Genomic DNA, 55,597 nt, shown 5'->3' on the forward strand with positions numbered 1-55,597 from the left:
ACAAAAGCCCTGCCGGCGCAAGCCGGTGGGGCTTTGTTTTTGAATACTCGCATGAGCAGAAGGAAATCGAATCCTCGTCCGGCACGGACGAGGGGCGAGCGGGGGTGTCGAGCCGCACCGCGGCGAGCCCGCGAGCGGCTTGGCGCTTGAAAGCGCCAAGCCTCCCGATTCGCCTGACCAAGCAGTCGCGCAGCGACTGTGCCTTACCGCCACGGTTCGGCCAGGCAGATAAACGGCCTTCCGGCCGCATACCTGGCCTACCTGCTGGCCAAATGGCTCAAGCTACAGCCGTTTTGTGGTCTCCCAAGTCGCCCGAAAACGTGACCGGACCGAACTGGCAGGAGAGGGAGAAGAGGCAAGACAAGCCCAGCGGGGACCATATCGACCTGTGAAATCGATCCAGACTGACCGCGACCGGCATGAGCTTCTTTCGATGACCTTGGCGCTGAAGTATCGGCCAACAAGGCCCTTATCCCGCACCGCAGCAATTTCCTGCCGCCCCACCCTGCATCTCCAAAATTTCCTTCCGTAAACTTCACACTTTCTTCACCTCGGTAACATACTGTATCAAAAACCCAACGGATGTAACTGAAAGCAACATGATATTTCCCAAATACATACTTACGTCTTTGCAGCTCAGCAATATTGTGCAAGAGTATTTATGCGCGTACGTACACAAAGTCAGGGATAACTGACCACGTATGCATCAGTTGCTCAAAATAATTTTCATCCCAGGAGTTGTTGTGAAGCATAAAAGTATCTTGAAGAAGAGTTCCATCGCTCTGGCCGTCACCCTGGCCATCCCCGCTTTAGCTGCAGCGCAAGAAGCCAGCACGCCGGATCCAAAGATCCAGCGCGTCGAGGTGACCGGCTCCAGCATCAAACGTACGCAAACCGAAGCAGCGAACGCGGTCCAGATCATGACCCGCGACGACATCGAGAAAACCGGACAGACCACGGCGCTGGGCATCCTGACCGCCATGTCCTCGGTCAGCACTGACATCAACTCGGCCAGCGCAAGCTCGGGCAGCTTCGCAACCGGCTCTTCCGGCGTCAGCATGCGCGGCCTGAGCAAGGTCGCCACCCTGGTCCTGGTCAACGGCCGCCGCATTGCTCCTTACGGCCTGTCGGACGGCGCCCAGCAGAACTTCACCAATCTGGATGCCATCGCCACCGACGCCATCGAGCGCATCGAAGTGCTGAAAGACGGCGCATCGGCAATCTACGGCTCGGACGCCATCGCCGGCGTGATCAACATCATCCTGCGCAGCAATTACCAGGGTTTCCAGGTCAAGGGCCAGTACAGCGAAGCGCCGCACTTCCAGGACGCGCGCAACCGCAACGTGTCGGCGATCTGGGGTTATGGCGACATCGACAAGAACGGCTTCAACACCTACCTGACCGCCGAAGCCTACAAGACCGACGGCTACAGCCAGGGCGACCTGAGCTCGCACTACCCGGCCTGGCACCGCCTGACCCCGGGCCGCTCGACCTACGATGCGAAGAGCTCGTTCTCGCCGACCGGTAACTACTTCCTGAGCAGCACCAACATCGTCGCCGCACCGGGCTGCCCGGCCGCCGACATCGATCCGACCGACAAGCTCTGCAAGTGGGATGCCACGCCGTACGCCGGCCTCCGCACCAACAACAAGCGCCACGCGCTGGCCAGCAGCACCCACTTCCGCATCGGCCAGAACATCAATGCCAACTTCGAGGTCACAGCCGCCGGCGAAGTGAGCGATTACATCGTGGCCCCGTTCAGCGTCAGCAACGGCTCCGCAACCAGCTCGCAGAGCATCTGGTACAACGTGCTCGGCGGCAAGATGGTCGGTCCGTTCTCGTATCCGAAGCTGCCGGTCGGCCACCCGATGAATCCGTACAACACGGCGGTCGAGTACCGCGCGCGCATGATGGACACCGGTAACGGCTTCAACTTCAACCGTACCGATTCCGACCAGCAGCGCGTGATGCTGGCCCTGGACGGCACCATCGGCAACTGGGACTGGAAATCGGCGCTCGGCTACTCGCATTCGAGCGCGACCAAGGCAACCCGCGCCGTCAGCGCCAAGGGCTATACCGACGCGATCGTCAACAAGACCTACGTGTTCGGCAAGCAGAACGATCCGGCCCTGCTGGAATCGATGTTCCCGGTCCGTACCACGGAAGGCGAAGCCAAGGTCAAGTTCTTCGACGCGACCGTGTCGGGCACCGTGGCCCAGCTGCCGGCCGGTCCGCTGAACGTTGCGTTCGGCACCAATATCAGCCAGAACTCGTACTGGATGAAGAGCTCGGACAACGTGCTGCGCGGCGATCTGGTCGGCATCTTCGGCCTGCAGGTGGACGATTCGCGTAACGAGTACGCGCTGTTCACCGAAGCGAACGTTCCGCTGCTGAAGAACCTCGAGATGAACGCCGCGCTGCGTGCCGACAAGAGCGGCGATTTCGAGGCTCACCTGTCGCCGAAGCTGGGCCTGCGCTACACCGTCACCGACAGTCTGATGCTGCGCGCCACCGCATCGGGCGGCTTCCGTGCGCCGAACATCGTCGAATCCGGTAACGGCCTGGGCCGCAGCTCGGTCGCCACCGGCGTGAACGACCTGCGCCGCTGCCCGATCGCCAACCAGCTGAACGCACTGGTGCAGGGCGCTGCCAACGCGACCACCGCCGACAAGGCCCAAGCCAACAGCTTCCGCAACGCGGAATGCTCGGCCGGCCTGCCGAGCTTCGTGTCGTCGAACCCCAACCTGAAGCCGGAAACCTCGCGTTCGGTGACCCTGGGCGCCGTGTGGGAGCCGATCAAGAACTGGAGCGCCGGCCTGGACTACTACTTCATCGAGCGCCGCAATGAAATCGGTACCCGTTCGGTGACCGACGTGCTGAAGGGCGAAGCCAGCCTGCCGGCCGGCCAGCTGATCCGTGTCGACAACACCGCCAACGACAACGAGTTCCTGGCCCTCGTGAAGAAGTACGCGCCGACCAACACCATCAACTATGGCGGCGTCGGCCAGCTGGGCCTGGTGTACAACCCCTACGTCAACAGCGGCCGTACCCGCGTGTCCGGCTTCGACTTCGACGCATCGGGCCGCTTCAAGTTCATGGGCACGGACTTCCGCCTGAAACTCGACGGCAGCTACATCTGGAAATACCAAAACTACAGCCAGGCGCTGAACGGGTATGACGAGAACATTGCCGGCACCTGGGACTTCTACGATTTCCCGGCGTCGCGCCTGAAGACTGTCACCAAGCTGTACATGAAGAAGGGTGATTTCGATCACTCGATCACCATGAACTACAACAGCGGCTGGGGCAACAACAGCAACTCCTCGCCGACCTACTGCGTCACGCAGAAAGTCGCGCCGGAGAACATGGCTACCTGTAACCATGTCGGCAGCAACACCACCTTCGACTACTCGCTGACCTACTCGGGTATCGATCACGTGAAGCTGAGCCTGTACGTGACCAACATCTTCGAACAGGACTATCCGATCACCTGGCGTGACGGCTACGTCACGCAGTTCCGCCGCGTGGCAGTGGCTGCGACCTACAAGTTCTGATCGCCGACGTCCGGCGTGAAAGCTGAAAGACCAGGCTTCGGCCTGGTCTTTTTTTTCGCCCGCCGCCTAGGAGGTCGGGCCCGGATCGGTTCCCGGCGTCATCATGAGTTCCTTCGCCAGCGCATCGTTGAATGCCGGCAGATCGTCCGGCTTGCGGCTGGTGACCAGGCGCGCATCGATCACCACTTCGTCGTCGGTCCACTCGGCGCCGGCGTTGGTGAGATCGCGCTTCAGGCTGGGCCAGCTGGTCAGGTGCTTGGCGCTGGCGATGCCGGCATCGATCAGGGTCCAGGGACCGTGGCAGATCGCGCCGACCGGCTTGTCCTCGACGTCGAAGCCACGGATGAAATCGATCGCTTCCCTGCTCATGCGCAGCATGTCGGGATTGGCCACGCCGCCGGGCAGCACCAGGGCGTCGAAGTCGGCCGGATCGGCATCGCGCACGTTCATCTCGACCTTGAACCGGTCGCCCGGCTGCAGGTGGTTGAAGCCCTGCACCTCCTCGCCGGCGTTCTTCGGCGACAGCAGCACCACGGTCGCGCCCCGTTCTTCCAGATAGGACCGCGGGCTGGTGTATTCGATCTGCTCGACGCCGTCCGTCATCAGCATGGCGACGCGCTTGCCCTGCAAGGGCCTGCCTGATACCTGTTCCATATGAACTCCTTCCGGGCTCAGTGTGCGCCCGCTTGCCCCGGCTGGACCGCGGCCAGCTCGCTGAGGATGGCCTGGTTGAAGGCCGGGATGTCGTCAGGCTTGCGGCTGGTGACGAGCTTGCCGTCGACCACCACCTGTTCGTCGGTCCACTGCGCGCCCGCGTTCTGCAGGTCGAGCTGGAGGCTTGGCCAGCTGGTCATGCGCTTGCCGGTCACCAGGTCGGCGTCGATCAGGGTCCAGGGGCCATGGCAGATGGCGGCGATGGGCTTGTTCTCGCGGCCGAATTCGCGGATGAAGGTGATCGCCTCCGTCGACAGACGCAACTGGTCGGGATTGGCGACGCCGCCCGGCAGCACCAGCGCGTCGAAGTCGGCCGGACGCGCATCGCGCACGTCGAGTTCGACCTTGAACTTGTCGGCGGGGTCGAGGTGGTTGAAGCCCTGGATCTCGTCGCCGCTCGGCTTCGGCGAGACCAGGGTCACCTTGGCGCCCTGCTGTTCGAGGAAGCTGCGCGGCCCGGTGTATTCGACCTGCTCGACGCCGTCCGTCATCAGGATGGCGACTCGTTTGCCCTGCAGGGCCTGGCCAGCGCCCGGTTGCGGATTCTGTTGCGAATTCTGTTGCATGAGACCTCCTTCAATCGATGAAAAGTGATCGCTGTGGGAGGTCCGATTGTAGTTTTGCCCGCCTCGGGACGGCGCGCGCTTCCCTATCTAATCGAGTCCCAGCGCGTGCAGGCGCGCGCGCAGGCGGCGCACCTCGTCGCCGAGGTCGACCACCAGCGCGGCCACGTCCTCGTTGGCGTCGAAGTCGCGTTCCACCCGCAGCAGGCGGCGCGCGCGCAGCAGGTCGCCGCTGCGGAAGCGCCATTCGGTCACTTGTATGGCTGGCTGGCCGCCGAGGATGCCCGCGCGCACCCGGCGCACCACCCATTCCGGCTCCACGTTGCAGGCGCGCGCCAGCTCTTCGAGGGTCAGTGCAGCGTCGTCCAGCAGTACGCCGCTGATGCTCGTCATCTCATGCATCGCTCAAGCTCCTATGCGTTCGCGTGGGTTGAAGGCGAGGTCGCGCGCCATCGTCTCGTACAGTTCGCGCGCGCGCTGGCTGGTGGCCGGCGGCAGCACCACGTCCAGGATCAGGTAGAGGTCGCCGGGCTGCGAGGATGGGATGCCCCTCCCCTTCAGGCGCAGCTTGCGGCCGCTCTGCGACCCCGGCGGCACCGTCACCTCGACCGCGCCGGACGGCGTCGGCACCGAAATGCCGGCCCCCAGCGCCGCTTCCCACGGCGCCACCGGCACGTTCTGGTAGACGCTGGAACCCTCGACGCGGTAGCGCGCATCGGGGTTGAACTGGATCTCCAGATACAGGTCACCCGGCCCGCCGCCGCCGATGCCCGGATGGCCCTGGCCCGCCAGGCGCAGCTGCTGTCCCGGCGTCACGCCCTTCGGGATGTTCACGCTCAGGGTCTTCTCCTGCTGGCCGGCGCGCAGGCCGATGGTGCGCGTGGCGCCCTGGTAGGCGTCGCGCAGGTCGATCGAGATGGCGGCGTGGATGTCCTCGCCGCGCATCTGGAAACCGCCGCCGCCCATGCCCGCGCCCGCGCCGCCGCGGTGGCTGCGCCCCCGCCCCATGTGCGCGAACAGGTCGGCGAAGATGTCTTCCGCGCTGCCGCCTTCGTTGCCGAAATCGTACTGGCCGTACTGGCGGCCCCAGTCGGGCGGCGGCTGGAAGCCTTGGCCCTGGCGCGGCGCCTGGCCGAGCGCATCGTAGGCGGCGCGTTTCTCGGCGTCGCCCAGCACCTCGTAGGCCTCGTTGATTTCCTTGGTCTTCTCGGTCGCGTCCTTGTGCTTGCTGACGTCCGGATGATATTGCCGGACCAGCTTGCGGTAAGCCTTCTTGATGTCGTCCGCGGACGCGGTCCGTTCGACACCAAGGGTCTGGTAGTAGTCCTTGTATTCCACGAGCGGGCTCCTGGATGGGGTTCGATGGTTTGGATGCCTTTACATGGAGGTCATCAGCCTGCTTTTCAATTCAATGTAGCTCATGCCAGGGCAAACGGCGCGCACGCACCGCTACGGAACGATGGGCAGTATGATCATTGCGGTGGCGGCTAAAAGATATACTCCCTGCGCCTTTCGGCGATCTGCTGCGCGGACTGCTGCTGCTCGGGGTCGACGATGCTGCGGACAGCCTCCTCCGTAAGAGGCCTGTGCAGGATGGCGCCGACGCCATCGGGCTTCCCGTCGGCGGGCGGCACCGATCCGGGATCGGCCAGCAAGAGGATGGTCGCGTCCGGCAGACACCGTTTCAGTTCTCCGGTCAGGGATCGCCTGTCGCCTGGAAGGAGGGCCGTACAGGTAACGATCAAATCGAACTGGATCAAACGGGCAGCGTATAACGCCTTTTTTTGATTGAAGACCGGGGTTGTCAGGTACCCCATCGATGACAGCACAGCGGCAGTGTTGTTACATAGTTCCGAGTTTTTTTCCAGAATCAAAGCATACTTCATGGACTATCCCTGTCTTTATTGTAACTTATGGTCGCCATTATAAGGGTATCGAAAGGATAAGGACAAACCAATCGGATCGCGTCCATGCATCACGCTTACGACTCCTGATCTCGCACATGCCCCCATCGTTCGACGAGCTAGTCAATACTGCTGAGCAGTGCTAAATTTGCAATGCCAGGTATTTACCAGGGGGGATTCGGCACATGAGCATGAGCAAATGGGTCAAACGGACCAGCATCGCGCTGGTGGGGCTCGCCCTGCTGGGAGTAGCCGCCACCGTGGTCGGCAAGGCGCTGGGCGAGCGCAAGATGATGCGCAACGTGGTGCTGCAGGTGCGGCCGCTGGACGTGCTGCCGGATCCTGCGCGCATCGAGCATGGACGCTACCTTTACAACACCCGCGGCTGCGCCGAATGCCATGGTGCCAACGGCGCCGGCAAGACCGTCATCAGCGATGGCGGCATGCACGTGGTGGCGCCCAACATCACCGCGGGTCCGAACGGCACCACCGCACGCTACCAGCTGGTCGACTGGGTGCGCACCGTGCGCCACGGCGTCAAGCCGAACGGCAACCCGGTCATGATCATGCCCAGCGAGGACTACAGCCGCCTCACCGACGAGGACATGGCGGCGCTGATCGCCTTCCTCCAGCAGATGCGCCCCGTACCCGGCAGCAAGGCCGTGATCGAGGTGCCGGTTCCGGTGAAGGCCCTGTACGCCTTCGGCGTGATCCAGGACGCGTCCGAAAAGATCGACCATGCGCAGCCGCCCTTCCGCCCCGTATCGGCCGCCGTCACGCCGGAATATGGCGCCTACGTGGCGAACGCCTGCATCGGCTGCCACGGCGCCACCCTCAGCGGCGGCAGGATTCCCGGCACGCCGCCGTCCTGGCCGGCGGCCGCCAACCTGACGCCCGGCAAGGGCAGCGCCATGACCCGCTATCCGACCCCGGAACTGTTCATGGCGATGCTGCACAGCGGCCAGCGCCCGGACGGCAAGCCGGTCAGCGCCGTCATGCCCTTCGGCTCGCTCAAGCAGATGAACGAGACCGACATGCGGGCGCTGTACGCCTATCTGAAGACGGTGCCGCCGCGCGAGGCGGGACGGCACTAGTAGGGTGGGCGCGGCCGGCGTCGGCACTCTGTGCCCAAGCGTAAAGTTCGCAGACCGGCAACGCCATCGTGGGCACGGAGTGCCCACCCTACAGTAGAATCATCGGTTTCGTTCGCAAACCGAGTCATGACGTCCACTACCACCACCACGCAGTCCTCAAACCCCGTCCGCACCGAGATCGCGACCCTGTGGCGCCTGTCGTGGCCGATGCTGGTCGGCCAGCTGGCGACGGTCGGCATGGGCGTCGTGGACGTCGCGATGACGGGCCATGTCAGCGCCGCCGAACTGGCCGCGGTCTCGCTCGGCACCTCGGTGTGGTCGATCATCCTGGTGACCGTGATGGGGGTCATGATGGCCGTGAACTCGGTGGTCGCGCACGAAATGGGCGCCGGGCGCTTCGACAGGATCTCGCACTCGGTGCGCGAGTCGCTGTGGATGGGCCTGCTGGTCGGCATTGCCGGCTGTGCGGCCGCCAACCTGTGCGCCCTGCTGTTCGACCACATCGGCCTCGAGCAGGCGGTGGCCGATCGCGCCAAGACTTTCCTTCACATCATCAGCCTCGGCATGCCGGCCTTCGGCTGCTACCGCGCACTGTACGGCTACACCACCAGCATCAACCAGACCAAGCCGATCATGGTCATCGCCATCCTCGGCCTGCTGTACAACGTGGTGCTCAACTGGGGCCTGATCTTCGGCCATTTCGGCCTGCCCAGGATGGGCGCGCTGGGTTGCGCGGTCTCGACCGCCAGCGGCGTGTGGCTGATGCTGGCCGCCATGATCGGCTGGATCAGGTTCTCTCCGGCCTATCGCGCGACCTACCCGTTCACGCACTGGGAAGGCCCGAACTGGCGCGAGATCGGCAGCATGCTGCGCCTCGGCCTGCCGATCGGCGTCACCCATTTCGCCGAGGTCAGCGCCTTCGGCATCGTCAGCCTGCTGGTGGCGCGCTTCGGCGTGGTGCAGGTGTCGGCGCACCAGATCGCGCTGAACTTCACCTCGCTGGTGTTCATGGTGCCGATGAGCTTCGGCATCGGCACCCTCACCCGCGTCGGCCAGGCGATGGGCGAAGGCAATGCGCAGCGCGCCCGCTTCGTGGCCTGGACCGGCACCGGCCTGTGCGTCTTCTTCGGCCTGCTGTCGGCCATCTTCATCGCCCTGTTCCGCTGGCAGATCGCCGCCATGTACACCTCGGACGCCGTGGTGCAGGCCACCTGCGCCCTGCTGCTGCTGTTCGCCGCCATCTTCCAGCTGTCGGACTCGACCCAGGTCGCGGCCGCATCGAGCATCCGCGGCTACAAGGTCACGCGTTCGCCGATGGTGATCCAGATGATCGCCTTCTGGGGCGTGGCCCTGCCGGTCGGCTGGATCCTCGGGCTGGCGCCTGAATGGTTTCCATGGTCGCCCGCCGAGCCGATGAAGGCCACCGGCTTCTGGATCGGACTGGTGCTGGGCCTGACGGTGGCGGCGGTGCTGCTGGCGTGGTCGCTCAACAATCTCTCGAAGCTGCGGGTACGCGAAGCGCGCTCTGCTTCTTGAGATGCAAGGCACATATTTACAGCGCTCGGCGCCTTACTCTGGTATCGTCTCGCCCGTTGCACAAAATTAATTTTTATCCGCGAGACAATCCATGCGCCTCATTCTTGCCCTTCTTGCCGCCCTGGCGGCCGTTCCCGCATCCGCGGAACGCCTGACCCTGGACCGCATCTACGCCGACCCGGCGTTGTCCGGCCCCGGCGTTCGTAACGTACGCGTGTCGCCCGACGGCGAACGCGTGACCTTCCTGCGCGGCCGTGCCGACAACCAGTTCCAGCTGGACCTGTGGGAATACAATATGAAGGACAAGACCACGCACCGCCTGGTCGACTCCAAGAAGCTGGTCCCGCTTGAAAACCTGTCGCTGGAAGAAAAGGCGCGCCGCGAGCGTGCGCGTACCGCCAGCCTGTCCGGCATCATCAGCTACAGCTGGTCGCCGGACGGCAAGCAGATCCTGGTGCCGATCGCCGGCGACCTCTACCTGGTCGACGTCGCCAATCCGGATAATGCGCGCAAGGTTGCCTCGGGTAACGTCGGCGATCCGAAGATCTCGCCGAAGGGCCGCTACGTTTCCTTCGTGCGCGACCAGAACCTGTATGTGATCGACCTGTCGACCGGCAAGGAACGCCAGCTGACCCTTGATGGCAAGGGCACCATCCACAATGGCGAAGCCGAATTCGTCGCCCAGGAAGAGATGGGCCAGCGCACCGGTTACTACTGGGCGCCGGACGATTCCGCGATCGCCTACAAACGCTACGACGAAGCCCCGGTGCCGGTCGCGCGCCGCTTCGAAATCTTTGCCGACCGTACCGAAGTCATCGACCAGCGCTATCCGGCCGCCGGCGATCCCAACGTGCTGGTCGACCTGATGATCGTCGACCCGGCAAGCGGCGCACAGAAGCAGGTCGACCTGGGTCCGGAGAAGGACATCTACCTGGTGCGCGCCGACTGGAGCGCGGACGGCAAGAACCTGGTCTACCAGCGCCAGTCGCGCGACCAGAAGCGCCTCGACCTGGTCGCCGTCGACGCCGCCAGCCTGGCCCAGCGCACCCTGCTGACCGAAACCTCGAAGACCTGGGTCAGCATCCACGACGACCTGAAATTCCTGAAGAACCGTCCGGCCTTCATCTGGGCATCGGAGCGCAGCGGCCGCAACCACCTCTACCTGTTCGACCTGAACGGCACGCTGCTGCACCCGATCACCAAAGGCGAATGGGGCGTCGACAACATCCTGGCCGTGGACGAGGATGCCGGCAAGGTCTACATCGCCTCGAACAAGGATGCGGTGACCGACAAGCAGACCTATGCGCTAAACCTGGACGGCAGCAATGCCGACAAGCCGGTGCGCATCACCAAGCTGGATGGCATGCACGACACGTCCTTCGCGCGCAACGGCAAGATCTTCGTCGACACCTTCTCGGATCCGAAGACCCCGCCGCAAGTGTCGATCCGCAAGGCCGACGGCACCATGGTCGAGTGGCTCGAGCATAACGAGATGAACGCCAGCCACCCATACGCGAAGTACATGGCGGATCACCTGCCGACCGAGTTCGGCAGCATCAAGGCGCACGACGGCCAGACCCTGTACTACTCGATGATCAAGCCGGCCAACTTCAATCCGGCCAAGCGCTATCCGGTCTTCCTGTTCGTCTACGGCGGTCCGCACTCGCAGCAGGTCATCCGCGGCTGGGGCAACTTGTTCAAGCAGTACATGGCACAGCAAGGCTTCGTGGTGTTCACCTTGGACAACCGCGGCTCCTCGCGCCGCGAGCGCGCCTTCACCGACGTCATCTACGGCGAACTGGGCAAGCATGAAGTCGAAGACCAGCTGACCGGCGTCGACTGGCTGGCCAAGCAGAGCTTCGTCGATCCGAAGCGCGTCGGCGTGTTCGGCTGGAGCTACGGCGGCTTCATGACCCTGCGCCTGCTGGAAGCGGGGTCAAGCAAGATCGCGATGGGCGTGTCGGTGGCGCCGGTGACCGACTGGGCACTGTACGACACCCACTACACCGAGCAGTTCATGGGCGCGACGCCCAAGTCGAATCCGGAAGCGTACAAGCAGAGCGGCGTGTTCGCCCACCTGGACGGCCTGAAGTCGCCGCTGCTGCTGGTGCACGGCATGGCCGACGACAACGTACTGTTCACCAACAGCACGCGCCTGATCGACTCCCTGGTCAACCGCAACGTGCGCTTCGAGCTGATGACCTACCCGGGCGCCAAGCACGGCATCTCCTCGCGCACCGGCCAGCGTCACGTGTACGGGATGATCGAGGCTTTCTTCAAGAAGAACCTCGGCGGCACCGGTGCCAAGTAATGCGTAGGGTGGGCACTCCGTGCCCACGTTCAACGTAAAAACAGCCGCTTTCGAGYGGCTGTTTTCATTCGTGGGCACGGAGTGCCCACCCTACGAAGCGATTATTTGGTCGCGTCGTGAATCGTTTCCTGCGCATCGCCCAGGGTTTCCTGCGCCTTGCCCTCGGCCTGGTTCTTCAGGCCTTTCGCCTGCTGTTGCTTGCTGTCGACCAGCTTGCCGGCTTCTTCCTGAATTTTGCCGCCGATGTCTTTCAGTTTGCCTTCGACTTGATTCGAGTTCATGGTGCTCTCCTTTCATTGACTGTGACTCAATGATAAGAAAGCTAGTCCAGCGGCTCCGTTCGCGCACGCACATAGCTCGTCAATACGAAACTGGTGCCCTGCTTCGGTCGACTGTGAGAGCATGTCGGTATGAACGAGCAGCCCTCATCACCGGACGGCGAGCAGGCTGGGCCGGCGCCCGCGCAGCGCAGCGTCCTGCGGCGCCACGCCTTGATCGACGGTATCGCCATCGTCTTCCTGGCCCTGCTGGCCGCCGTCTATTACGCCGCCAATGCCCTGCTGCTGGTCTTCGCCTGCATCCTGTTCGCGATCCTGCTGTATGAGCTGAGCGTCCTGCTGTGCCGCCGCTTCGGGCTGAACCGCAAGCTGGGTCTGGGCATCGTGGTGGCGGTGCTGCTGCTCATCATCGGGCTGGGCGGCTGGGCAATGTCGCCGCGCATCGCCGAGCAGGCCAACCAGCTCGCGAAAGAGGTGCCGGCCTCGCTGGAGCGCCTGCAGCAGATGGTCGGCCAGCATCCCCTGCTCAGGCGCATCGCGGACGAATTGCCGCAGCCGAAGCGGCTCATGCAATACCTCGGCCAGATGGTGCCGAATGCCGGCCTGTTCTTCGGCGGCGTGCTGGGCGCGGTCGCCAACGTCGCCATCATCCTGTTCGTCGGCATCTATTTTGCGGTGTCCCCGCGCAGCTACATCGACGGCTTCCTGAAACTGGTGCCGCCGGCAAAGCGCGCCCGCGTCCAGCAGGTGCTGCACGAGATCGGCCGCACCCTGGGACGCTGGCTGCTCGGCACCTTCTGCGCGATGCTGATCGCGGGGATTGCGACCACGATCGGGCTGGGCCTGCTCGGCGTGCCGCTGGCGCTGATCCTCGGCATCATCGCCGGCCTGCTCGACTTCATTCCCTATGTCGGTCCGATCATGGCGGGCGTGCCGGCGGTGCTGATCGCGCTATCGGTGGATCCGCAGCTGGCGCTGTACACGGTGCTGCTCTTCCTCGGCATCCAGATGGTGCACGGCTATGTGCTGCAGCCCTTGATCGACTCGCACACCGTGCGGATCGCGCCCGGCCTGATCATCGTGATGCAATTGGTGTTCGGCACCATCTTCGGCTTTGCCGGCATCGCGCTGGCGACGCCGCTGACGGCCACCTTGATGGTGCTGATCAAGATGCTGTATGTCGAGGACATCCTTGGCGACCGGTCTCAGGAGCAAGACGGCGCGCCGCCGAGTGGATAAAGGCTAGCATGGCTTTACCCAACAATTGCAAAGGACACCACGACGATGAACACGCCCGCCCTGCTCCCCTCCGCCCTGATCGGCGCCGTCGCGAGCGCACGCTCGATGACGCCCATGGCCACGATCGCCACGGCGCGCCTCGCCGACCGCGATACGCCGGGCGAACTCGCCCTGCTGGACCGCCCCTTGTTCAAATACGGTGCCCTCGCAATGGGAGTCGGAGAACTGTTCGGCGACAAGATGAAGACGGCGCCCGACCGCACCGTCTTCCTGGGTCTGCTGGCGCGCGTATTGAGCGCCGGGATCGCCGGTGCGGCGCTGGCTCCGAAGGGCCGGGAAAAAGCCGGCGCAGCGGTCGCGGTGGCCACCGCCGTACCGCTCGCCTACCTGACGCTGGCCGCCCGCAAGCAGGCCATGGCGCGCATCGGCCAGACCCGCAGCGGGCTGATCGAAGATGCCCTGATCGTCGCCGCGGGCGCCGCGATCGTGGCGCTGACGACGCGGCAGGAAGGCGATTAGTCGGGAAGCCGGATATCGGTCAGCTTCCACTCCGCGAAACCCCGGCGCTGCATGACGAGCGCCATCGTATTTTTCCTGGCGCCGCTGCCTTCCCTTTCGGCATGGAAGAGGATGGTATCGGCGCCTTGCCTTTCGGTGCGCCAGACGGTCTTCCTGCGCTCGGCGGTATCCTGCCCGCCTTCGGCGCTTTCGCCGTTCCCGATCTTGAACTTCCCTTCGCGCATCGCAAACATGATCGTCTCCGGGCGCACAGCCGTGTCGATCAGTTTGTCGATCAGCACCCCTGCCAGCAGGCTGCCGAGATTGTTGCCGCCGTTCGCCTTGTCTTGATCCAGCCGCGCCGAGAACTGGCTCTTCAGGCTCTCACGCACCCTGGGAAAATCGACGCGTTCGTTGAAGCGCCCAGCGTCGGCCGCCACCGCGGCATCGCGCAGTTCGCGCATCGCCAGATAAGGCGACCAGTACCAATATGCCGCCACGCCGGCAAGCAAAACGGCCGCAAGGGCCGAGAGAATCCGCTTCTGTAATGATTTCATTGCCGGGATTCTAATTGGAAAAGAAAACAGCCGCACGAGGCGGCTGTTTGGGAGGGAAACGCTTAGGCAATGCAGATCAGCGGTTACCCTTGCCGACGATATCTTTCGCGTCGCCGACTTTTTCCTGCACCTTGCCTTCGACCTGCTTGTTCAGGCCTTTGGCTTGCTGCTCGCTGCTACCAACGGCTTTGCCGACACCTTCCTGAATCTTGCCGCCAATGTCCTTGGCCTTGCCTTTGATCTGGTCCTTGTTCATGGACACCTCCTTTCGTTAAGTTCACGAATCCTCGGCCCGCTGCGCATCCCATCCGGTGGACCGCCGAGACTGGTGGCGGTGTCGAGGTCCCGTCGCTACCGCTCGGCTGTCGAGCGGCACAGGTTCATCTTGGGCCGATTCCGGCCCTCACTCTGTTCGCCGGTTAACGTAGTGGAATCAATTCTTGTAACGGAATCAGTTTTTCCGCCACACACTGGCGAGCCAAGGCTGTTGCTCGCGCGGCAATCCGACCGGCCGGTAATAATGATGTATGGGCGTGAAGCCGGCCCCGACCACGTAAGCTTCCCAGGCCGGATAGTCGTGGAAACAGCCCCAGCGCGGGCCGTTCCAGCCCTCTTCGTTATTGCCGCGCGGGTTGGAGCTGAACAGCACGCCGCCCGGCTTGAGCGCGGCGTGCAGCTCGCCCAGCACCTTGGGCAGCAGGCTGCGCGGCACGTGGAAGAGCGAGGCGTTCGCATAGATGCCGTCGAACATCTCGTCCGGCAAGTCGAGGTCGATGAAATTCTGCAGCCACACTTCGCAGCCGCTGTACTGCGCGGCCATCTCCACGAAGCGGGCGCTGCCGTCCAGGCCGATGGCGCGGTGGCCCATGTCCCTGAAGGTTTTCAGGTCGCGTCCCGGGCCGCAGCCGAGGTCGAGGATGGTATGGGGAGGGTCGGCCTCGATCGCGTCGAGCAAGGCCGCGATGTTCTGGCTGACGTCGTGGTCCATGGTGCCGGCGAAGAAACGCGGCGCCACTGCGTCGTAGTGATGCAAGGTACGTTCCGAAATCTCGCGGAAGTCGTCGTGCTGTCCCATACATGGATGCGCGCCCAGCATGCGGCGCTTGAGGTCGAGAAAATGCTGCTTCATGAACCACCTGCAACAAGAATGCCAGGCCCCTGATTCTAGGCCTGGCAGTCCCGCTGCCGGCGTCCCTTACCTTCTACAAACTAATTACCAGACGCGAACACGCTCGTCCGGCGCCAGGTAGAGCTTCTGGCCCGGCTGCACGTCGAAGGCCTTGTACCAGGCGTCCAGGTTGCGCACGGTGGCGGCGCGGTACTGCGGCGGCGCGTGACCGTCGGTCAGGATGCCGCGGCGTTCGGCCGCTTCGCGCGCCTTGTTGCGCCAACTGTGCGCGAAGCCCAGGAAGAACTGGCGGTCGCCCTCTTCGCCGGCCTTGTTGCCGGAGGCAAGCTTGTAGGCATCGTAGGAGGCGGCCAGGCCAGCCAGGTCGGCCAGGTTTTCCGACAGCGTCAGCTGGCCGTTGACGGACAGGTCCGGGAAGGGTTTGTAGGTGTTGTACTGCTCCACCAGCTTGCCGGACGCGGCCTTGAAGTGCTCCATGTCCTGCTTGGTCCACCAGTCGCGCAGGCGGCCCTGGGCATCGAACTGGGCGCCCTGGTCGTCGAAGCTGTGGCTGATCTCGTGGCCGATGACGGCGCCGATCGCACCGTAGTTGGTGGCGTCGGAAGCCTTCGGATCGAAGAACGGCGGCTGCAGGATCGCGGCCGGGAAGTTCAGCGCATTCTGCAACGGCAGGTTGACGGCATTGACCAGCTGCGGCGGCATCGACCATTCGGTGCGGTCCGGCTTGCGGTGCAGCTTGGCGATTTCCTGGGCGGTGTGGAATTCGTCCGCGCGCACGGCATTGCCGAAGGCGTCATCGAGCACGACCTTCAGGCCCTCGTACGACTTCCACTTGTCCGGATAGCCCACGCCCACGTACAGGGTCTTGAGCTTTTCCTTGGCCTGGGCGCGGGTGGCCGGCGCCATCCAGTCGAGCTTGTCGACGCGCTTGCCGAAGGCATCGACGATATTGCCGACCATCTGCTGCAGGCGCGCCTTGTTCTCGGCCGGGAAGTACTTCGAGACGTAGATCTTGCCGACCGCCTCGTCCATCGCCTCGTTGGTCGCGGCCAGTGCGCGCTTCCAGCGCAGCGACTGTTGCGGCGTGCCGCTCAGGGCCTTGCCGTAGAACTCGAAACGCTGGTCGGACACGGCTTTCGGCAGTACGCTCGCCATCTGGTTGATGCGGTGGAAGGCCAGGTAGTCCTTCCAGGTCTGCAGGTCGACCTTCTGCACCAGTGCGGCTTCGCCCACCACCGCGCTCGGATGCCAGACGATGAATTTCTGCTGGTCGCCCAGGCGCGCGGCCTTGAAGAAGGCGTTCCAGTCCATGCCCGGGGCCTTGGCGGTGAAGTCCTTCGCGGTCCAGGTGTTGTCGGCCTTCAGCACGTCGGCCGAATCGGCGCGGGTGGCATGGGTGTTGGCGATGTCGACTTCGAGCGCGAACACCTTGGCGGCGCGTGCCTCGGCATCGCTCGCGGTTTTACTGTAATCGGCCAGCTTCAGCATGGCCGCGATGTGCTGCTGGTACTTGGTGCGCAGCTCGGCCATCTTCGGATTGTTGTCCAGGTAGTAGGCGCGGTCCGGCATGCCCAGGCCACCCTGCAGGAGGTAGGGCATGTGGCGCGTGGTGTCGTGCAGGCCCTGCGCGACCCACAGGCCGAACAGGTTCTCGGTAAAGAAGTGGGTGTTGTTCAGGGGGTCGACGTCGGCGCGGATCGATTCGCCCAGCGCGCGCGTGAGGCCGGCCTTGTCCTTGATGGCCTCGATCTTCGCCAGCATCGGCTTGAGCGGGGCGATGCCCTTGCCTTCGATGGCCGGCTCGTTCATGTAGGAGCGGTAGTAGTCGGATACCTTGCGGGGCTCGCCGCCCAGCTTCTTGTCGTCGGCGAGGCCCTCGATCATCTTGACGATGCGCTGGTTGGTCTCTTCCGCCAGCGCGCCCATCGCGCCCCAGGAGCTGCGGTCGGCCGGGATCTCGGTCTTCGACAGCCAGTCGCCGTTCGCGTAGGCGAAGAAATCGTCGCCCGGGCGGATGGCCGCGCTGCCTTGCGGCGCTTCGGCCTTCGGCGCGGCGGCCGGCTGCGCCTGCCCTGCCGCCTGGCCCGGCATCGAGATCACGGCGGCGCCGCACAGGGCGAACACGATCGCCGTCTTTACTGGTGTCCAGCTGGTCTTCATGGAATTCCCTTCTTGTTGATTGATCTGCTTATTGTAGTACCTGGGGTTCATTTCAGCGCCTCGCGCACCTGTGGCAGCAGGCGCGCCTTCTGGGCCGCGCGCACGCGCACGCCATTGGCGACCCGCTGCGCTTCGACCTGCGCGTCGGCCTCGAAGTTCTGGCGAACGTAGTCTTCCATGCGCTGGGCGTCCTGGACGCTCGAGGACGCGGTGACGATGCCCGGGAACACCCGGTAGCGGTTCAGCGCATCCTGGGTTTTCATCAACGGCTCGCGGTTGGCGACGGCGAAGTTCCAGGCCTGGTCGAGGTGTTCGCGGCCCACGCCCAGCACGATGCGGGCGACCATGGTCGGCGGCGTCGACGGCGCCAGCGACATCTGCAGCACCTTGTCGGCCAGGGCCGAATCCTGGACCTGGATCAGCGCCCCGGTCAAGCGCGAGCGCTCCTCGTTGTTCTGGCTCGCGGCCAGGCGCCCGGCGATGGCGTCGAAGGTGGCGGCGTCGGCGTAGCGGCCGGCGGCCGAGGTGACGAAGCCGATCATCGCCGGGCTGACCGCGGCGGGTTCCTTCAGCCAGCGCTGGAAGCGGCTGCGGGCCTGGGTGATCGCCTCCTCGTCGCCGGCGCGGGCCAGGACGCCGGCCAGCAGGGCGCGCAGCTGGGCGTCTTCGGCGGTTTCGCCCGGCTTTTCGTCCCAGCCCAGTTTCGCCAGCTTCGGTTTTGCAAAGCCGATGATGAAGCGGCGGACCAGCGGCCGTTCCGGCTCGCCGCGCGCCAGCGCATCCAGGAAGTTCAGGTTGGCAGCGATAGCCTCCCAGACCGCCAGGCGCGGCTCGTCGGCCAGTTGGCCGGCCAGCTTCAGGTATGCCTCGAGCGGCACGCTGCCGGCCGTGACCTGGGTCCAGGTGTCGTTCAGGAGCTTCAGGCGGGTGGCGTCCGGCAGGTGCGCGGCCTGGCCGGCCAGGGCGTCGAAGCTGGGACGGTCGTACTGGATGCGGAAGTAGCCGACGCTGTGCGGATCCACCACCAGCGCGCCTTCGCAGCCCGGCAGCATCAGGCGGGTGCTGGCGCCGGACAGCAGGGTATACATGGCCTTGCCGTTCACGGTACCGACCTGCACGGGCACGTTCCACAGCCGGTTTTCGGTGGCCGGCTCGTCGAGGCGGAACTGCTGCTGGCTGAGGCTCACCTTGCGCTTGCCGTCCTCGCAGACCTGCTCGACCTTGATGAGCGGGAAGCCCGGCTGGGTGGTCCAGTCCGAGGCCAGCTTGCCGACCGGCTTGCCGGACGCCTGCTCCAGCGCCGCCCACAGGTCGCTTGACGTCGTGTTCGAGTACTGGTGCTTCGCCATGTAGGCGCGGATGCCCTTGCGGAAGGCGTCTTCGCCGAGATACGCCTCGAGCATGCGCAGGAAGGCCTGGCCCTTCTCGTAGGTGATGTCGTCGAAGGCGTCGGCGGCCTGGGCTTCGGTCTCGACCGGGGTCTGGATCGGATGGGTGGTCTTGCGCGAGTCGAGGTTCATGACGCGCTCGCGGTCGCCGATGTTGGCCAGGTAGGGCCGCCACTCAGGGTGGAAATGCTCGGTGGCCTTGGACGCCATCCAGGAGGCGAAGCCCTCGTTCAGCCACAGATTGTCCCACCAGGCCATGGTCACCAGGTTGCCGAACCACTGGTGGGCCATCTCGTGGGCGTTGACCGAGAATGTGCCCTGCTTGACGCTCTCGGGGCTGGTCTTCGGGTCGTACAGCAGGGTGTTCTCGTTGTAGACGATGCCGCCCCAATTCTCCATCGCGCCATTGAAACCGTTCGGGATCGCAATCTGGTCGAGCTTGGCCAGCGGATACGGCACGCCGAAGTAATTGTTATAGAAGTGAAGCAGGTCGCGGCTGGCGCTCAGCGCGAATGCGCCCTTGTCCTTCTTGCCCTCGGTGGTGACGACGCCGATCTCGACCCCGTCCTGCCTGGCACTGATGCGCTCGAACTCGCCGGCCGCCAGCACCACCAGGTAGCTCGGCATCTTCGGGGTCGGCTTGAAGCTGATGCGCTGCTTGCCGCCGGCAAGCTTGGCCTGCTTGTCGACCGGGGTATTCGAATAGGCCTTCAGGCCCGCCGGCAGGTCGACCGACAGGCGGAATTTCGCGCGAAAGGCGGGCTCGTCCCAGGTCGGCAGCATGCGCCGGGCGTCGGTCGGCTCCATCGTGGTGGCGATCAGCTTCTTGTCGGCCTTGCCGGCCTGGTAATTCACATAGAACAGGCCGCGCCCTTCCCGATTGATCTTGCCGCGGAAGGCCAGGTCCAGGCGGTAGCGCCCCGGCGCGAGTTCATGCGGAAGGGTGAAGCTGAGGGTTTCCTGCTTGTCGTCCAGCACCGGCGTCAGCTTGAGCTGCTTCATGCCCTTGCCCGACAGGGCCGCGCTCTCGATCTCCAGGGCGGCGGCGTTCAGCATGATGGTCGAGGTCGGTTTGAGGACGTCGATCTCGATGCCTTCGGTGCCGCTGAAGGTATTGGCCTCGATGTCCGGCGCCAGGTGGGCGATGTATTCGACCGGAACGACATCCTTGGGCAGCTTGCCCGGTGTCTTATCAAAAGAAAATGGTGCCTCAGCATGGGCACCAATGGCGGCAATGGCCAGCGCGGTAGCGCCGAACGCCTGGAATCGTCTCATGGACTTTTCTCCCTCTCTCTCATCTTGTTATCGTCGGCGCTGCTGTGGCGCACCGATCCACCCTGCACTATAGGCAAGAGAAATGGCAAGGATGACAGGATTGCGACAGACTGCAAAAAGCCGCGCTGGATTGCACGATCCGGGGAGCAGGTCGCATTCTGCCCCTTTCCTTCGTGCGCCACAGTCTGCCGGAAACGGGCATGATCTTGATGTCGAAAAATTTTTAAAAAAATCTTTCGAAAACCCTAAAGTTCCCTAAAGCGGAGCCGTTAAGGTCTTAGATACCCGGCAATCCGGCCGGAAAAATTGCTTTTGGTGCACCATGACGTCCAACGAAGTCCTCGCCATGTACGAAAACATCGCCGCCCTCAGCGGCCGCATGGCGGCAGCGGCCCGCGACGGCGACTTCGACGGCCTGGCCCGCCTGGAAACCCAGTGCGCCCTGCAGGCAAGCGCCACCAAGTCGGGCGTTCCGGCACTCGAAGGCGCCCAGCGCCTGCGCAAGATCGACCTGCTCAAGCAGATCATGGCCAACGACCGCGCTGTGCGCGACGTGACCGAGCCCTGGCATGGACAGCTCGAGCGGGCCATGAGCGCTCACTGAATCCTGCCTGGCCGGCATTTCCGGAAAAAAGCACAACCCCTGCGATGGCGACGTCTCAGGGGTTTTTTTCCATCCTTCCCTGCAGCGCCACCGGACAGGACGGCTGGCTGGACTTCCGGCAGGCGCTGTGGCCGGACTGCCCCAGGGACGAGCACCTGGCCGAGATGCAGTCCGCCCTCGATCTTCCGGACAAATACGCCCAGTTTCTGGCTTGCGGAGCGGACGGCCAGGCCGCCGGTTTCGTCGAAGCCTCGCTGCGCACGGACTATGTCAACGGGACGGATAGCTCGCCGGTGGCTTTTCTCGAAGGTATTTACGTGGCGCCGGCGTACCGCCGCCAGGGCGTCGGCAGACTGCTGGTTGCCGCCGTGGCCGCATGGGCCAGGGAACGGGGATGCCGCGAACTCGCATCGGATGCGCCACTGGACAACGTGGTCAGCCATGCCATGCACGCCGCGCTGGGCTTCGAGGAAACCGAGCGGGTGGTGTACTTCCGCAAACCCCTGCCCTCTTCCTGATCCCGGTCTCAGGCCCCTTGCGCCGTCGCGGCCGCCCTACCCTGCGCCGCCAGGATTCCCGCAATATTCCCCTCGATCCATTCGGCCAGCTCACCCAGCTTGCCGCTGATCTCTTCCCCCAGCGGCGTCAAGCGATATTCGACGCGCGGCGCGGCCGCCGTGTGGACGATGCGCTGGACGAAGCCGTCCTGTTCCAGCCATACCAGGGTCTGGGCCAGCATCTTCTCGCTGATGCCGCCGACCCTGCGGCGCAGCTCGCCGAAACGCTGGGCGCCGTCGCCCAGCGCCACCAGCAGCAGGACGCCCCAGCGGCTGGTCACGTGCTTGAGTATGTCGCGCGAAGGACAATGTTCGGAAAATATATCGCCGCGCAGGGCGGGGTCCGGGGATGCATCGTTCATGGAGTCTCCTTGCCAACCATGACATCCTAAGCCAAGCGGGGAAACTCAGCCGTCGCCTTGCGCGCAGGCATGTGCAGGCAAGAAAATGAGGGCAAGAAAAAACCCGCTGCGGAAGATCCGAGCGGGTTTTCAGGAATTGGGGAGTGCGAGCACCAGGTATCTCCTGGCGTCGCCTCTTGCCGGTTGCATCCGGCGTTCACCTGCCACTGTAGACAGGCAAACCGCTTCCGGGTACAGGCGTTTCTTCAACGATCATCTGGTTTCCGCGCCACGCTATCGGTGGTGGCTGCGCCAGATCCTGAGCCGTTTTTGTGGTCAAGAAGATCACATGCGAGCCAGTATAACGCAAATTTCGAGCTTGTGTAGACGAGTTTGTGTGCGCCTATTCGAAAGTCGGCTCGACCGCTTCCGGCGCCGGTTCCGGCGCCGCCTTCGCCGCCGGCGCACTGCGCGCGCCGATGCGCTGGCGCAGCCGTTCGATCAGGCGCGGTGCGGCCGGGATGTCGACATTGCGTACCGTCCGCTTACGCCGGCGCAGCAGCAAAGCGGCGCCCGACGCCAGCAGCAGCGCCGCCGCGCCGCCGATCCAGCTCCACGGCAGACCGGATTCCGGTTCGGGCGGCGGGGTCTTGGGCTTGCGCGGCACCAGGGGCTTGATCGCGCTGATCGGCTTGGGACCGGCCGGTTTTTGCGCGAGCTCGAGTACCGGGGCGGGCGCGGGGGCAGATGCGGCGGCGGATGCGGCAGGCGCCGTCGCGCCCAGGCTCGCCTGCAAGGATTTCACTTTGCCTTCCAGCACACCGATCTGTTTTTTCAGTTCGGCGTTCTTGCCGTCGAGGGCGGCGCAGACGCTGGCCTGCTCGGCTTGCTGCGCGCAGATGGCCGGCGCGGCGGCCTGGCGCGCGTGGCTGGGCAGCGGCAATGGCTTCGGCGCAGATGCTTTCGGTTCTGCATCGGCGGCCGGCTCGGGCTTGCGCACGGTGACGGCTTTGCGCGGAGGCAGGGAAACCGCCACCGGCGCGGCCTTCGGCGCCGGTTCCGTATGCGTCACCGCAGCCGGGACCGGGGCCGGAACGGGGACCGGCCCCGGTGCGGGTGCGGGCGCCGGATTCGGATCCGGTGTCAGCCACAAGGTGGCAAGACGCACCGTCCTCTGCCCCTTGTCGACCAGCTCCAGGTAGAGGTGCAGGTGCTCGCTGTCGACCTGGCGCAAGGTCGTCACGTGCAGGAACTGGCGGCCGTTGCGCCGCATCACCGACATAGTGGCGCTCGCCAGCACCGGCGGCATGGCGATGCCGGCGCCGTTGTAGACCTCGGGACTGGCCAGGCGCACGGACACGGCCGCCGACGGATCGTCGATCATGGTCAACTCGATATCGGCCACCAGCGGCTGCCCGATGTGGGACGACACGCGAGCCTCGCCCAGTTCGGCCGCGCGGGCGGAACCGAGGGCGGACAGCAGGACAAGCGTGGTCAGGAGACGGCGGGAGCAGTGGCGCATGGACGTGAAAAAAAGTGAAGCCTCAGCGTCATTAACGGCCGTTGCGGTACACTCTTTAACCGTGCTTCCCTACTAACAAAAAGTCAGGACATGTCTATGGAAAACAGGATCGAAAAGGACAGCTTCGGGCCGATCGAGGTGCCCGGTGGTCAACTGTGGGGCGCGCAGACCCAGCGCTCTCTGCACCACTTCCATATTTCGACGGAAAAGATGGCGCCGGAGCTGGTCGCCGCGCTGGCCCAGGTCAAGCGCGCCGCCGCCGCCGTCAACCGCTCGCTCGGCAAACTGCCGCCGGACAAAGCCGATGCCATCATGCGCGCCGCCGACGAGGTGCTCGAAGGCCGCCACCCGGGCGAATTCCCGCTGTCCGTCTGGCAGACCGGTTCCGGCACGCAGAGCAATATGAACATGAACGAGGTGCTGGCCAACCGCGCCTCCGAACTGATGGGCGGCGAACGCGGCGAAGCCAGATTGCTGCATCCGAACGACCATGTGAACATGGGCCAGTCCTCGAACGACATGTTCCCGACCGCGATGCACGTCGCCGCCGCCATCGCCGTCGCCAAGGACGTGCTGCCGGCACTGTCCAGGCTGCGCGGCACGCTCGAAGTGAAGGCGCGCGACTTCGCCGACATCGTCAAGATCGGCCGCACCCACCTGCAGGACGCGACCCCGCTGACCCTGGGCCAGGAATTCTCCGGCTACGTCGCCCAGCTGGAATTTGCCGAGCACGCGATCAAGAACACCCTGCCCGGCCTGCTGCAGCTGGCGGCCGGCGGCACCGCGGTCGGCACCGGGCTGAACGCGCATCCGGAATTCGCGAACCGCATCGCGGCTGAAATTTCTTCGCGTACCGGTTTGCAATTCAAGAGCGCACCGAACAAGTTCATGGCCCTGGCCGGCCACGACGCGATGGTGCTCGCGCACGGCGCCTTCAAGACGCTGGCGACGGCCCTGATGAAGATCGCCAACGACGTGCGCTGGATGGCGTCCGGCCCGCGCTCCGGCCTGGGCGAGATCACGATTCCCGAGAACGAGCCGGGCAGTTCGATCATGCCGGGCAAGGTCAATCCGACCCAGTGCGAGGCGATGACGATGCTGTGCTGCCAAGTGTTCGGCAACGACGTCGCCCTCACCATCGGCGGCTCGCAGGGCAATTTCGAGCTGAACGTGTTTAAGCCGATGATCGCCCATAACTTCCTGCAGAGCGCACGCCTGCTGGCCGACGGCATGCGTTCCTTCGACGAGCATTGCGCCCAGGGCATCGAGCCGAACCGCAAGCGCATCGGCGAGCTGATGGAGCAATCGCTGATGCTGGTGACCGCCCTGGCCCCGCATATCGGGTATGATCGCGCCGCGCAGATCGCCAAGACCGCCCAGCACGAAGGCCTGACCCTGCGCCAGGCGGCGCTACAGTCCGGCTTCGTCGACGAGGCGCAGTTCGATCAGTGGATCGTGCCGATCGAGATGACGCGGCCGCATCCGGGCTGAGGCGGACAAGCATTACCGAGGTCTTTGTCGGCCTCAACAGTACGACGCCGATTTTTAACCGAGGATAGAATGCAAACAACAACTTTTGAACTGACATCGGAGTTCATCGAACTCAACCAACTGCTGAAGATCGTCGGCTTCGTCGATAGTGGCGGTGCCGGCAAGAACATGGTCGCCAGCGGCGTGGTGTCGGTCGACGGCAAGAAGGAACTGCGCAAGACTGCCAAGATCCGTGCCGGCCAGGTCGTGAGCGTGGGCGATGTTCGGATCACCGTCCGCTAAAAAAGTTCCGCTTCGCTCACAAAAAAATGGTGCGTCCCGCCGGGCGCGCTTGCCGGGCCCACCGGATTAGCCGTCCCCGGCTGTAGGGGTGACGTTTGCGCGCTGACAAACTTGGGCAGTCCTCCTTCTCTATATTGAAGACGTACTACGGCAAAAGGTGAGGAAGATGGAAACCCCAGACCCCAGCTCAATGACGCAGCAGAGGCTCATCGGCGACCTGCGTCTCGTCATCGAAAACGCGGAAGAACTGCTCAAGAACACCGATCACTACACCGGTCTGGTGTACCAAAGCGCACGCGCCAAGCTGGCTATGGCGCTGAACGCAGCCAACGAAGAGTTGGCCCGCTTCGAGGAGGAACAGCTGTCCCGGATGATCGAAGCAACCCGGGCCGCCAACGAACTGCATCACGACCAGACCGGCGAAGAGCGCATCCTGCGCGCCTTCCACTACCACTGAAGCACCCGCGGGCCCAGCGCCCGCGCCGGCCCTGCCTCACGCCGAGGGCGGGCCGGCCTCCCCGAAGTCCTCCACCCGCACGATCCCCGTCACCAGCCCGCTCTTCAGCCAGCCGTCCAGCCAGGTTGCGATCGGCGCATCCTCGTCCAGGTCGAAGGCCGCATCGAAGGCGGCGCCGAAACTTTCTCCGTTTGCCAGCCGCAACAGTGCCGCGTATTCCGCCGCATCGGTCTCGCGCACGGCCACCTGCCAGCGCGCACGCAGGATCGCGGCGTGGCCGGGCCGGCGCTGCGGCTCGCCGACGGCGTCTCCCGCCAGCCAGAAGGCGGCCGTCGCCCACTCCGCCGCCTGCAGGCGCAGCGAGGGATGCAGGATGGCGCGGCTGGCTTCGAACTGCTGTGGGCTCAGGGTCGGCAGCACGGACAGCGGCGCGCCCTCGGCCGGCAATGAAGCATCGGAGGCATACCAGGATTCGTGCACCGACCATTCGAGGCGCGCAAGATCGGGCAGCCAGGGCCGCTCGCCATCACGTCCGATGAAGTCCGCCAGTTCCGCGCCGAAACGGTTCAGGTCCGGATCGCGGGCCGGGTAGGCTCGTCCATAGGCGCGCGCCAGGGCGTCGAAATCGTCTTCTCCCAGCACCTTGCGCAGCAGCGGATAGGCGGATGCCAGCGCGCGGCGCCAGGCGCTAAAGAGATTGCCGCGGTAGATGCCCAGGCGCGCCGGGTCGCCCTTGAGCCGGGGCGCCAGCAGCGGCAGCCGGGCGGCATCAAGCAAGGCGGCGCCGAAGGCCTGCTGCAGCTCGGCCAGCGCCTCGACGTCGGATGGCTGTACAGAAACCGGATACGATAATGCCCCGGTGGACACTGGCCTGATGGCCTGCGTCACCTCGGCGGCAATGCGCCCGGCCATCGCCGCCTCTTCCAGCAGCACCTCGAGCGCCGGCACGTCCGTGTCCCACTCGATCAGGGCCGGCACGGCGCCGAAGCGCGCCAGCGCCTCGCGGTACAGCGCCCACACCGGCGGCGCCACACGGTCACCATGGTGGTCGATGACGGCGTGTCCGGCGACCAGGTGGCCGCCCAGATGGAGTTCGCCGACCGCCCCCGGCGGCGCAAGGCTGGAAAACACATCCAGGGCCGCCAGCGCGTCCTCGCCGTGGTTGCACTGGTTGACGTAAAGATTGTTCACGTCGAGCAGGATGCCGCAGCCGGTGCGGCGCGCCAGGGCGGCCAGGAATTCCGCTTCGCTCATCGCGTCGCCCGCAAAGCGCAGGTAGGTCGAGACGTTTTCGACCAGGATGCGGCGCTTCAGCACTTCCTGCACGCGTTCGACGCGGGCGGCGACCAGGTCGAGGACGGCGCAGTCCAGGCGGAGCGGCAGCAGGTCGTTCAGCTGGCGGTCGCGCAGTGCGCCCCAGCTCAGGTGTTCGGAGACGAGTGCCGGTTCGATGGCCGCGGCCAGCTCGCGCACGCGTTGCAGATGTTGTTCGCAGAAACCCTGCGCCGAGCCGAGCCCCAGCCCGACGCCGTGCAGGCTGAGCGGATAATCGCGCCGCAGCGCTTGCAGTACATGCCAGTCCCAGCCCGAGCGGGCCAGGTAGTTTTCGGTATGGACTTCCAGCCATCCGGCCGCCGGGCGCTGCTCCAGCCACTGGCGGTAGTGCGGTGCGCGCAGGCCGATGCCGACGCCACGCGCCGGACGCGCCTCGTCCACGGCTTATTTACCCTGTTTGCCCTGTTGCGGCGGGTTCAGCCTGCCGCCCGACTTCTCGCAGCTGCCCTTGGGCACGGAACGCCATTCGGCCGGATCCTTGTCGACCGCCGCCTGGCCGGCGCAGCCATGGGTGGCGGTGCCGCAATCGTTCTGGCCGGCCTTGGCCACGCCGTAGCATTTTTCCTGCTCGCCCTTGGCTTGCATGTCCATCTGGCCGCTGGCCGACGCGTTGGCGGCGCACACGCTCGCGAGCGCGGCAGCAACGAGTGCTTGACGTTTATTCATGGATAGGGATCTCCTTCGGAATCCGTACGCCGGCGGGGACGGCCTTGTGCGGCTGCGCGCGGGCAGCGATGGTGGCGGCAAGAGCGGGTCATTATGCGGCCTGCCCTCGCGCCGGGTACGTGGATTGAGTAACGTGCCAGACGGCGATCCTGTTGACGCGCCCGGCTTGTTTTTGCCGGCGCCGTGCCGGCAAGGATTCAGGCGGTGGTGTTGACGTTCTTGCCCAAGTGCGCCGGCAGGTTCTGCGCCGGCGCGGCGGCCTGCACCGCGTCCAGCAGCTGGGTGGCGGTCGAGGCCTGGATGTCCTGGGCCTTTTTCAGCACGGCCATGCTGACATCCTGACGGGTGCCGGTATCGGCGATGCTGGTGGCGAGCTTGGCAATACCCATGACGTCCATGACGATCTCCTCTGTGTGGTCCTACTGCGCGTTATCCTGGTTTAACGGCAGGACCGGCCAGAACTTTAGCGTGCGGCCGCGATGCGCCGTTGAATCCAGCGCAATACCGTGGCCGGCTCGTTCAGATCGAGCCAGTCGACACCGGCAGCGAGGCCGGGCGGCGCCGGGACGTCGGACGCCACCGCGGCTATCTGCGCATCGTCCGGGTACAGCGGCGCACGTCCGAGTTCGGGGCGATACACCTCGAGCTTCGGGATTGCCGCCCATTTATAGCCTTCGACCAGGGTCAGGTCGGCCGGCGCCAGGCGCGCCAGCTGCTCTTCCAGCGATGGCTCCGGTGCGCCGCGCAGCTCGTGCATGATCGCGAATCGGTAGGGAGAGGCGATCATGACCTCGCCGGCGCCGGCCTGGCGCAGGCGGGCGCTGTCCTTGTGCGGCGGCTCGAGCACGATGTCGTGGTGGCTGTGCTTGATGACGTTGACGCGCAGGCCTTCGGCGGCCAGTCGGCCCACCAGGTATTCCAGCAGCGTGGTCTTGCCGCTGCCGGACCAGCCGATCACGCCCAGCACCTGGCCGGCGGCCAGCCGCACCTCAATAAGCGACACGATAGCGGATCCCCCGGAAATTCATCACGGCCGCCTTCGGCAACAGCCTTTCCAGCAGCAGCCCCGGCGCGACTTCCTCGCCTTCGTGGCGCAGCGCCTTGTCGACAATCAGCAGGCGATCCGCCGGATTGGCCGAGTACATATAGCCGCCGAATGTCACGCGCGGGATGTCGCGCTGGATGATGTCGGGCAACTGGTGCAGGTAGGGATAGCTGTCTTCCGGCACCGGCGCAGGTACGGGCGCGGCTGCCGCGGCGCGCGGTGCGGCGGCGGGCGTCGCCGCAAGTGCGGGTCCAGTGGCCGGCGTCGCTGCGCGTGCCGGCGCGACGGCCGGCGGCGCATCGGCCCCTGCCCTGCCGGCGGCGACGGCTGGCGCGGGACGCGCGGGCGCTTCGGCCACGTGCACAGTGCGCGGCGCCGGCGCCGGCGGTGCGCTCACCACCAGCGTGTTCGAAGCGGCACCCGCAGCCACCGACGGCGCAACGCCCTGGGGGGAGGCCACCGGCGGCGGTACCGCGGCTGGCACTGCGGCTGGCACTGCAACGGCAGACACAGCAGGCGTGGCCGCCGGCGCCGCCGGTCCGGCACCGCGCTGCCAGATGAACAGCCCGCCGAGCGCCACCACCAGTACGCCCGCGCCCAGGCCGATGAACAGCGGCCTGCGGCTGGCGGAAAGGCCCGGCTGGGCGGCCTGCACCGGCTGCGGCGCGTGGATGGTGGGCGCGTTACCCAACTGGCGTTCGGCCTGGGCCTTCTTCAGGGCTTCGAGGATATAGGACATATTATTTTCCCGTTCCGTTGCTCGCGAGCAAGCGTGGCTCGTCGACCCCGCTCAACTGGTTCAGGCGCATATAGGTGCGCGGCCCGGCCACGCCGTCCGCCTTCAGGTTCTGCTTCGACTGGAAAGCGCGCAGCAGGCGGCGCGTCGGCTCGTCGAGCGGCTGCTCGGTACGCGGCGCCGTCAGCTGGTTCAGTTCCGCCAGGCGGGCGGCGATCCAGTCGACGTCCGGGCCGGTGTCGCCGGGATGGACTTCGTCGCGGAAGGCGCGCGGCACTTTCCACAAGGTCGTGTATTCGCCGTCGAAACGGGTCGCCAGTGCGCCCAGGCTGACCTTCTGGCGCTGGCCGTTGACGCTCAGGGTGGCGCTGTCGGCATCCATCGAGCTCAATACCGCATAGCCCAGCTTCTGGCCGTCATGCAGGGCGACGATGGCCGGACGGTCGAGCAGGCGCAGCTCGTAGAGGCCGCCGCGCCCCTGGTAGCAGCGCAGGTTCAGCTTCGGCGCGCCCTGGCAAGGTGTGTCGGTCGGCAGTTGCTGGCCCCACAGGGTGCCGAGTTCGCGCAGGGCTTCGGTCTGGGTCGCCAGCAGCAGGGGTTTCGCGGGCGCCTGTGCAGCGGCAGGCAGCGCCCCCGCATTCGCCGGAGCCTTCGGTCTGGCCGAAGGCTGAGCCTTTGGTGCGGCCGCAAGCGCGGATGGTGCGGGCGGCGCGGGATTATGCGGCACAGCCTGCCAGGCCGCGGCGCTGATCGCGGCGCCGGCCAGCACCCCGCCCGCCACCAGCGGCCAGCGCATGGGTGCGCGCGGCGCCCGTTCTTCACCTGCAAATACTTCCTGGGCGGCGCGGCGCAGGATTTTCGGCGTCACTTCGCGGCTGTTCTCGACATAGGCGCCGAGCAGCGCGCGGTCGCACAGCAGGTTGATCCGGCGCGGCACCCCGTGCGTGAGACGGTGGATCAGCGGCGCCAGCGAGGCCGGGATCGGGTTGCCCGGATGCGCCCCCGCCACCGTCAGGCGGTGGGCGATGTAGGCGCCGGTCTCGGATGCGGACAGCGGGCCCAGGTGGTAGCGCGCGATCACGCGCTGGGCCAGCTGCTCCAGCTCGGGCTGGGCCAGCATGGTGCGCAGCTCGGGCTGGCCGATCAGGATGATCTGCAGCAGCTTGCGCTCGCTGGTTTCCAGGTTGGTCAGCAGGCGCAGCTGTTCCAGCACCTGGGGCGAGAGGTTCTGGGCCTCGTCGATCACCAGCACGTTGTTGTGGCCCTGGGCATGGCTGTCCAGCAGGTAGCCGTTGATGGCGTCGACATAAGCCTTCACGCCGAGTGCCCCGCCCGATGCGGGCGGCAGCTCGATGCGGAACTCGTCGCAGATCGTCAGCAGCAGTTCCTCGACCGTCAGCTTCGGGTTGAAGATATAGGCCAGGCGGCAGTTGTCGGGAACCTGCTCGATGAAGCAGCGGCAGACCGTGGTCTTGCCGGCGCCAATTTCTCCGGTGAGCAGGACGAAGCCGCCGCCGCTGCCGATCCCGTACAGCAGGTGGGCCAGGGCCTCGCGATGGCGCTCGCTCATGAAGAGGTAGCGCGGGTCCGGCGCGATCGAGAACGGCTGTTGCGTCAGATTGAAGTAGGTGGTGTACATACTAGTGCCGCGGCAGCGGTTTGAACTTCGCGCAGTATATTTTGCTTTTGGTATTGTAGTAAGCGATCGTGCTGCCGGGGGCGGATATGCGCAAAGGATAGGGCGAAGCATCCGCCGCCGGATAGGGCACGCCGGACACGCGCCGGATCGACTGTTCCAGTTCGTCCGGCGGCACCTCGGCCACCGCGGCCAGGAAGGCCAGCTCGCTGGTGTCGTCGCTGACCATCACCTCGGTGACCGGGGCGCCCCACAAGGTGGCCTCGCCGGTGCGGAACCAGTAGGCCCCGCCCTCGTGCTTGTAGGGCGCGCCGAAATGGGTGCTGAGCCAGGAATGGAAATACTTGTTGTCGATCTGGTCGTGGCACAGCAGCGCACCGCCGATCACCGTACCGAAGGTGGACGGCTGCTTGTCCTGGGCTTGCGCGCAGGCCGCGCCGGCCGCGGCGATCAGGAACAGCGACAGCAGCGCCGCCCGCAACGGGGTCAGAGCTTCGACAGCCATGCGCGGTTGGCGGCGATCTTCGCCTTCACCGACGCCGGCAGGGCGTCGTAGCAGCCGGGATGCTGCTTGAGGGCGTGCTCGCGCACTTCCTTCTCCATGCCGTTGACGAGAAATACATAGACGGAGGCACCTTCCGCATTCTTGCGTGTGCCCAGATAGCGAATCACAGATAGTCTCCTTGCACTAGCCATCCATTATGACACCCGCACCCGGATCCGGCCACGGGGAGCGCGCAAGCGGATTTCAGGCCCGGGTGCGGCCGATCGCACGGACGCTGTCTTCGTTGCTCTCGAGCCACGTCCGCAGCAGGGCCCGATTGTCGTGGCGCCAGGGGTGGAATCGCGGCGACAGATAGCCCAGCCCAGGCGTCATGAGGCTCCAGGCCATGCCGCGCCAGCCGAACCAGGCGCGCGCCGCGCTGGTCCAGGTGCCCGGGCGCCAGACGGCGCGGTCGCGCCGCAGGTTGTGGACGGTCTGCCAGTTGGTGTCCAGCCAGAACGCCAGGCTCACATGGAGGTACCAGATCGCCCGCTTCCAGTAGCCGCCGCCGGCCGCCCGGTAGACGTCGAAGGCGACCGCCTTGTGTTCCAGTTCCTCGGCGGCGTGCCAGCTCCACAGCGTGCGCAGGCGCGGCTCGGCGCCTTGCAGCCATTCGGGGTGGCGCAGCACGTAATCCGCCAGCATCGCCGTGTAGTGCTCCAGCGCGCAGGTGATGGCCAGGCGGTCCTGCACCGGCAGCCGGCGGATCCGCTCCACCTTCCACTTCATCCTGGGCTCGAGCGTGTAATCGAAGCCCTGGCGCGCCAGTTCGGCATTGAACTGCTGGTGCATGAAACGGTGGCTGGCCTCCTGGCCGACGAAGTCCTTCACGTCGGCGCGGAGGAGCGGATCGAGGATGGCCTCCGGCGGCGCCGCGCGCACGCTGTCGATGAACATCTGCTCGCCAAGCGGAAAACTCATCGACAGCGCATTCATGAAGGCGGTGCGATAGACGTCGCCGCCCATCCAGTGGCGCGGAAAGCCCGAGGACAGGTCGAGGTTCGGCTTGCGGACGGTGAGCGTGGACATGGGAATAATATACCCCGTCCAGCCCCCGTCTTTTGCAGTTGGTGCCGCGTTTTTGCGCGTCTGTCGTTTTTCGCATGCAGACAGGACAAGCTTGCCATATCGTTCAGGCTCCGGACACCGTCCACCCTTCCACAAGAACGAGATCATGAAGACCGTCCCCAAGCGCATCGCCCTCGCCATCGCCCTCGTCGCCGCCTGCGGCGCCGTCGCCAGCCACGCCAGCTTCGCCCAGCCGGCGAGAGAGCAAAGCGCGCGAGCGCAGGCGCAGCCCTACGGCATCGTCACCGAGCAGCGCCAGGTCGGCGCCTTCAGCGCGATCGAGCTGTCCGGCCCCTACCGCGTCGTGATCGATGCCCAGGCGCGCCAGGCGGTGCAGGTCTCGGGCGAGCGCAAGGACCTCGACGGCATGGAAGTCGCGGTGCGCGGCGACACCCTGGTGGTGCGTCCGGTCGAGCGCTCCGGTTTCAGCTTCAGCTTCGGCAGCCGCAAGCGCCGCGACCAGACCACCGTCGCCATCGGCGCCGCCGGACTGAAGAGCCTGCGCATGAACGGCAGCGGCGACGTCGAACTGGCCCAGGCGGGCGGCGACCGCTTCACCCTGGTCAGCAACGGCCCCGGCGACCTGCACGCGAGCGGCGCGGTGCGCCAGCTGGTGCTGGAAAGCAGCGGCAGCGGCGACCTCGACCTGCGCCGCATGAAGCTTGCCGATGCCGACGTCAACATGCACGGCCCCGGCGACGTCCACCTGGCCGGCATCGCCAACGAGCTGGCGGCCCAGATGAGCGGCTCGGGCGACCTCACCGCCGACGGCCTGCGGGTTGCGCGGGTGTCGGCCAGCATGCGCGGCCCCGGCGACCTCAAACTGTCCGGCAGCAGCCGCTCGCTGGAACTGGAAAGCAGCGGTTCGGGCGACTTCGAAGGCTGCGACCTGCTGGTCGAAGGCGCGCGCAGCGTGCAGCGCGGTCCGGGCAATGCCTGCATCGCCGGCAACATCCGCAAGTTCGACGCCGAAATCCACGGTTCGGGCGACCTGACGGCACGCGGCCTGCAGGCGGCCACCGGCCAGCTGCGCATGGGCGGCCCCGGGAATGCCCAGCTGGCCGGCGACATCGGCGACCTGACGCTGGAGCTGAGCGGTTCGGGCGACCTGAACGGCGAGAGCCTGAAGGTGCGCAAGGCCATCGTGCGCAGCCGCGGCCCGGGCGGCGTCAGGCTGCAGAACGTCTCCGACACCCTGGACGCCGAACTGCGGGGCTCCGGCGAGCTGACCGCCAGCATGTCCGGCAAGCGCTTGCTGCTGCGCATGGACGGTCCCGGCGACGCCCGCATCGACGGCAGCGTGGACCAGTTGAGCGCCCGGATCAACGGTTCCGGCAGCCTCGCAGGCCGCCGCCTGAACGTCGGCCAGAGCGACATCCAGGTGCGCGGCCCCGGCAGCGCTGCCGTCAACCTGGCCGGCACGGACAAGCGCAACGCCGAGCGCGGCCAGCTGCTGGTCGACCGCAGCGGCACCCACCGCTCCGCCGACTGAAGGACGCATCGAAGGAAGCACCATGAAAGCCTTCCTCGACGCCATCGAAACCCGGCTGCGGCGCCGGCCGGGCTGGCTGAGGACCCCGTCCGCGCCGGCGATCCTGGTCTCCGACACCTGCTTCGCGGTGCGCGGCCTGGTCGTGCCCTGGGACGCGATCAGCCGCATCCGCGCCTGGCGCGGCGACCCGTCAGGCGGTACCCAGCCCTGGCGCGACCATCATGGCGACATCTGCCTCGACATCGCCGCCGACCTCGACGCCCGCATCATCACCGTGAGCGAGAGCCAGCGCGGCTTCGACGACCTGGTCGCCATGGCCGACCGCAAGATGACCTTCCCGCTCGGCTGGTGGGACCATCTCGACGGCCCGGCCACGCGGCGCCAGGGCACCCTCCTGTTCGAGCGCTTCACGCACGGCTGATCCCGCCCCTGCTTCCTTGTGCTAACGTAGCGGCGGCGCTACTTCGCCCCACGACAAGACCAGAACAAGGACGCCCATGAAGTCACCAAGCACCACGGTCGCACGCAGGTACGCGCTCGCCTGCGCGCTTGCCCTCGCCGGCCTCGCCCAGGCCCAGACGGCAGCGCCGACGCCGACGCCGCCGGCCCCGCAATACCCCGCCCTGCCCTCGGAAACACCGGCCGAATTCGTAGCCCCGACCGCCGGCTTCAACTACGTCAAGCGCAGCGTGATGATCCCGATGCGCGACGGCACGCGGCTGAACACCGTCATCATCGTGCCCAAGGGCGCGAAGAATGCCCCCATCCTGCTGACCCGCACGCCCTACGACGCGTCGAGCCTGACCAACCATGCCGAAAGCTCGGACATGGAATCGATCCTGAGCGGCTACGACAACGCCGCCGACGTGATCGTCCAGGGCGGCTACATCCGCGTGGTGCAGGACGTGCGCGGCAAGTACGGCTCGGAAGGCGACTACGTGATGAACCGCCCCCTGCATGGCCCGCTGAACCCGACCCCGGTCGACCACTCGACGGACACCTACGACACCATCGACTGGCTGGTCAAGAACATCCCCGAGACCAATGGCCGGGTCGGCATCATCGGCATCTCCTACGACGGCTTCCTGCCCCTGATGGCCTTGGTGAATCCGCATCCGGCGCTGAAGGCCGCGGTGCCGATGAACCCGATGGTCGACGGCTGGATGGGCGACGACTGGTTCCACCACGGCGCGTTCCGCCAGATTAATCTTTCCTACATCCTGGAGCAGGTGGTCACCCGCGGCAATGCCGCAAAATGGTACGTCTCGAACTACGACGACTACGACATGTACATGCGCGCCGGTTCGGCCGGCGCCCTGGCGCGCGAACGCGGCCTGGAACAGAGCGGCTTCTGGCGCAAGCTCTCGCAGCACCCGGCCTACGACAGCTTCTGGCAGCAGCAGGCGATGGACAAGATCCTGGCCGCGCAGCCGGTCACGGTGCCGACCCTGCTGGTGCACAGCCTGTGGGATGCCGAGGACATCTACGGTCCGGTGGCCGTCTACAAGGCGATCAAGCCGAAGGACACGAACGGCCTGGTGCACCTGACGCTGGGCCCATGGAACCACGGCGGCGCGATCGGCGACGGCAGCAGCCTGGGCGCGCTCAAATTCGGCACGGACACCGCGCTGTACTGGCGCCAGGAAGTGCTCAAGCCCTTCCTCGACCGCTACCTGAAAGGCGACACCAATACGCCCCCGATCCCGGCCGTCACGGCGTTCGAAACCGGCACCAACAAGTGGCGCACCCTCGCCTCCTGGCCGAGCGGCTGTCCCGAAGCCGGCGCCTGCGCGATCAAGCCGGTCCCGCTGCGCCTGGCGGCGAACCAGAAGGCGGTGCTGGGCGGTGCGCCCGAGGCGAAGGCCTACGACGAATACGTGTCCGATCCGGCCAAACCGGTGCCCTTCCGCCAGCGCCCGATCCCGCCCTACGGCTACGACGAAGCCAAGGGCCAGACCTGGCCGCGCTGGATGGTCGACGACCAGCGCGAAGCCTCGGGCCGCACCGACGTCGCCACCTTCGTGTCCGACGTGCTGACGGTGCCGGTGAAGATCAGCGGCGAACCGGTCGCCAACCTGGTCGCCTCGACCAGCGGCACCGATTCGGACTGGGTGGTGAAGCTGATCGACGTGTATCCGGACCAGGTGGGCAGCCAGCCGCAGATGGGCGGCTACCAGCTGATGATCTCGGGCGACATCTTCCGCGGCCGCTACCGCGAAGGCTACGACAAGCCGAAAGCCCTGGCCGCCAACAAGCCGCTGTCCTACCGCTTCGACCTGCCGACCGCGAACCACGTCTTCCTGCCCGGCCACCGCATCATGGTGCAGGTGCAGTCGAGCTGGTTCCCGCTGTACGACCGCAATCCCCAGACCTTCGTCGACAACATCTTCTTCGCCAGGCCGGAGGATTATAAAAAGGCGACGCAGCGGATCTACCACAGCAGCTATATCGAGCTGCCGCTGGTGGAGAAACCGATGTCGGCGGCGGCGCGCTGAGCATGGCCGGCCTCGCAAGCCACCGTGGCAGCTGCCATTGCGGCGCGGTCGCCTTCGAGGCCGAGGTCGACCTGTCCAGGGGCACGATCCGTTGCAACTGCGCGCTGTGCACCAAGCAAGGCAACTGGGCGGCGATCGTGCCTGCGGACGCCTTCCGCCTCCTGCGCGGCGAGGCGGCGCTGACCGAGTACCGCTGCAACACGCGCACCGAGCAGCACTTCTTTTGCGCCACCTGCGGCGTGCGGCCCTTCGGCAAGGGAAGCTCGCCGCGCTGGGGCGCCTACGTGGCGCTCAGCGTGCACTGCCTGGACGGACTGACGGACGAGGAGCTGGCCGCGGTGCCGGTCAGCTACCTCGACGGCAGGAACGACAACTGGGATCTTGCGTCAGTGCCGTTCAGCGCCGGATCAAGGTAGCGCACCCTGCTGCGCACGTAGAAGGGCCGCATGTGGACCGGATCGGTGTAGATCGGTTCGCCGGCGGCATTCACGGTCGGGCAGATGCCGTTCCTGCAGATGGTGTCGACCGGGTCGATGGGGATCGCGCCGGTGTCCTGGGCGATCCGCAGCAGGCGATTGCGCGGTTCGGCGTTGTCGCTGTAGAAGCGGTCGACGCGGAAGGGCGCCAAGTCCGTGCGCGGCTTCATTTCGCCGAAGCGCGAGCCGGTGATCATCGAGCGCGGATCGAACATGTCGCCGGAAGGCGGCTGCAGGATCAGGTAGACGCGTTTGCCGGCTTCGCGCAGCCGCGCCACCGACCGGTGCAGCGTGGCGTAGGCGACCTGGTGCGCGGGCTTGGCCGGGAAGGTCCGCAGGACGCCCTCGACCGGCATCTGGACATCGTTTTGCCAATTGGCAAAATAAGCGTACCACGACGCCGCGATGACCACGGTGTCGACCTCCGGCGATGCCGCCAGCCGGTAGGCATTCTCGACCGACTGGGTGCAGGTCGGATAGCGCAGGCGCGGCAGGCGCACCGCGCCTTCGATCGGCGGACAGCCGCCCTGGGTCGCAAAGATCACGTTGTGGCGGTCGAAGCGCGATTCGCGCAAGCCCTGCGACACCAGCGGCGCATACTGCTCCATGACCGAATCGCCGATCAGGACCGTGGTCCCCTTGCCCTGCCCCACCAGTTGCTGGAACAGCGAGCCCTTGTAGTGCAGCGGCTTCATCGCCGGATCCGGGAAGCCGAGATCGTTCAGCGCGCCCATGTAGCGGGCGACCGCGGTGGACGGCATGCGCTCATGCAGCAGGCCCGCCTTCACCATCCCCCCGAGCACGCCGAAGCAGGCCATCGCCACCACCAGTCCCTGGATCGCGCGGCGGCGGTTCGGCGCCTTCTGCACCGGCCGCTCGACCAGGTGGTAAGTCAGGAAGGCCAGCGCCAGCGCCGCCAGCACCAGCACCGCTTTCAGGAGCGCCGAGGGCTTCTCGCCTTCGATGATGTAGCCGAAGGACAGCAAGGGCCAGTGCCACAAATAGAAGGGATAGCTGACCAGGCCGACCGCCACCATCAGCCTGTTGCCGAGCAGGCGGCGGCTGATGAAGGAAACGTTGCCGGCGGCGATCAGCGCGCAGGTGCCCAGCACCGGCAGCAGCGCCCAGGCGCCGGGGAAGTCGGCCTGCCCCTTGATCAGGACCGCGCCCAGCACCAGCAGCACCAGGCCCAGCGCCGACACCAGTCCGGGACGCGGCAGCAGCGGGCTTTTCTTGGTCATCGCATAGGCCACCAGGCCGCCGCAGGCCAGTTCCCAGAAGCGCGACACTGGAGAAAAATAGGCCGCCGCCGGATCGTTGAAGGTGGCGTAGAGCCCGTACAGGAAGGAGCCGGTGAGCGTGAGCGCGAGGAAGGCCAGGATGCCGAAGCGGACGCGGAAGCACAGCGCCAGCGCGACCGGCCATATCAGGTAGAACTGCTCCTCCACGCCCAGCGACCACAGATGCAGCAGCGGCTTGGTGACGGAGTCGTTGTCCCAGTAACCGGACTCGCTCCACAGCACCAGGTTGGACACGAAGCCGGCCGCCGCCGCCACGTGCTTGCCGAGTTGGGCGAATTCCTGCTGCAACAGGACGTACCAGCCGAAGGCCAGTACCGCGAGCACGACGGTGATGAGGGCCGGAAAAATGCGCCTGATCCGGCGCACATAGAAGCCGCGGATCGTGAATTCGCGCTGCCTCAGGTCCTTCAGGATGATCGAGGTGATCAGGAAGCCGGAGATGACGAAGAAGATGTCGACGCCGATGAAGCCGGAACGCAGCCACTTGGGCCAGGCATGGAACAGCACCACCAGCCCGACGGCAACGGCGCGCAATCCGTCGATATCCGGACGGTAGGCGATCGAGTGTGCTGCGCTTCCCTGAAAAAACCCCTTGTTGCCCCAGCGAACATCCATGTACCAACCTCCACGTGACGCGTGACCGCAGTCTTGCTCAACGATTATGGCGTGTCAAACAAGCTGTCAATCGTGCGCCGCAAGGTGCTTGCCCTTGGCTATCGTCGTTACATGGCCATCGAAGCATCTTCCACCCTGCGCCGCGTCGTCCCGTTCGCATTCGACACCCTCGGTGCTTGCCTGGAGAAATCGCTGGTGGTCGATTACCGGGCGCAATAATCGTACTGGCTCCGCCGTTGCGAAAGAATCACGCAAAATTTCCATGTGGAAATGATAGAATCGGCGACATGCATGCGCGGCATACGCCCGCTGCGAGATTTACCTGGAATTCAGCATGTCCGTTACCAAGCTCGCTTCTGAGAAAAAGGCGCGATTCAACTATATCTACTGCCTCGACCTCATCGCTTTCGTCTGCATTTTCGTCATCGCCGGCCGGCCCGACGGATTGGCGATCACCGCCAGCGCATTGATCCTGGGCGTCGGCGCGCTGATTTACCGATGCGTGCTGGGCATCAAAGCGAAGTTCAGCGCGCCGGCCAGGCAGCGCAAGTCCAAGCACGAGTTCGCCCAGCGCGACCAGGCCGCGGCGGTCGCCACGGCTCCCCTCCCCGCCAAGCAATTAAGCAAGTCCTGGCTGCGCGATTCAGAATAGCGAATCAGGCAGCGGTCTTGCCCGACAGGCGCTTGAGGCGCTCCAGCGCGCTCTCGCCGGCCGTTTCCGGCTGGCTCACCGACTTGCGGATCGCATCGAGTTCGGCCTGCTGGTCAAGCGGCTTCTGGCCGATGTCGGCGACGATACGCAGGCCGGCCGCTTCGTTGCTGACGGCCTGGGCGCGCTTGGTGAGCGCGTTCAGCGCCGTCGAGTTGCCGCGCATGCCTGACAGGCCGGCCAGCTGGGCCTGGCGTTCCATGCGCAGTTCCTGCAGTTCCTTCTGAGCCTTGGCCGCGGCCAGCTGCTGGATCGCCTTGCGCGCCTGGGCGTCGAAGTCCGCCAGCTGCTTGGACAGCGCGTCGACGATCTTCTGCAGCTCGTCCATGTAAGCCCTGGCGTCCGCTTCTTCCTGGATTTCCTGCGGCAGGCGCGCCTTGTTGGCTTCCAGCTCGTCGCAGAACAGGGTCACCGTGGCTTCCGAGATGGTGCCGGCGGCCAGGCGCTCGGCCAGCTTCTCGGCGGCGCGCTCGTCGCTGGCGATCAGGGTCTGCAGGCTGACCACGTCCTGGTGCTCCTTGTCGAAGGAAGCGCGCGCCGTCGCCAGCAGTTGCGCGGTGTCGCGCAGGGTGTCGACCAGGCGGTCGCGGTCGGCCTCGGTCGCGGTCTCCGGATCGAAGTTGGCGATGGCTTCCGAGATCCGGTCGCCGAGGGCGCCGAAGTGTTTCGTCACCAGCCGTGCAGTCAGGCCCCATCCGCTTGCGTTGCTCATTGTCGTTCCTTTCGTTGGTAGAGATGAAGATGTCACTGAATGACGATGCGTTCCTGCTCCATCGGGATGCCGATCACGAAGTCGACGTGGATGCCGCGCTTCGAGGTGTCGCCATCGACGCTTTCGACGATCTCGGTGGTGATCAACAGATATTCGCGGCCGCCGCCCGCCAGCTCGCGCACATAGGGCATGAAGTAGAGCTCCTGGCGCAGGCCGTGCACGCCTTGGGCGTCGTCGATGCGGGTCTCGCGGCCGTGGAAGGGCTGGACGAAGTCCGCGCTGCTGCCTCCGGCATCGCGCACGTAGTCGAGGCGTTCGCTGTCGCCGAACACCGCTGCCAGTTCGGGCTCGCCCAGCATGTCGGCCAGCTGCTCGCGCCACAGCGTGTAGCCGGGGTCGCCGAGGCCGTAGCCGGCCTGGCCGGTGTAGGCGTCCTGGTCGTCGGCGGTTTCCGGGACCACCCTCGCCAGCTGGGTGCAGTAGAGGATCTCGGCGACCTTGCCGTCGTCGCCGCAGAACACCTGCAGGAATTTTTCTTTCGCGTCCTCGTCGCCCTTGTCCAGGTAGAGGCGATACAGCTCGGTATCCGGCTGCAGGCGCATCTGCGAGACCGCCAGGATGCGGGTGTCGCCCGGCGCCGGCGTGGCGATCAGCGAACCGTTGGCCTGGGCGCGGATGATCGGCGAGTGCTGCAACTGCACCACGCTGCCGATGCGCGCGTCCAGCGGCACGCCCTCGTCCATCCGCGCCTCGCCCTGGGCCACGCCCTTCTTTGCAGCGATGCCGCGCACGTAACTGAATACATCCTTCCAGGCCATCTGCTCAATTCCTTTCGAACGAATAATTCGGTTTGCTGGCGGCGCGGCGGGCTTTCGCGCGCTTCCATACAAAGTAGATGCACCAGCCGATCAGCGACAGCACGCACAGCCAGACGAAGGTGACGAACAGCGATCCGCCGCTGTCCTTCGCCGCCGGCGCCGGCACCGCGCTTCCTGCCGCCGCGCCGTTGCCGCTGCCGCCGGTGCCGACGCTGTTGGCACCGGCCTGGCTGGCCAGGCCGCCGGCGGAACCGTCCGGCGCCGGGTAATAGCCGCCGCTGTTGCCGCTGTTGCCGCCATTGCCGTTACCGCTGCTCGCGTGATTGCCGTTGGCATGCGCGTTCGCCGCCTGCCGCGCCAGGATGGCGCCGGCCACGATGGGTCCCAGGCCGCTGCCACCGTTGTTGTTGATGATGATCGGCGGCTGCGCGGGCGGCGCGTTCCCGTATCCGTAACCGTAGCCATTGCCTTGCTGCGGCGCGCGACCGTCGCGCTGCTCATAGCCCGGCGCCGGCCGCGCCGTATCGCGCGACTCCCGTGCCGCCTGCGCCGCGCGCCGTTCGTCCAGGGTGCGCAGCGCATTCGCGTCCGACCTCTCCCTGTCCAGCTTGCGCGACAGCGCCGAATCCGGCTTGCGCGCATCCGGAGACCGCGAGGAGCTGAAGGAGCCGAAGCCGCCCGACGAGGACTTCGACGGCTTCGGCGACGACAAGGACTTCGACGAAGACGACGACGAACGCTGCGACGAGAACCCGCTCTTGAAGGAGGAGGAGCTGGACGGACTGGCATCCACCGGGACTGAAGCCAGCGACAGGATCAGCGCGAACGCCAAGGCGACATGTGCATACTTCGAAAAGGGCTTCAGCATGGTCAGGAGTGCCGACGAAAGTTAGAATCAGGATAACGACGGGCATGTTGACATGCACCGGTAAAAATATCAAAGGATTACCATGACCCGACGCTACATGGACATGAACCAGCACGATGCCCTCTACACGGTGGCCCGCAAATACCCGGGCGGCCTGGAAGCGCTGGCCCGCGAACTGGGCATCTCGGTAAACGTCCTGCGCAACAAGCTGGCGCCGACGATCGCCTCGCACTATCCGTCCTTCGAAGAGGTGTCATTGATCGTCGAACGCTGCCACCAGGCAGGCGTGCCGGACGCCCACCTGCCGCTGCACGCGCTGCTGGTACGCCATGGGATGGCGGCCTTCGTGGTGCCGCAGCCTGAAAGCGCACGCCAGGACGACCTGTCGCAGACCGTGTGCCGGGTGATGAGCGAAGTGGGAGCGGTGGCCGAAGCCGTGTCGAGCGCATTGATCGATGGTAGGGTCACTCCGGCGGAGGCCGACCTGATCGAGCGCAAATTCCAGTCGGCCCTGTCGGCGCTGGGCGCCTGGCGCGCACGCCTACGCAACGAGGCGGATGCCGGCATCCACTGAGGGCCCCTCTTCAGTCAGGCGGCGGCCTCTTCGCGCGCCTGACTGCGCAGCGAGCGCAGGAACAGGCCCAGCCCGCCAAAAGCCAGCACCAGGATGCAGATGAGTTCGAATGCCGACATGGTGCGCAGGCTCATGCTGAGCGAGGCGATCACGCCGAACACCAGGCCGGTCAGGGAGCCGACCGCCAGCAGCCAGCCCAGGGCGCTCCTGGCGTCATAGAAGATCATGGCGATGCCGATGATCAGGGGGATCAGGATGATGCCGCCCGTGACGGGGTTTGCGCGTGGCTTCGATTTTTTCGAAGTCAATATCCGAAAAACTGCGCTTTTTACGATCAATACAATGTTCTATCCTTACACTCTGGAAATATAACCTCCATGGGGTAAGCCATCATGAAACGCATCCTTCTTTTTCTCGCGACGAACCTGGCCATCATGCTCGTGCTGGGCATCTCGGCCAGCCTGCTCGGCGTCAACCGCTACCTGACCGCGAACGGCCTCAACCTGGGCGCCCTGCTCGGCTTCGCCGCGCTGATGGGCTTCGGCGGCGCCTTCATCTCGCTGTGGCTGTCCAAGCCGATCGCCAAGTGGAGCACGGGCGCACGCGTGATCCAGCAGCCGTCGAATGCCACCGAAGTGTGGCTGATGAACACGGTCGCTTCCCAGGCCCAGCGCGCCGGCATCGCGATGCCGGAAGTGGCCGTCTATGATGGCGCGCCGAACGCCTTCGCCACCGGCGCGACCAGGAACTCGTCGCTGGTGGCGGTGTCGACCGGCCTGCTGCAGTCGATGACCCACGAAGAGATCGAAGGCGTGCTGGCGCACGAGGTGGCCCACGTCGCCAACGGCGACATGGTCACCCTGACCCTGATCCAGGGCGTGGTGAATACCTTCGTGGTGTTCCTGGCGCGCGTGGTCGCCTACGCGGTCGACAGCTTCCTGCGCCGCGGCGAGGAAAACAGCGGCCCCGGCATCGCCTTCTACGTCACCTCGTTCGTCTGCGACCTGCTGTTCGGCCTGGTAGCCAGCATCATCGTGGCCTGGTTCTCGCGCCAGCGCGAATTCCGCGCCGACCGCGGCTCGGCCCGGATCATCGGCACCCCGCGTCCGATGATCGCGGCCCTGCGCCGCCTGGGCGGCATCGAACAGGGCGACCTGCCGAAGAACATGGCCGCATCGGGCATTGCCGGCGGTGGTATGCTGTCCTTGTTCAGCACCCATCCGTCCTGCGAAGAGCGCATCGCCGCCCTGCAGCGCGCGTAAGACAGGCATTCGAAAGAGACCAGGCATCACATGCGGCATTCCCCCCTGGCGCAATCCGCGCTACCCCTGCTGTTCGCGATCGGGCTCGCGTTCGTGCTGCGGCACTTCGTGGGTTCGCTCGCCTGGGCGGCCCTGCTGGCGGTGATCACCTGGCCTCTGCACGAACGCCTGCTGCGGCGCGGCTGGCCGCGGCCGCTCAGCGCGGCCTTCCTGGTCGCGCTGCTGGTGGCGGCCTTCGCCGGTCCCTCCTTCGTGCTGTTCAACACCCTGAGCAGCGAACTGGCCGGCGTGCAACGGCTGCTGGCCCACCTGAACGAAGCCGGCGTGCCGGTGCCGGCCTGGCTCGCCAAGCTGCCGATGGTGGCCGAGCCGGCGGCCAAGTGGTGGAACGAGCACCTGGCCCTGCCGGGCGGCATCGGCAGCCTGATCCGCAGCACGGTCGGCGACATCATGCCGCACCTGACCGGCGCCGCGCGCACCTGGGGCTCGATCATCCTGGCCAATGCCCTCTACCTGTTCCTGGCCCTGCTCACCCTGTTCATGCTGTACGTGCACGGCCCGGCCGTGGTGCGCTACACCGACCGCGCCGGCGAGCGCCTGCTGCCGGCCTACTACGCCAACCTGCGCTGGCTGCTTCCGCTGTCGGTGCGCGGCACCGCGCTGGGCCTGTGCTCGGTCGCCATCCTCGAGGGGGTGGTGCTCGGCATCGCCTACTTCCTGGCCGGCGCCCCAGCGCCCGCCCTGCTGGGCGTGATCACCGGCTACCTGGCCCTGGTGCCGGGCGGCGCGCCGCTGTCCTTCACCATGGTCTCCCTGCTGCTGCTGGGCCAGGGCCACTCGGGCGCGGCGCTGGGCCTGTTCAGCTGGGGCGCGGTCGAACTCTTCATGGTCGACAAGTTCATCCGCCCCAAGCTGATCGGCCACCGCGTCAACCTGCCCTTCCTGGCCGTGCTGTTCGGCCTGCTCGGCGGCGTCTCGACCCTGGGCGTGATCGGCCTCTTCGTCGGTCCCTTCATGATGGCCATCCTGTTCGGCTGGCTGCGCGCCGGCCACCAGGACAATACCACCGACCATACCAGTCGCCACCTTAAGGATCAGCAAGTTAGCTGAAACTGGTATCGTATTTTTGCATACCACTTAAATACCTGTTGACAGGCCTGTCAGCTGCTCCTATAGTGCCCTGACCTTCCCCGGCACGAACTCAACATGATCGATTATCTTCTCGGCGTCGACGGCGGCGGCACCGGCACGCGGGTACGCCTCGCGCGTGCGGATGCGCATCCGGGCCATCATGAACTGGCCCAGGGCGCCGGCGGCCCCTCCGGGCTGAGCCTCGGCATCCACCGCGCCTGGGACGCCGTCCAGCAGGCCGCCGGCGCCGCCTTCGCGGCCGCCGGCATCGACCAGCCCCCGCTCGACCGCGTGGCCATCGGCCTCGGCCTGGCGGGCGTGCACAACAAGCAGTGGGCGGCCGAATTCGTGGCCGCCAATCCCGGCTACGCCGCCATCCGCCTCGAGACCGACGCCTTCACCACCCTGATGGGCGCCCACGGCGGCGCGCCCGGCGCCATCGTCGCGATCGGCACCGGCAGCGTCGGCGAAGTGCTTTTCGCGGACGGCACCCGGCGCGAAGTCGGCGGCTGGGGCTTCCCCGCCGGCGACGAAGCCAGCGGCGGCTGGATCGGCCTGCGCGCCATCGGCCACATCGAGCAGGTGCTGGACGGCCGCCGCGAACCCAGCGCCTTCGCCGACAGCGTCATCGAGGCTTGCGGCGGCAATCGCGACGCGATCCAGGTCTGGCTCGGCAAGGCCACCCAGACCGCCTACGCCAGCCTGGCGCCGCTGGTGCTGCAACATGGAAGCACCGAGGCGGACGATCCGGCGGCCGGCGATCCGGCGGCGCGCGCCATCCTGCTCGACGCCGGCGCCGAAGTCGCCTGCATCGCCCAGGCCCTCGACCCCGAGGGCAGGCTGCCGCTGGCCCTGTGCGGCGGCCTCGGTGCGGCCCTGCGCGACTTCCTCCCCTCCGGCCTGCTGGCGCGCACCACGCCGCCGCAGGGCGATTCCGCGGCCGGCGCGCTGCGCATGATTCAGCTTCATATTGCAAGGAACCACAGCCAATGAAAGGCAATATCCTCACTCCCGGCGGCTGGATCCGCGGCGAAATCCGCCTGGCCGACGCCGAACCCAACACCATCGCCGCCATCGACGGCCAGGCGGCCGATCCCTCGTCCAACGGCGACGACTACATCCTGCCCGGCTTCATCGACCTGCACGTCCACGGCGGCGCCGGCCGCGACATGATGGAAGGCGGCGACGCCCCGCACGTGATCGCCCGCCTGCACGCGAAGCACGGCACGACGAGCCTGCTGGCCACCACCATGACCGCGCCGGTGGAAGACATCGAGCGCGCCCTCGCCGCCATCGGCGGCGCCTGCAAGGAGCGCGGCAAGGACGAAGCCCGCATCCTCGGCGTCCACCTCGAAGGCCCCTACATCAACTCGGGCAAGCTGGGCGCCCAGCCGCCGTTCGCGCGCGAAGCCTCGATGATTGAAGTGAACCGCTTCAACGCCCAGGCGCCGATGCGCCTGATTACCGTGGCGCCCGAGGTCGACGGCCACCTGGCGCTCGTCAGGCAGATGGCGGACGCCGGCATCCGCGTGCAGATCGGCCATACCACCGGCTCGTATGAAGACGGCGTCAAGGCGCTGGAGAACGGCGCGGCCGGCTTTACCCACCTGTTCAACGCCATGCCCGGCCTGCACCACCGCGAACCCGGCATGGCCGGCGCCGCGCTGGCGCATGCGCAGTACGCCGAGATCATCCCCGACCTGCTGCACGTGCACCCGGGCGCGATCAGGGTGGCGCTGCGCGCCATCCCGAAGCTGTTCTGCGTGACCGATTCGACCGCCGCCGCCGGCATGCCGGACGGCCAGTACATGCTGGGACGCCAGGTGGTCCATAAATGCATGGGCGGCGTGCGCCTGGCCGACGGCACCCTGGCCGGCAGCACCCTGACCATGGACCAGGCGCTGCGCAACCTGGTCTCGATCGGCCTGTCGATCGAAGACGCCTCGCGCCGCGTATCCACGAATGCCGCCGACTACCTCGGCGAAACCCGCCGCGGACGCCTGGCGCCCGGCTGCTTTGCCGACCTGGTCGTCCTCGACCGTAACCTATGCATTAAAGCTGTCTGTATCGAAGGAGAATTGTGTGAGCTCTGAACCCACCTCGCTGATGCTGGAAGAAGCCAAGTCCGCCGCCCATTGCGTCGCCCTGCAACTGTCGAACGAAGTCGATCGTTATGCGGAACTCGGCCGCCAGCTACGCGCCGCCAGCTTCAACAACGTGGTGACGGTGGCGCGCGGCAGCTCGGACCACGCCTCCAGCTACTTCGCCTACCTGACCATGGCGCGCCTGGGCCGCCTGGTGACCTCGCTGCCGATGTCGCTGGTGACCCTGTATAAATCGCCGCTGCAGACCCGGGGCACGCTGGCGGTATCGATCTCGCAGTCGGGCCAGAGCCCGGACGTGGTCGAGCCGATCCGCTACTTCCGCGACGGCGGCGCCACCACGGTCGCGCTGGTCAACGACATCGAGTCGCCGCTGGCCAAGGCCGCCGAATGGGCGATGCCGCTGCATGCCGGCAAAGAGAAGAGCGTGGCCGCCACCAAGAGCTTCATCACCAGCCTCACCGCCGGCGCCCGCCTGGTGGCCGAATGGCAAGGTGATGCCGAGCTGAAGGACGGCCTGCGCGCCCTGCCCGAGGCCCTGCAGCGCGCCACCGAAACCGATTGGTCGAAGGCGATCGAGATCCTGGCCCCGGCCCGCAACATCATGGTGGTCGGCCGCGGCATCAGCTTCCCGGTGGCGCTGGAATCGGCCCTGAAATTCAAGGAGACCTCGGCCCTGCAGGCGGAAGCCTTCTCCGGCGCCGAGATCAAGCACGGCCCGATGGCGCTGATCGAGGAAGGCTATCCCCTGCTGATCTTCGCGACCCGCGGCCCTGCCCAGGCTGGCCTGGTGGCGCTGGCCGAAGAGATGCGCGGACGCGGCGCGCGCGTGCTGCTGGCGGCGCCGCAGGACGTGGCCGGCCGCGACCTCGACCTGCCGGTGGCGTCGACCCCGGACCTCGACCCGATCGTGGCGATCCAGGCCTTCTACGTGATGGCGGCTGGCCTGGCGAAGGCGCGCGGCCTGAACCCGGACCAGCCGCGCCACCTCAGCAAAGTCACCAGGACCAACTAAGCGCATCATGAACGATTACCGCAAACTCGCCGGCCAGCTGATCATGATCCGGCTGTTCGGCACGGACCTGGATGCGGACACCGCCGCCTTCATCCGCGAGAACGCCATCCGCGGCGCCTGCCTGTTCCGACAGAACATGACGGACGCGGCGCAACTCACCCGTTTCAATACCGATCTGCGTGAAGCGATGGGCCCGGCCGCCCTGATCGCCCTCGACCAGGAAGGCGGCGCCGTGGTGCGCTCGCTGTGGGTGCCGCCGCCGCCGTCGGCGATGGCGCTGGGCGCGGCCAACGATACGATGCTGGCGAAGGAAGTCGGCGCCGCCGTCGCCCGCGCCGTGAAGTCCATGGGCTTCAACTGGAACTTCGCGCCGGTGCTGGACCTGAACAACAACCCGCTGAACCCGGTCATCGCCGAGCGCTCCTTCGGCGCCGATCCGGAACGCGCGGCCGAGCTGGCGATGGCCTGGATGGACGGCAGCGAATCCGAGGGCGTGGCCTGCTGCGTCAAGCACTTCCCCGGCCATGGCGACACCCACGTCGACTCGCACCGCGACCTGCCGCAAGTCGACAAGGAACTGGCGGAGCTCGAGCGTTTCGAGTTCGCGCCCTTCCGCGCCGCCGCGCCGCACGCGCCGGCCGTCATGACCGCCCACATCGTCTACCCGGCGCTGGATCCGCACAACCCGGCCACCATGTCGCGCGCCATCCTGACGGACCTGCTGCGCGAGAAGATGGGCTATCAGGGCGTGATCATCACCGACGGCATGGACATGCACGCGATCGCGCACCGCTACAGCGCCGGCCAGGCCGCCGTGAATGCGCTGGTGGCCGGCGCCGACATGGTGATGGCGATCGGCAGCCGCGAGACCCAGCAGGAGACCCTGGACGCGATCGCCGCCGCGATTGCCGACGGCACCCTGTCCCTGGCGGAGGTGCAGGCCCGCCTTGACCGCCTGGACAAGCTGGCGCAGGCGCATCCGGCCGGCAGCGTCCCCTACGCCCTTGACGCGGCGGACCGCGCCCTGATGGCGCGCGCCTGGCGCCGCGCCCTCACCGCACGCGGGACGCCATCCCGTCCGGCTCCCGGCAGCAAGATCCGCCTGGTCGCGCGCCAGGACGTGGTCAGCGACGGCGTGTCGGAAGCCGGCGTGCCGGCGGCGAACATCGCCGCCTCGCTCGGCAAGCTGTACGAGGTCGAGCTGCTGACCTTTGCCGATCCGGAAGCCTTCGACTGGCAGGCGCTGCCGCAGGACGGCCGCTTCACGGTGCTGGCCTCGACTTCGCGCCGCCGCTACGGCCCGCACGCACGCGCCAACTGGACACCCGACCTCCACCTCGCGCTGTGGAATCCCTACCAGGCACTGGACTTCGGCGCCCCGGCCCTGATGACCTACGGCTTCGCGCCGCCGGCGCTGGAAGCCGTGAATGCCTGGCTGGCCGGAGAGATCGAGGCAGAGGGCGTGTGCCCAGTGCCTGGCTTCTAAAGCTTGCCTTTATGCATCTGACGTAACCCATTGTAACGACGCGCTTGCCGCAGCCCGGCCTGCGGCACAATTGTCCGGCCCCCTTATTCCAGTTTGTGGGACAATGCACGCTTTGTCCGAGTTACCAAAAGAGAAGGATTATTCATGTCCCAATTCCGTTTTGCCCGCCTTGCCCTGATGCTGGCCGCTATCGGCCTGAACGCTGCACCGGCACTCACGCACAGCGCCTACGCGCAAGACAAGAACGATCAGGCAGCCGCCGCACAGCCGAAGCCGGACACCGTCCGCCCGGACTTGTTCAAGCTGCTCGACTCGGCCCAGATCAAGCCGCTGATGGACGCGAAGAACTACACCGAAGTCCAGAACCGCGTTGCCCAGGCCGAGGCCTTCCCGGACAAGACCCCGTATGAAACCTATGTGCTGAACCGCCTGAAGCTGTCGCTGGCAACCGCCACCAACAACGACCAGGCGTCGATCGCAGCCCTGGAAGCCATCCTGGCCTCGGGCAAGCTGCCGGCAGCCGACAAGCCCCAGTTCACCCAGGCCCTGGCCGGCATGTACTACAACGCCAAGAACTATCCGAAGGCGATCGAGTGGTTCAAGCGCTTCCAGGAAGAGAACCCGAATTCGGACGCCGCCACCGCGCCGCTGATCCGTTCCTACTACCTGAGCAACGACTTCGCCGGCGCGATGAAGCTGCTGCGTCCGCAGCTGGAAGCCGCCGCAAAAGCCGGCAAGACGCCGTCGAACGAAGACCTGCGCCTGTACGCCTCGGCCGCCAACCGCGTCAAGGATGATGCCGCCTACCTGTACGGCCTCGAGCAGCTGATCACCTACTATCCGAACGACGACTACTGGATGGACGTGATCAGCCGCGGCATCGTGCGCAAGCCGGGCTTCCAGGAAGCCAACATCACCGACGTCCTGCGCCTCGAATTCGCGGCCGTCAAAGTCATGACGCCGGAGATGTACAACGAACTGGCCGAACTGGCGCTGAAGGATGGTTTCCCGACCGAAGCCAAGAAGGTCGTGGACGCAGGCTACGCCGCCGGCGCACTGGGCACCGGCAGCAGCGCCGCCCAGCACCGCCAGCTGCGCGACCGCGCCACCAGGGAAGCCGCCAACGATGCCAAGAACATCGCCTCGGGCGAAGCCTCGGCCTCCAAGTCGAAGACCGGCGCCGGCCTGGTCAACCTGGGCTGGGCCTACGTGACCATGGACCAGTTCGACAAGGGCATCGGCTTCATCGAACAAGGTATCGCCAAGGGCGGCCTGAAGTCGCCTGACGAAGCCAAGCTGCGCCTGGGCATGGCCTACATGCGCGCCGGCCAGAAGGACAAGGCGATTGCAACCTTCCAGTCCGTGAAGGCGGGCGGCGGCCTGTCCGACGCCGCCAAGTACTTCATCGTATTGGCGAACCACCCTAACCCGGGCGGCAACAACAAGTAATCCACGATACGGCGCGCATGCGGTTGACGCCGGATGGCGGTGCGGTCCCCGGGGCCGTACCGCCTTTTTCGTTTCAGCGTTAGCTGGCGTACCGGCCCGGCCATGAGCGCGGTCCATAATCCGATGGACATCATTCCGGGGACCGCTCATGACCACCGTACGCAAGGGCCAGGCGCCCGCCAAGCTCGACCGCGACGAATTCCGCCTGCGCTTCTCGCGCAACTTCTTCGATCCCCTCTACGAAAACGTCGGCCACGAACTGGCGGCCGTCGAGGAAATCGCCTGGCAGGCCTATACCGGCTCGCACAAGGCGCCGGTGACGGTGAAGGCGGGACCGGGCTATGCCGACCCGGACTACGATCTCTCGGTCGAGTGGAAGGACGCCCACGACCGCCTGCTGGCCGCCGAGGCGAAGCAGAAGGATCCGAACACGCTCAGCCGCATCCTGCTGATCAACGGCGCGGCGCGCAACGACGGCAGTTGCCCCAGCGAGATTTCGAAGACCTGGCGCCTGGCCAGGATGTGCGAAGAAGTCCTGCTGGCCGAAGGCTTCGATACCGACCTGCTCGACCTGTCCCGCATCATTTCCGACTTCGACCGCCACATCCATCCCTGTAAAGCCTGCGTGTCCACGGCGATGCCGCTATGCCACTGGCCCTGCAGCTGCTACCCGAACCACTCGCTGCACCAGAACAACGACTGGATGAACGAGATCTACGAGAAATGGGTATCGGCCCACGGCATCATCATCCTGACCCCGGTCTACTGGTACCAGTCGCCCTCGGTGCTGAAGCTGATGATCGACCGCCTGGTCTGCGCCGACGGCGGCAATCCCGACCCCAGTTCGACCCACGGCAAGGAAGCCGGGGAAGCCAAGGAACTCGAGAAGAACTGGGACTATCCGAAACACCTGGCCGGCCGCGCCTACGGCCTGGTGGTGCATGGCGACGTTGCCGGCATTGAGGGCACGCGCCGCTCGCTGTCCGACTGGCTGGACTGGATGGGGCTGATCTCGTCGAGTCCCACTGCCCTGCTCGACCGCTTCGTCGGCTATTACGAATCCTATGCCGACAGCCACGAGACCCTCGACCGCGACACCGCCTTCCAGGAGGAAGTGCGCAACGTGGCGCGCGCGGTGGGCATGGCGGTGCGCGACATCCGCTCGGGCAAGCGGGTAGAGGCCGACCGCGGATTGCGGAATCCGCGCCCGAAATAGCCTTCTCGGCAAGCGGTCTTTTTTTGGTATTATCGGCGGATTCACACAGACCTTTCGCCGCATGTCCTCTCTCGCGCAGTTGATGCACCACCTTTCCGCCACCAGCAACCTGCCGCTCTACCAGCAGTTGCAGCGCGCCCTGCGCGAAGCGATCGACCGCGGCCTCTACGGCCCGGCCGAGGCACTGCCGGCGGAGCGCCAGCTGGCGTCCGAACTGGACATTTCGCGCATCACGGTGCGCAAGGCGATCGACGGCCTGGTCGAGGAAGGTTTACTGGTACGCCGCCCGGGATCGGGCAACTTCATCAATACCCGTATCGAGAAGAATTTCGCCAAGCTGACCTCGTTCTCCGAAGACATGCGCTCGCGCGGACGCACGCCGCGCAGCGTCTGGCTGAAACGTTCGGAAGGGACGGTCACGCCGGAAGAGGCGCTGCGCCTGCGGCTGTCGCCGGGCGCCGCGGTGTACCGCTTCAACCGCATTCGCTACGCCGACGACATGCCGATGTGCCTGGAATACGCGACCATCGCCGCCTCCGCCCTGCCCTCGCTGGATGCGGTCGACACCTCGATGTACGAGGCGCTGGAAGCGGCCGGCAAGCGCCCGGTGCGGGCGCTGCAGAGATTGTCGGCCCTGCTGCTGAATGCAGAGCAGGCCAAGCTGCTGCAGTCGAAGGAAGGCGATGCCGGGCTGTGCGTGGAACGGCTGGGCTTCTTGCCGGACGGGCAGGCGGTGGAGTTTTGCCGTTCCTATTTCCGCGGCGATATGTACGATTTCGTGGCGGAGTTGAGCGCGACGTGAGGTGCGGCGTGGTGTGCGACGCCCCCACGTCCGCGCATCGAATTACATCGCGGTCAGGCCGCCATCGATGGCCAATTGATGACCGGTAACGAAGGACGCCTGCTCCGAACACAGCCACAAAGCCGCGCTGGCGATTTCCGCCGGCTCGGCGATGCGCCCCATCGGGTGGGCCGCCTTCAGCTTCCTGTCGCGGCCCGGTTCGCGCTCGAGCATGCGGGCCAGCATCGGGGTCTTGACGGCGCCCGGGCACAGGCTGTTCACGCGGATGCCGGATTTGGCGTATTCCACGGCCGCGGTCCTGGTCAGGCCGACCACGGCATGCTTGGAGGCCGCGTAGATGGCGCGGTTCGGCGCCGCCACCAGGCCGCCGGCGTCGGCCACGTTGCAGATGACGCCGCCGCCTTCCTGGTTCAGCATCTGGCGCAGCTGGCTCTTCATGCACAGCCAGACGCCCTTGACGTTGACGTTCATGATGCGCTCGAACTGCTCGTCGTCGCCTTCGGCCAGCGGCAGGGATTCTTCCTCGATGCCGGCGCCGTTGACGGCGACGTCGATGCGGCCGTAGTGCGAAACCGCCTTGTCGATCAGCGCTTCGACCTCCTGCGCGACCGTTACATTCGTTTTAACAAATAAAGCCTTGCCGCCCGCTTCGACGATCAAGGCGGCGGTCATGTGGCCGCCGTCGATGGAAGTATCCGCGACGACCACGCAGGCGCCCGCGCGTCCGAATGCGAGCGCCATCGCGCGTCCCAGGCCACTGGAAGCGCCGGTTACCAGCACAACCTTGCCGGCGTAAGAGATCCCGCTCGGCGGTGGTTTGGTCATGCCCTTCATGATGCATCCTTCACAATATCTTGGCGCAATGTTTGCTGCCTACTAGAAACACTGCCAGCAGGCAACATCATAGCGCCCGCACCGGGCATTGACCAAGTATCTCAACCATTTCTTTAAATTCTAAACGGCTGAGTGTTGCATTCATGCGCCCCCTCGGGCCCGCGCAGGCCCGCTCAGGCCCATTTAAGCCCAGACTACTTTGCCGGCTTGGCCTTGGCCTGGTCGCCGGCCATGACGACCGACAATTTCGCCGGGTCGATGGCCTTGCGGAAGGCAGCGTTCAGCTGGGGCAAGGTGACGGCCATCATGCGTTTTTCGAAATCGGCCGACCATTCATAGGTCTTGTCGCGGTACAGGTAGGACGTCCAGCCGGCCGCCAGCGTGCCGTCGTCGGCGCGGTTCTGGACCCTCTGTTGCATGAGACCGGATTTGGCCCCGGCGAGTTCCGCAGCAGTGAAGCCATCCTTGAGCGCGCGCGCCAGCTCCTCGCGCACGGCGACGTCGACCTTGGCCAGGTTCTGCGGCGCGGCGATGGCGCTGATGCCGAACATGCCGGCGCGGTCCCACTCGCCCGCCGACAGCTGGGTACCGCCGCCATAGGACAGGCCCTCCTTCTGGCGGATGCGGTCCAGCAGGCGCGATTTCAGCCCGCCGCCACCGCCGAAGATGTAATCGGCCAGCATCAGCGCCGGGTAGTCGGGATCGTCGACGTTCAGGTCGAGATTCATACGCGCGGCGTAGAACCCGTTCTCCTTGTCGGGCGCGTTCAACGTTTCATGTATGGGCTTGATGTCCGCATACTTGCGCAGCACGGGCGCCACGTGCATTGGCGCCTTCCACTGTCCGAACAGCTGGTCGACCAGGGGCACGATGGCCTTGTCGTCGAAGTCGCCGACGATGGCCAGCTCGGCCGGATTGCTGCCGTAGTAGTCGCGGTGGAAGGCCTTCAACTGGTCCAGGGTCGCAGCCTTGATGTCGGCGATGTCCTCGTCGAGCGTGGTCTCGTGGCGCACGTCGCCCTTCGGATAGATGTCGAAATGCTCGTTCAGGGCGCGCGAAGCCAGGTTCGGCGGTTCGGCGCGGCTGGCCTCCAGGGCCACCAGCGACTGCTGCCGCAGCTGCTCGAACTCGGCCGCCGGGAAGCTCGGCTCCTTCAGCACGTGGGCCACCAGCTTCAAGGCTTCCGGCAGGTTCTCGCGGGTGGTCTGGAAATGGGTCAGGCCGCCGGCCACCTTCAGCTTTTCGAAAGCGTCGGCCAGCTGCACGCGGTCATACCTGGTCGTGCCGCGGGTCAGCATCGCCGCCGTCAGGCCCGGCACCGCGCCCTTGCCGAACAGGTTCTGCTCGTCGCCGAAGTGCTGGCGCAGGTCGACCGTGACGGTCTGGCCGCGGTTCTTCTTCGCCAGCAAGGCCAGCTTGACGCCGCCCGCCGTGGTGAGCGTCGTGCGCTTCATGATGTTGGCCTGGCTCGGCTCGAAGTCCTCGGCGCTCAGGGTCGAGGCTTGCGGCTTGAAGTCCTTCAGCAGGCTTTCCACGCTGGGCGCCGGCGGGATCACGGCGCGCTGCGCTTGATCGTCCGGCAGGAAGGTGCCGGTGATGCGGTTGTCGCGCTTGAAGTAGCGGGCCGACACTTCTGCGACCTGCTGGGCCGTGACCTTCTCGATCTTGTCGCGTCCGACGAAGAACAGGCGCCAGTCGCCCAGGGCGATGGTGTCGGACAGCGCGACGCCCACCTGCTGCGGGTCGTTCAGGCTGC

The 55,597-nt window shown here is 66.1% G+C and carries 56 protein-coding genes (1 of these 56 cut by a window edge); 27 read left to right on the forward strand and 29 right to left on the reverse strand.

The window, feature by feature from the left end:
- Nucleotides 1–761 precede the first annotated feature (761 nt).
- Nucleotides 762–3,554: a TonB-dependent receptor plug domain-containing protein gene (locus tag AC1DOP_RS24565; protein ID WP_442123651.1), complete on the forward strand. Its 2,793-nt coding sequence runs from the start codon at nt 762–764 to the stop codon at nt 3,552–3,554.
- Between the two features lie 66 nt (nt 3,555–3,620).
- Here the strand turns inward: AC1DOP_RS24565 and AC1DOP_RS24570 are convergent, their stop codons facing one another.
- From AC1DOP_RS24570 to AC1DOP_RS24590, 5 genes are all read right to left on the reverse strand, one after another.
- The gene (locus AC1DOP_RS24570) at nt 3,621–4,208 is read right to left on the reverse strand and encodes a type 1 glutamine amidotransferase domain-containing protein (protein ID WP_442123650.1); all 588 of its coding nucleotides are present in this window, start codon (nt 4,206–4,208) and stop codon (nt 3,621–3,623) included.
- Between the two features lie 17 nt (nt 4,209–4,225).
- Entirely contained in the window at nt 4,226–4,834 is a 609-nt protein-coding gene (locus AC1DOP_RS24575) for a type 1 glutamine amidotransferase domain-containing protein (RefSeq protein ID WP_442123649.1), read from the reverse strand.
- Between the two features lie 87 nt (nt 4,835–4,921).
- Nucleotides 4,922–5,233, reverse strand: a complete 312-nt coding sequence (locus tag AC1DOP_RS24580; RefSeq protein WP_442123648.1) for a chaperone modulator CbpM — start codon at nt 5,231–5,233, stop codon at nt 4,922–4,924.
- A 3-nt stretch (nt 5,234–5,236) separates the two neighbouring features.
- Entirely contained in the window at nt 5,237–6,169 is a 933-nt protein-coding gene (locus tag AC1DOP_RS24585; RefSeq protein WP_442123647.1) for a DnaJ C-terminal domain-containing protein, read from the reverse strand.
- 149 nt (nt 6,170–6,318) lie between these two features.
- Nucleotides 6,319–6,717, reverse strand: coding sequence for a response regulator transcription factor (locus tag AC1DOP_RS24590; RefSeq protein WP_442123646.1), 399 nt, complete (start codon nt 6,715–6,717; stop codon nt 6,319–6,321).
- Nucleotides 6,718–6,920: 203 nt separating this feature from the next.
- Here AC1DOP_RS24590 and AC1DOP_RS24595 point away from each other — a divergent pair, with 203 nt between their 5' ends.
- From AC1DOP_RS24595 to AC1DOP_RS24605, 3 genes are all read left to right on the forward strand, one after another.
- Entirely contained in the window at nt 6,921–7,829 is a 909-nt protein-coding gene (locus AC1DOP_RS24595) for a c-type cytochrome (RefSeq protein WP_477253886.1), read from the forward strand.
- Between the two features lie 126 nt (nt 7,830–7,955).
- Nucleotides 7,956–9,365 (forward strand): MATE family efflux transporter, encoded by a 1,410-nt coding sequence (locus AC1DOP_RS24600; protein ID WP_442123644.1) that lies wholly within the window; start codon nt 7,956–7,958, stop codon nt 9,363–9,365.
- 91 nt (nt 9,366–9,456) lie between these two features.
- Nucleotides 9,457–11,676, forward strand: coding sequence for a S9 family peptidase (locus AC1DOP_RS24605; RefSeq protein ID WP_477253888.1), 2,220 nt, complete (start codon nt 9,457–9,459; stop codon nt 11,674–11,676).
- 101 nt (nt 11,677–11,777) lie between these two features.
- Here the strand turns inward: AC1DOP_RS24605 and AC1DOP_RS24610 are convergent, their stop codons facing one another.
- Nucleotides 11,778–11,957, reverse strand: coding sequence for a CsbD family protein (locus AC1DOP_RS24610; protein ID WP_442123642.1), 180 nt, complete (start codon nt 11,955–11,957; stop codon nt 11,778–11,780).
- A gap of 129 nt (nt 11,958–12,086) precedes the next feature.
- Between AC1DOP_RS24610 and AC1DOP_RS24615 the strand changes: the two genes are divergently transcribed.
- Nucleotides 12,087–13,193 (forward strand): AI-2E family transporter, encoded by a 1,107-nt coding sequence (locus tag AC1DOP_RS24615; protein WP_442123641.1) that lies wholly within the window; start codon nt 12,087–12,089, stop codon nt 13,191–13,193.
- A gap of 45 nt (nt 13,194–13,238) precedes the next feature.
- Nucleotides 13,239–13,712 carry a hypothetical protein gene (locus AC1DOP_RS24620; RefSeq protein WP_442123640.1) on the forward strand — a complete coding sequence of 158 codons (474 nt, stop codon included), beginning with the start codon at nt 13,239–13,241 and terminating at the stop codon, nt 13,710–13,712.
- Here AC1DOP_RS24620 and AC1DOP_RS24625 read toward each other — a convergent pair.
- From AC1DOP_RS24625 to AC1DOP_RS24645, 5 genes are all read right to left on the reverse strand, one after another.
- On the reverse strand, nt 13,709–14,248 hold the full coding sequence (locus AC1DOP_RS24625) for a DUF2939 domain-containing protein (protein ID WP_442123639.1): 540 nt from the start codon (nt 14,246–14,248) through the stop codon (nt 13,709–13,711). The two genes, AC1DOP_RS24620 and AC1DOP_RS24625, sit on opposite strands and share 4 nt — an antisense overlap.
- 76 nt (nt 14,249–14,324) lie before the next feature.
- Nucleotides 14,325–14,504, reverse strand: coding sequence for a CsbD family protein (locus AC1DOP_RS24630; protein WP_442123638.1), 180 nt, complete (start codon nt 14,502–14,504; stop codon nt 14,325–14,327).
- A gap of 195 nt (nt 14,505–14,699) precedes the next feature.
- Complete coding sequence (locus AC1DOP_RS24635) at nt 14,700–15,323, reverse strand: class I SAM-dependent DNA methyltransferase (RefSeq protein WP_442123698.1); 624 nt, start codon at nt 15,321–15,323, stop codon at nt 14,700–14,702.
- A 138-nt stretch (nt 15,324–15,461) separates the two neighbouring features.
- A complete protein-coding gene (locus AC1DOP_RS24640) occupies nt 15,462–17,537 on the reverse strand; it encodes a M13 family metallopeptidase (RefSeq protein ID WP_442123637.1) in 2,076 nt (691 codons plus the stop codon).
- A gap of 47 nt (nt 17,538–17,584) precedes the next feature.
- Nucleotides 17,585–20,200 (reverse strand): M1 family metallopeptidase, encoded by a 2,616-nt coding sequence (locus AC1DOP_RS24645; protein ID WP_442123636.1) that lies wholly within the window; start codon nt 20,198–20,200, stop codon nt 17,585–17,587.
- Nucleotides 20,201–20,522: 322 nt separating this feature from the next.
- Between AC1DOP_RS24645 and AC1DOP_RS24650 the strand changes: the two genes are divergently transcribed.
- Together AC1DOP_RS24650 and aac(6') are read left to right on the forward strand one after the other, a co-directional pair.
- Nucleotides 20,523–20,804, forward strand: a complete 282-nt coding sequence (locus tag AC1DOP_RS24650) for a flagellar protein FliT (RefSeq protein WP_442123635.1) — start codon at nt 20,523–20,525, stop codon at nt 20,802–20,804.
- A gap of 44 nt (nt 20,805–20,848) precedes the next feature.
- On the forward strand, nt 20,849–21,322 hold the full coding sequence (gene aac(6') / locus AC1DOP_RS24655) for an aminoglycoside 6'-N-acetyltransferase (RefSeq protein WP_442123634.1): 474 nt from the start codon (nt 20,849–20,851) through the stop codon (nt 21,320–21,322).
- Between the two features lie 8 nt (nt 21,323–21,330).
- Here the strand turns inward: aac(6') and AC1DOP_RS24660 are convergent, their stop codons facing one another.
- Both AC1DOP_RS24660 and AC1DOP_RS24665 read right to left on the reverse strand, forming a co-directional pair.
- Nucleotides 21,331–21,723: a winged helix-turn-helix transcriptional regulator gene (locus AC1DOP_RS24660; protein ID WP_442123633.1), complete on the reverse strand. Its 393-nt coding sequence runs from the start codon at nt 21,721–21,723 to the stop codon at nt 21,331–21,333.
- Nucleotides 21,724–22,105: 382 nt separating this feature from the next.
- Complete coding sequence (locus AC1DOP_RS24665; RefSeq protein ID WP_477253893.1) at nt 22,106–23,224, reverse strand: type IV pilus assembly protein FimV; 1,119 nt, start codon at nt 23,222–23,224, stop codon at nt 22,106–22,108.
- A 96-nt stretch (nt 23,225–23,320) separates the two neighbouring features.
- Here AC1DOP_RS24665 and fumC point away from each other — a divergent pair, with 96 nt between their 5' ends.
- From fumC to AC1DOP_RS24680, 3 genes are all read left to right on the forward strand, one after another.
- Nucleotides 23,321–24,715 (forward strand): class II fumarate hydratase, encoded by a 1,395-nt coding sequence (fumC, locus tag AC1DOP_RS24670; RefSeq protein WP_477253895.1) that lies wholly within the window; start codon nt 23,321–23,323, stop codon nt 24,713–24,715.
- 69 nt (nt 24,716–24,784) lie between these two features.
- Nucleotides 24,785–24,997 carry an RNA-binding S4 domain-containing protein gene (locus AC1DOP_RS24675; RefSeq protein WP_477253897.1) on the forward strand — a complete coding sequence of 71 codons (213 nt, stop codon included), beginning with the start codon at nt 24,785–24,787 and terminating at the stop codon, nt 24,995–24,997.
- A gap of 166 nt (nt 24,998–25,163) precedes the next feature.
- Nucleotides 25,164–25,454, forward strand: a complete 291-nt coding sequence (locus tag AC1DOP_RS24680) for a DUF883 family protein (protein WP_442123629.1) — start codon at nt 25,164–25,166, stop codon at nt 25,452–25,454.
- Nucleotides 25,455–25,490: 36 nt separating this feature from the next.
- Here AC1DOP_RS24680 and bufB read toward each other — a convergent pair whose 3' ends face one another.
- The 9 genes from bufB to AC1DOP_RS24725 form a co-directional block, all read right to left on the reverse strand.
- Nucleotides 25,491–27,170 (reverse strand): MNIO family bufferin maturase, encoded by a 1,680-nt coding sequence (gene bufB, locus AC1DOP_RS24685; RefSeq protein WP_477253899.1) that lies wholly within the window; start codon nt 27,168–27,170, stop codon nt 25,491–25,493.
- Between the two features lie 3 nt (nt 27,171–27,173).
- Nucleotides 27,174–27,455, reverse strand: a complete 282-nt coding sequence (locus AC1DOP_RS24690; protein ID WP_477253901.1) for a BufA1 family periplasmic bufferin-type metallophore — start codon at nt 27,453–27,455, stop codon at nt 27,174–27,176.
- A gap of 197 nt (nt 27,456–27,652) precedes the next feature.
- Entirely contained in the window at nt 27,653–27,853 is a 201-nt protein-coding gene (locus AC1DOP_RS24695) for a YjfB family protein (protein WP_442123626.1), read from the reverse strand.
- A 65-nt stretch (nt 27,854–27,918) separates the two neighbouring features.
- Nucleotides 27,919–28,449 carry a molybdopterin-guanine dinucleotide biosynthesis protein B gene (gene mobB / locus AC1DOP_RS24700; RefSeq protein WP_442123697.1) on the reverse strand — a complete coding sequence of 177 codons (531 nt, stop codon included), beginning with the start codon at nt 28,447–28,449 and terminating at the stop codon, nt 27,919–27,921.
- Nucleotides 28,445–29,239, reverse strand: coding sequence for a general secretion pathway protein GspB (locus AC1DOP_RS24705; RefSeq protein ID WP_477253903.1), 795 nt, complete (start codon nt 29,237–29,239; stop codon nt 28,445–28,447). Before AC1DOP_RS24705 ends, mobB begins: the two co-directional genes overlap by 5 nt.
- A 1-nt stretch (nt 29,240) precedes the next feature.
- The gene (locus AC1DOP_RS24710; protein WP_442124577.1) at nt 29,241–30,875 is read right to left on the reverse strand and encodes an ExeA family protein; all 1,635 of its coding nucleotides are present in this window, start codon (nt 30,873–30,875) and stop codon (nt 29,241–29,243) included.
- Between the two features lies 1 nt (nt 30,876).
- Nucleotides 30,877–31,377 carry a hypothetical protein gene (locus AC1DOP_RS24715; protein WP_442124578.1) on the reverse strand — a complete coding sequence of 167 codons (501 nt, stop codon included), beginning with the start codon at nt 31,375–31,377 and terminating at the stop codon, nt 30,877–30,879.
- On the reverse strand, nt 31,359–31,544 hold the full coding sequence (locus AC1DOP_RS24720; RefSeq protein ID WP_442124579.1) for a hypothetical protein: 186 nt from the start codon (nt 31,542–31,544) through the stop codon (nt 31,359–31,361). Before AC1DOP_RS24720 ends, AC1DOP_RS24715 begins: the two co-directional genes overlap by 19 nt.
- Before the next feature lie 76 nt (nt 31,545–31,620).
- Nucleotides 31,621–32,445, reverse strand: a complete 825-nt coding sequence (locus AC1DOP_RS24725) for a metal-dependent hydrolase (RefSeq protein WP_442124580.1) — start codon at nt 32,443–32,445, stop codon at nt 31,621–31,623.
- A 145-nt stretch (nt 32,446–32,590) separates the two neighbouring features.
- Between AC1DOP_RS24725 and AC1DOP_RS24730 the strand changes: the two genes are divergently transcribed.
- The 4 genes from AC1DOP_RS24730 (at nt 32,591) to AC1DOP_RS24745 (ending at nt 36,887) form a co-directional block, all read left to right on the forward strand.
- Nucleotides 32,591–33,976, forward strand: coding sequence for a GIN domain-containing protein (locus tag AC1DOP_RS24730; RefSeq protein ID WP_477253907.1), 1,386 nt, complete (start codon nt 32,591–32,593; stop codon nt 33,974–33,976).
- A gap of 22 nt (nt 33,977–33,998) precedes the next feature.
- Nucleotides 33,999–34,397 (forward strand): hypothetical protein, encoded by a 399-nt coding sequence (locus AC1DOP_RS24735; protein WP_442124582.1) that lies wholly within the window; start codon nt 33,999–34,001, stop codon nt 34,395–34,397.
- A gap of 76 nt (nt 34,398–34,473) precedes the next feature.
- Complete coding sequence (locus AC1DOP_RS24740; RefSeq protein WP_477253909.1) at nt 34,474–36,471, forward strand: CocE/NonD family hydrolase; 1,998 nt, start codon at nt 34,474–34,476, stop codon at nt 36,469–36,471.
- A 2-nt stretch (nt 36,472–36,473) separates the two neighbouring features.
- Nucleotides 36,474–36,887: a GFA family protein gene (locus AC1DOP_RS24745; RefSeq protein ID WP_442124584.1), complete on the forward strand. Its 414-nt coding sequence runs from the start codon at nt 36,474–36,476 to the stop codon at nt 36,885–36,887.
- On the opposite strand, the gene AC1DOP_RS24750 is transcribed toward AC1DOP_RS24745, so the two are convergent.
- On the reverse strand, nt 36,821–38,863 hold the full coding sequence (locus tag AC1DOP_RS24750) for an acyltransferase family protein (protein WP_477253911.1): 2,043 nt from the start codon (nt 38,861–38,863) through the stop codon (nt 36,821–36,823). The genes AC1DOP_RS24745 and AC1DOP_RS24750 overlap by 67 nt on opposite strands.
- Before the next feature lie 21 nt (nt 38,864–38,884).
- Here AC1DOP_RS24750 and AC1DOP_RS24755 point away from each other — a divergent pair, with 21 nt between their 5' ends.
- Complete coding sequence (locus tag AC1DOP_RS24755) at nt 38,885–39,082, forward strand: hypothetical protein (protein ID WP_442124586.1); 198 nt, start codon at nt 38,885–38,887, stop codon at nt 39,080–39,082.
- 115 nt (nt 39,083–39,197) lie between these two features.
- Complete coding sequence (locus AC1DOP_RS24760) at nt 39,198–39,515, forward strand: hypothetical protein (protein ID WP_442124587.1); 318 nt, start codon at nt 39,198–39,200, stop codon at nt 39,513–39,515.
- Between the two features lie 4 nt (nt 39,516–39,519).
- Here AC1DOP_RS24760 and AC1DOP_RS24765 read toward each other — a convergent pair whose 3' ends face one another.
- The 3 genes from AC1DOP_RS24765 to AC1DOP_RS24775 are packed head-to-tail and all read right to left on the reverse strand — an operon-like array spanning nt 39,520 to nt 41,970.
- On the reverse strand, nt 39,520–40,284 hold the full coding sequence (locus AC1DOP_RS24765; RefSeq protein ID WP_442124588.1) for a hypothetical protein: 765 nt from the start codon (nt 40,282–40,284) through the stop codon (nt 39,520–39,522).
- A gap of 32 nt (nt 40,285–40,316) precedes the next feature.
- Nucleotides 40,317–41,102 carry a DUF2491 family protein gene (locus AC1DOP_RS24770; protein WP_442124589.1) on the reverse strand — a complete coding sequence of 262 codons (786 nt, stop codon included), beginning with the start codon at nt 41,100–41,102 and terminating at the stop codon, nt 40,317–40,319.
- Nucleotides 41,103–41,106: 4 nt separating this feature from the next.
- Nucleotides 41,107–41,970: a hypothetical protein gene (locus AC1DOP_RS24775; RefSeq protein ID WP_477253914.1), complete on the reverse strand. Its 864-nt coding sequence runs from the start codon at nt 41,968–41,970 to the stop codon at nt 41,107–41,109.
- An 82-nt stretch (nt 41,971–42,052) separates the two neighbouring features.
- Here AC1DOP_RS24775 and AC1DOP_RS24780 point away from each other — a divergent pair, with 82 nt between their 5' ends.
- Nucleotides 42,053–42,544: a phage regulatory CII family protein gene (locus AC1DOP_RS24780; RefSeq protein ID WP_442124591.1), complete on the forward strand. Its 492-nt coding sequence runs from the start codon at nt 42,053–42,055 to the stop codon at nt 42,542–42,544.
- Between the two features lie 14 nt (nt 42,545–42,558).
- Here the strand turns inward: AC1DOP_RS24780 and AC1DOP_RS24785 are convergent, their stop codons facing one another.
- Complete coding sequence (locus tag AC1DOP_RS24785) at nt 42,559–42,852, reverse strand: hypothetical protein (protein WP_442124592.1); 294 nt, start codon at nt 42,850–42,852, stop codon at nt 42,559–42,561.
- Between the two features lie 84 nt (nt 42,853–42,936).
- Between AC1DOP_RS24785 and htpX the strand changes: the two genes are divergently transcribed.
- From htpX to AC1DOP_RS24830, 9 genes are all read left to right on the forward strand, one after another.
- Nucleotides 42,937–43,806: a protease HtpX gene (gene htpX / locus AC1DOP_RS24790; protein ID WP_442124593.1), complete on the forward strand. Its 870-nt coding sequence runs from the start codon at nt 42,937–42,939 to the stop codon at nt 43,804–43,806.
- Nucleotides 43,807–43,836: 30 nt separating this feature from the next.
- A complete protein-coding gene (locus AC1DOP_RS24795; RefSeq protein WP_442124594.1) occupies nt 43,837–44,916 on the forward strand; it encodes an AI-2E family transporter in 1,080 nt (359 codons plus the stop codon).
- Between the two features lie 96 nt (nt 44,917–45,012).
- Nucleotides 45,013–45,930, forward strand: a complete 918-nt coding sequence (locus tag AC1DOP_RS24800; protein WP_477253918.1) for a glucosamine kinase nucleotide-binding domain-containing protein — start codon at nt 45,013–45,015, stop codon at nt 45,928–45,930.
- Nucleotides 45,927–47,030 carry an N-acetylglucosamine-6-phosphate deacetylase gene (gene nagA, locus AC1DOP_RS24805; protein ID WP_477253919.1) on the forward strand — a complete coding sequence of 368 codons (1,104 nt, stop codon included), beginning with the start codon at nt 45,927–45,929 and terminating at the stop codon, nt 47,028–47,030. Before AC1DOP_RS24800 ends, nagA begins: the two co-directional genes overlap by 4 nt.
- Before the next feature lie 13 nt (nt 47,031–47,043).
- On the forward strand, nt 47,044–48,054 hold the full coding sequence (locus tag AC1DOP_RS24810) for an SIS domain-containing protein (RefSeq protein ID WP_477253933.1): 1,011 nt from the start codon (nt 47,044–47,046) through the stop codon (nt 48,052–48,054).
- Nucleotides 48,055–48,061: 7 nt separating this feature from the next.
- Nucleotides 48,062–49,540, forward strand: a complete 1,479-nt coding sequence (gene nagZ, locus AC1DOP_RS24815) for a beta-N-acetylhexosaminidase (protein WP_477253921.1) — start codon at nt 48,062–48,064, stop codon at nt 49,538–49,540.
- 144 nt (nt 49,541–49,684) lie between these two features.
- Nucleotides 49,685–50,989: a tetratricopeptide repeat protein gene (locus tag AC1DOP_RS24820; protein ID WP_477253923.1), complete on the forward strand. Its 1,305-nt coding sequence runs from the start codon at nt 49,685–49,687 to the stop codon at nt 50,987–50,989.
- Between the two features lie 148 nt (nt 50,990–51,137).
- Complete coding sequence (locus AC1DOP_RS24825; protein WP_442124599.1) at nt 51,138–52,205, forward strand: flavodoxin family protein; 1,068 nt, start codon at nt 51,138–51,140, stop codon at nt 52,203–52,205.
- A 61-nt stretch (nt 52,206–52,266) separates the two neighbouring features.
- Nucleotides 52,267–53,007, forward strand: a complete 741-nt coding sequence (locus tag AC1DOP_RS24830; RefSeq protein ID WP_442124600.1) for a GntR family transcriptional regulator — start codon at nt 52,267–52,269, stop codon at nt 53,005–53,007.
- Between the two features lie 42 nt (nt 53,008–53,049).
- On the opposite strand, the gene AC1DOP_RS24835 is transcribed toward AC1DOP_RS24830, so the two are convergent.
- Both AC1DOP_RS24835 and AC1DOP_RS24840 read right to left on the reverse strand, forming a co-directional pair.
- On the reverse strand, nt 53,050–53,841 hold the full coding sequence (locus AC1DOP_RS24835; RefSeq protein ID WP_442124601.1) for an SDR family oxidoreductase: 792 nt from the start codon (nt 53,839–53,841) through the stop codon (nt 53,050–53,052).
- Between the two features lie 194 nt (nt 53,842–54,035).
- Nucleotides 54,036–55,597: the 3' portion of a M16 family metallopeptidase gene (locus tag AC1DOP_RS24840; RefSeq protein ID WP_477253926.1), read on the reverse strand. The gene runs 1,216 nt beyond the window's last position; the window shows 1,562 of its 2,778 coding nt (coding positions 1,217–2,778); its start codon lies off the right edge, out of view — the gene reads right to left on this strand; it ends in the stop codon at nt 54,036–54,038.

This window comes from Massilia sp. 01N410 (assembly GCF_056399665.1).

Bases quoted from the DNA above. Each gene is read 5' to 3' on its own strand.
- AC1DOP_RS24770 (WP_442124589.1), bottom strand. From the start codon at position 41,102: ATGGCCTGGAAGGATGTATTCAGTTACGTGCGCGGCATCGCTGCAAAG.
- AC1DOP_RS24825 (WP_442124599.1), top strand. From the start codon at position 51,138: ATGACCACCGTACGCAAGGGCCAGGCGCCCGCCAAGCTCGACCGCGAC.
- AC1DOP_RS24645 (WP_442123636.1), bottom strand. From the start codon at position 20,200: ATGAGACGATTCCAGGCGTTCGGCGCTACCGCGCTGGCCATTGCCGCC.
- AC1DOP_RS24800 (WP_477253918.1), top strand. From the start codon at position 45,013: ATGATCGATTATCTTCTCGGCGTCGACGGCGGCGGCACCGGCACGCGG.
- AC1DOP_RS24710 (WP_442124577.1), bottom strand. From the start codon at position 30,875: ATGTACACCACCTACTTCAATCTGACGCAACAGCCGTTCTCGATCGCG.
- AC1DOP_RS24615 (WP_442123641.1), top strand. From the start codon at position 12,087: ATGAACGAGCAGCCCTCATCACCGGACGGCGAGCAGGCTGGGCCGGCG.
- AC1DOP_RS24610 (WP_442123642.1), bottom strand. From the start codon at position 11,957: ATGAACTCGAATCAAGTCGAAGGCAAACTGAAAGACATCGGCGGCAAA.
- AC1DOP_RS24830 (WP_442124600.1), top strand. From the start codon at position 52,267: ATGTCCTCTCTCGCGCAGTTGATGCACCACCTTTCCGCCACCAGCAAC.
- AC1DOP_RS24575 (WP_442123649.1), bottom strand. From the start codon at position 4,834: ATGCAACAGAATTCGCAACAGAATCCGCAACCGGGCGCTGGCCAGGCC.
- AC1DOP_RS24760 (WP_442124587.1), top strand. From the start codon at position 39,198: ATGTCCGTTACCAAGCTCGCTTCTGAGAAAAAGGCGCGATTCAACTAT.
- AC1DOP_RS24725 (WP_442124580.1), bottom strand. From the start codon at position 32,445: ATGTCCACGCTCACCGTCCGCAAGCCGAACCTCGACCTGTCCTCGGGC.
- nagZ (WP_477253921.1), top strand. From the start codon at position 48,062: ATGAACGATTACCGCAAACTCGCCGGCCAGCTGATCATGATCCGGCTG.
- AC1DOP_RS24705 (WP_477253903.1), bottom strand. From the start codon at position 29,239: ATGTCCTATATCCTCGAAGCCCTGAAGAAGGCCCAGGCCGAACGCCAG.
- nagA (WP_477253919.1), top strand. From the start codon at position 45,927: ATGAAAGGCAATATCCTCACTCCCGGCGGCTGGATCCGCGGCGAAATC.
- AC1DOP_RS24695 (WP_442123626.1), bottom strand. From the start codon at position 27,853: ATGGACGTCATGGGTATTGCCAAGCTCGCCACCAGCATCGCCGATACC.
- AC1DOP_RS24730 (WP_477253907.1), top strand. From the start codon at position 32,591: ATGAAGACCGTCCCCAAGCGCATCGCCCTCGCCATCGCCCTCGTCGCC.
- AC1DOP_RS24675 (WP_477253897.1), top strand. From the start codon at position 24,785: ATGCAAACAACAACTTTTGAACTGACATCGGAGTTCATCGAACTCAAC.
- AC1DOP_RS24665 (WP_477253893.1), bottom strand. From the start codon at position 23,224: ATGCGCCACTGCTCCCGCCGTCTCCTGACCACGCTTGTCCTGCTGTCC.
- AC1DOP_RS24680 (WP_442123629.1), top strand. From the start codon at position 25,164: ATGGAAACCCCAGACCCCAGCTCAATGACGCAGCAGAGGCTCATCGGC.
- AC1DOP_RS24690 (WP_477253901.1), bottom strand. From the start codon at position 27,455: ATGAATAAACGTCAAGCACTCGTTGCTGCCGCGCTCGCGAGCGTGTGC.
- AC1DOP_RS24580 (WP_442123648.1), bottom strand. From the start codon at position 5,233: ATGCATGAGATGACGAGCATCAGCGGCGTACTGCTGGACGACGCTGCA.
- AC1DOP_RS24570 (WP_442123650.1), bottom strand. From the start codon at position 4,208: ATGGAACAGGTATCAGGCAGGCCCTTGCAGGGCAAGCGCGTCGCCATG.
- AC1DOP_RS24635 (WP_442123698.1), bottom strand. From the start codon at position 15,323: ATGGGACAGCACGACGACTTCCGCGAGATTTCGGAACGTACCTTGCAT.
- AC1DOP_RS24715 (WP_442124578.1), bottom strand. From the start codon at position 31,377: ATGGCTGTCGAAGCTCTGACCCCGTTGCGGGCGGCGCTGCTGTCGCTG.
- AC1DOP_RS24600 (WP_442123644.1), top strand. From the start codon at position 7,956: ATGACGTCCACTACCACCACCACGCAGTCCTCAAACCCCGTCCGCACC.
- AC1DOP_RS24620 (WP_442123640.1), top strand. From the start codon at position 13,239: ATGAACACGCCCGCCCTGCTCCCCTCCGCCCTGATCGGCGCCGTCGCG.
- AC1DOP_RS24595 (WP_477253886.1), top strand. From the start codon at position 6,921: ATGAGCATGAGCAAATGGGTCAAACGGACCAGCATCGCGCTGGTGGGG.
- AC1DOP_RS24660 (WP_442123633.1), bottom strand. From the start codon at position 21,723: ATGAACGATGCATCCCCGGACCCCGCCCTGCGCGGCGATATATTTTCC.
- AC1DOP_RS24630 (WP_442123638.1), bottom strand. From the start codon at position 14,504: ATGAACAAGGACCAGATCAAAGGCAAGGCCAAGGACATTGGCGGCAAG.
- AC1DOP_RS24605 (WP_477253888.1), top strand. From the start codon at position 9,457: ATGCGCCTCATTCTTGCCCTTCTTGCCGCCCTGGCGGCCGTTCCCGCA.
- AC1DOP_RS24745 (WP_442124584.1), top strand. From the start codon at position 36,474: ATGGCCGGCCTCGCAAGCCACCGTGGCAGCTGCCATTGCGGCGCGGTC.
- AC1DOP_RS24780 (WP_442124591.1), top strand. From the start codon at position 42,053: ATGACCCGACGCTACATGGACATGAACCAGCACGATGCCCTCTACACG.
- fumC (WP_477253895.1), top strand. From the start codon at position 23,321: ATGGAAAACAGGATCGAAAAGGACAGCTTCGGGCCGATCGAGGTGCCC.
- AC1DOP_RS24820 (WP_477253923.1), top strand. From the start codon at position 49,685: ATGTCCCAATTCCGTTTTGCCCGCCTTGCCCTGATGCTGGCCGCTATC.
- AC1DOP_RS24795 (WP_442124594.1), top strand. From the start codon at position 43,837: ATGCGGCATTCCCCCCTGGCGCAATCCGCGCTACCCCTGCTGTTCGCG.
- AC1DOP_RS24640 (WP_442123637.1), bottom strand. From the start codon at position 17,537: ATGAAGACCAGCTGGACACCAGTAAAGACGGCGATCGTGTTCGCCCTG.
- AC1DOP_RS24650 (WP_442123635.1), top strand. From the start codon at position 20,523: ATGACGTCCAACGAAGTCCTCGCCATGTACGAAAACATCGCCGCCCTC.
- AC1DOP_RS24765 (WP_442124588.1), bottom strand. From the start codon at position 40,284: ATGAGCAACGCAAGCGGATGGGGCCTGACTGCACGGCTGGTGACGAAA.
- AC1DOP_RS24735 (WP_442124582.1), top strand. From the start codon at position 33,999: ATGAAAGCCTTCCTCGACGCCATCGAAACCCGGCTGCGGCGCCGGCCG.
- AC1DOP_RS24775 (WP_477253914.1), bottom strand. From the start codon at position 41,970: ATGCTGAAGCCCTTTTCGAAGTATGCACATGTCGCCTTGGCGTTCGCG.
- AC1DOP_RS24750 (WP_477253911.1), bottom strand. From the start codon at position 38,863: ATGGATGTTCGCTGGGGCAACAAGGGGTTTTTTCAGGGAAGCGCAGCA.
- AC1DOP_RS24740 (WP_477253909.1), top strand. From the start codon at position 34,474: ATGAAGTCACCAAGCACCACGGTCGCACGCAGGTACGCGCTCGCCTGC.
- htpX (WP_442124593.1), top strand. From the start codon at position 42,937: ATGAAACGCATCCTTCTTTTTCTCGCGACGAACCTGGCCATCATGCTC.
- AC1DOP_RS24835 (WP_442124601.1), bottom strand. From the start codon at position 53,841: ATGAAGGGCATGACCAAACCACCGCCGAGCGGGATCTCTTACGCCGGC.
- AC1DOP_RS24590 (WP_442123646.1), bottom strand. From the start codon at position 6,717: ATGAAGTATGCTTTGATTCTGGAAAAAAACTCGGAACTATGTAACAAC.
- AC1DOP_RS24625 (WP_442123639.1), bottom strand. From the start codon at position 14,248: ATGAAATCATTACAGAAGCGGATTCTCTCGGCCCTTGCGGCCGTTTTG.
- AC1DOP_RS24810 (WP_477253933.1), top strand. From the start codon at position 47,044: ATGCTGGAAGAAGCCAAGTCCGCCGCCCATTGCGTCGCCCTGCAACTG.